This is a genomic window from Pseudomonas sp. LB3P93 (assembly GCF_054898025.1).
Genome location: NZ_CM142713.1, coordinates 2,809,616 through 2,866,377 on the forward strand (window position 1 = coordinate 2,809,616; position 56,762 = coordinate 2,866,377).

Sequence of the window (56,762 nt, forward strand, 5' to 3'; positions counted from 1 at the left end):
AGCAGGATTCTGTGTTGCGGGGACGGGTTCATGTGACGCTACCTTCTATTTGCTGTCCGAGAAACTCGGGGTGGAATTCCAGTTGGACGCGGGTCCCTTGCGGCGTCCTCGAAAATATCTGCAACTGGCCGCGCAAGCTGCGCGCCCGTTCATCCATGATGTTCAGGCCGTGGTGTTCGCGTTGGTCGACATTGCCGCTGAAGCCACGCCCGTCGTCTTCGATGATGAGCCTGACGGTTTCTCCGTCCTGACGCAGTTCGAGCCAGGCGTTTTGTGCGTGGGCGTGGCGCAGGCAATTGGAGAGCGCCTCGCGGGTGATCTGCAAAATGTGGATTTGCTCGCTGGCCGAGAGCTGGAAGGCCAATGCATCGACGTGCAGGTGCACCTGGAATTCCCCGCGACGGGAGAACTCCTCAGCGGTGTCCTTGAGTTCCTGCACCAGGCCCGCATCATTGATCTGCAAGCGAAAAGTCGTCAGCAGTTCGCGTAACTGGCGGTAGGCATTGTTCAGCCCCTCGCGCAGTTCGGCAGCGACGTTTTCCAGGGTTTCCACCGGTTCGCCACGGCGCATCAGGGTTTGCAGGCGGCTGACTTGCAGCTTCATGTAGGACAGGGCCTGGGCCAGTGAATCGTGCAGTTCCCGGGCAATGATCGTGCGTTCTTCGAGCAACAGCAGGCGATGGTCCTGCTCCCGTTGACGCTTGAGCGAGAGCGAGGTGCCAATCAGGTTGGCCAGGGCCTGGATCAGTTGGGTTTCCCAGGCACGCGTCGGGTGTCCATCGACAAAATGCGCCTTGAGTTCGCCCAGCTCACTGCCCTGGTTGCTGATGCTGAACGTTTGTGGACTGGCTTTATGGTGCTTCTGGCACGTGGCACAGTCACTGCTGGCGCAGACTTCCCGGATGTTCGCGCCATGCAGGGCGAGCAACTGCTGCGCCGGTGCCTGCGATTGTCCTTGCAGGCACAGCGACAGGCGCAAACCGGGCAGGCGTTGCTGGAAGCGTCGAATCAACTCATCCAGCCCCTCCGCATTGGCCAGGCGGGTGGCCAGGCTTCGGCTGCTCTGGTAAAGCAATTCCAGCGCCGCGTTGGCTTGCTGCAGGTTCAGGGTTTTTTGCTGGACCTGGCTTTCAAGCGTGCGATGCGACTCTTCAATCGTTTCGGCCATGGCGTTGAAACTGGTGGCCAGCTGGCCCAGTTCGTCCTGGGACTGATGGTTGACCCGCACCTTGAAATCGCCCCGACGAAAGCGCTGGGTGGCGGCCACCAACTCTTTCAAGGGCGTGATCACGCCACACTGCAGTTCGTAGAGCCCAAGCAGCAGGACGATCATGGTGGTGAACAAGGCCATGCCCTGGATCACCTGCTGCCAGCCTTGCTTTTGTTCGCTTTCGCGCTGCAACAGGTTGACGAACTGGTTCAGTTGTTCAACGAAGGGCAGGGCCTGGACCTGAAAATAGGCGGCATCGCCGCGCTCAAGTGCCGGGCGCAAATCCTCGTTCCAGTGCTGCTGGATCTGCCCATAGCTGATTTGCAGCGCGGTGGCCGGGCCATCTTCCAATACAGCCTTGAGTGAATGGCTGTTGAGACGGGTTTGCAGGCTGTCTGAAATGGCGGCGATTTCGCCGGTCGTTGCACCCGCGGCCAGTTTCCAGCTCAGGTGGTACGTCTCCATGCGCACCGAGCCTGCAGTGTTGATGGCGGCGGCATCGCCCTGGCTGAACCAGGCGATCAATCCGGCGCTCAACGAACTGGCAAGGGCGAGTATGGCGATGAGGATCACCGCCAGCCCGGCGCGAGCGGGCAGGGAGCTGCGCAACCAGCGCAACATCAGCGCTGATCCTGGGGGAAGACACGGAAACTGAGCATACGGCGCCCCGGAATGCGGTTTTGCATCCAGTCCCGGGTGCGCTACCTCTAAAGAGTTGTCGACGGCTCCCTGTCAGCAATGATGTCGCTGTAAAACCTTAAGAGTCTGATAAATAAAGGCTTTGCAGCTATCCATGAACTACCTCCTTAGAGGTAGACAGCCCAAGCATAGGCCTATGTCCCCATGGGCTTCGTTGACATGGATCAAGTTTTTGCGGGGTTGGTCTCTCTAGTCTGCCGCCATGGCTAACTGACTGGAGAGCAATGTGAGCGAACCCCGTGTACGACAAGGCCTGGTGTTGGGCATGAGCACGTTGGCCTTCACTGTGTGTTTCATGGTCTGGATGATGTTTGCCGTGCTCGGGGTGCCGATCAAGGAACTGCTCCAGCTCAACGAAACCCAATTCGGCCTGCTGGCCGCGACCCCGGTACTGACCGGCTCGCTGGTGCGTTTGCCGCTGGGCCTGCTGACCGACCGCTTTGGCGGGCGCAGCGTGTTCTTTCTGTTGATGCTGGCCTGCGTCGCACCGCTGTACCTGATCAGCCACGCCACCGCTTACTGGCAGTTTTTGGTGTTGGGCTTGTTCGTCGGCCTCGCCGGTGGCTCGTTTTCGGTGGGGATTGCCTACGTCGCCAAATGGTTCGACAAGGAGAACCAGGGCTTTGCGATGGGCATCTTCGGTGCCGGTAACGCCGGGGCTGCGGTGACCAAATTTCTCGCCCCGGCATTGATCGCCGCCGGTAGCTGGCAGTTGGTGCCGAAAGTATTCAGCGCAATCCTCTTTATTACCGCGTTGTTGTTCTGGTTCCTCAGCGCCGAAAACAAGAACCACCGCAGCGCCAGCGGCGCCACATTGCGTGAGCAATTGAGCTCGCTGAAGGACCCTGCGGTGTGGCGCTACTGCCAGTACTACTCGATCGTCTTCGGCGGCTATGTAGCCCTGGCACTGTGGATGACCAAGTACTACGTGCAGGAATACGGTTTCAGCCTGCAAAGCGCCGCGCTGTTGGCGGCGTGTTTTTCCCTGCCGGGCGGTGTGCTGCGTGCCGTCGGCGGCTGGATGTCGGATCGCTGGGGCGCGCAAAGCGTGACCTGGTGGGTGTTGTGGGTCAGCTGGATCTGTCTGTTCCTGCTCTCGTACCCCCAGACCCAACTGCAAGTGCAAACGATCAATGGCCCGATGGATTTCCACATCGGCCTCAATCCCGTGCTGTTCACCGTACTGCTGTTCGTCATGGGCATCGCCTTCGCGTTCGGCAAGGCCTCGGTTTTCAAATACATCGCCAACGACTACCCGAAAAACATGGGCGCGGTGTCCGGCATCGTCGGTCTCGCGGGCGGCCTGGGTGGTTTCGTGCTGCCGATCCTGTTCGGCGCCCTGGTGGACCTCACCGGCGTGCGCTCTTCCTGCTTCATGTTGATGTACGGCGTGGTCTGGGTCTCCCTCACCTGGATGTACTTCAGCGAAATACGCAAAAGCCCGCTGCTGGGCAAACAGCCGCCGGCGACCTCGTCCCCGTTTTCCAGCATTGCCCAAGGAGAAGAACATGTCCGTTCTGCAAAAGCCTGAAAAAGGCCCGGTCATTCATGACTGGCGCCCCGAGGACCCTGCGTTCTGGGGAAGTAGCGGCAAACAGACCGCCACCCGCAACTTGTGGATTTCCATTCCCGCACTGCTGTTGGCGTTTGCGGTGTGGATGGTCTGGAGCACGGTGATTGTGCGGTTGAACGCCATCGGTTTCAGCTTCACCACCGATCAGCTGTTCTGGCTCGCGGCGTTGCCGGGGCTGTCCGGCGCCACCTTGCGCGTCTTCTATTCGTTTATGGTGCCGATCTTCGGCGGCCGTCGCTGGACCGCCCTGAGCACCGCGTCGCTATTGCTGCCCTCGATCTGGATGGGCTTCGCCGTGCAGGACCCGAGCACCTCGTACAGCGTGTTCGTGTTGATTGCCTTGCTCTGCGGTTTTGGTGGCGGCAACTTTGCGTCGAGCATGTCCAACATCAGCTTTTTCTACCCCAAGTCTCAGCAGGGCACGGCCCTTGGCCTCAACGCCGGGCTGGGTAACCTGGGCGTCTCGGTGATGCAGTTCTGCGTACCGCTGGTGATCACTTTCGGCGTGTTCGGCTTCATGGGCGGTAAACCGCAGGCCCTGCCGGACGGCGGTCAGTTGTGGTTGCAGAACGCCGGGTTCATCTGGGTTCCGTTCATTGTGTTGGTGACGGTGCTGGCCTGGTTCGGCATGAATGACCTGTCCAGCGCCCGTGCTTCTTTCAGCGAACAGGCGGTGATCTTCAAGCGCAAACACAACTGGCTGATGTGCTGGTTGTACCTGGCGACCTTCGGTTCGTTTATCGGTTTCTCCGCCGCGTTTCCGTTGCTGATCAAAACCTCCTTCCCTGACGTCATCGCCTTAAAATTCGCCTTCCTCGGTCCGTTGGTTGGCGCGCTGGTACGTCCATTGGGCGGCTGGCTGGCGGACAAGCTCGGCGGCGCGAAAGTGACCTTGTGGAACTTCGTCGCGATGATCGTGATGGTCTTCGGCGTCATGCACTTCCTGCCGCAGAACGGCTCGGGCGGCAACTTTTACGGCTATCTCGGCATGTTCATGCTGCTGTTCATTACCACTGGCATCGGCAACGGTTCCACCTTCCGCATGATCCCGGTGATCTTCCGCACCCAGCATGAAAAAGCCTCGGCCGGGCAATCGCCGGCCATCCGCGAACAGGCCCTGAAGAACGCCGGCAAAGAGTCGGCCGCGGTCCTGGGCTTCAGTTCGGCCATGGGCGCTTTCGGCGCGTTCTTCATTCCCAAATCCTTCGGCACTTCGATGGCCCAGACCGGCGGCCCGGAGATGGCCTTCTACATGTTCGTCGGCTTTTACCTGAGCTGCATCGTGGTGACCTGGTGGTGGTACGCGCGCAAAGGCGCCGCGACACCCTGCTGAGCCGAGCTGCATCCAACCATTGCGTGGGCGGGGCACAGACCCCGCGACAAAGCCTGAGAGGACTACACCGTGAGTCATTTACTGGATCAATTGCGGTTTTTCAACCGCAAGCAAAACGAGTTTTCCGACGGTCATGGCGAGACTCGCAAAGAGTCTCGCGACTGGGAGAACGTCTACCGTTCGCGCTGGCAGTACGACAAGATCGTGCGTTCCACCCACGGGGTGAACTGCACCGGCTCTTGCTCGTGGAAGATCTACGTCAAGAACGGCCTGATCACCTGGGAAACCCAGCAGACCGACTACCCGCGTACCCGTAACGATCTGCCCAACCATGAGCCCCGTGGCTGCCCGCGTGGCGCCAGTTACAGCTGGTACATCTACAGCGCCAACCGGCTCAAATACCCGAAGATCCGCAAGCCGTTGCTCAAACTGTGGCGCGATGCGCGGCAAACCATGGCGCCAGTCGAAGCCTGGGCCAGCATCGTCGAGGACAAGGTCAAGGCCGACTCCTATAAAAGCAAGCGCGGCATGGGTGGCTTCATCCGTTCCAACTGGGAGGAAGTCAACGAGATCATTGCGGCGTCCAACGTCTACACGATCAAGCAATATGGCCCCGACCGCATCGTCGGCTTCTCGCCGATTCCCGCCATGTCGATGGTCAGCTATGCCGCGGGTTCGCGTTACCTGTCGCTGATCGGCGGCGCCTGCCTGAGTTTCTATGACTGGTACTGCGACTTGCCACCGGCCTCGCCGATGGTCTGGGGCGAGCAGACCGACGTGCCGGAATCAGCCGACTGGTACAACTCCAACTACATCATTGCCTGGGGTTCCAACGTTCCGCAGACCCGTACCCCGGATGCGCATTTCTTTACCGAAGTCCGTTACAAGGGCACCAAGACGGTCGCGATCACCCCGGATTACTCGGAAGTCGCCAAGCTCACCGACCTGTGGCTGAACCCTAAACAAGGCACCGATGCGGCGCTGGCCCAAGCGTTCAATCATGTGATCTTCAAAGAATTCCACCTGGACAAACCGAGCGCCTATTTCACCGATTACGCCAAGCGCTTCACCGATTTACCGGTGCTGGTGCTGCTCAAGCAAATGGTCGACAAGGCACCGGGCGCCGGCTACCAGCCGGACCGCTTCCTGCGCGCCAGTGACCTGACCGACAACCTCGGCCAGGAAAACAACCCGGAATGGAAAACCATCGCCCTCGATGTCAGCGGCGAACTGGTGTCCCCTCAGGGTTCCATCGGTTATCGCTGGGGCGAGAAGGGCAAGTGGAACATCCTGCCTCGTGAAGGCGGCGAAGGTCGCGAGATCGACCTGAAACTGAGCCTGATCGGCGATGACGTCGCCGAAGTGGCGTTCCCGTATTTTGCCGGCGAGTCCCACGAGCACTTCCAGCACGTCGCGGGTGATGCCGTGCAATACCGCCGCGTGCCGGTGCATAACGTGGTGCTGGCGGACGGTAGCGTGGCTAAAGTCGCCACCGTGTTCGACCTGTCGGCGGCCAACCTGGCCATTGACCGTGGCCTCGGTGGCGACAACGTCGCCAAGGATTACGACGACGCCTCGGTGCCTGGCACCCCAGCGTGGCAGGAGAAAATCACCGGCGTGAGCCGCGAGAAAGCGATCCAGATTGCCCGTGAGTTCGCCGACAACGCCGACAAGACCAAGGGCCGCTCGATGATCATCGTCGGCGCGGCGATGAACCACTGGTACCACATGGACATGAACTACCGCGGCCTGATCAACATGCTCATGCTCTGCGGGTGTGTCGGTCAGACCGGTGGCGGTTGGGCGCACTACGTTGGCCAGGAAAAACTCCGTCCGCAATGCGGCTGGCTGCCATTGGCGTTCGGCCTGGACTGGAATCGTCCGCCTCGCCAAATGAACGGCACCAGCTTCTTCTACGCCCACAGTTCGCAATGGCGCCACGAGAAAATGAGCATGCACGACGTGCTCTCGCCATTGGCCGATAAATCGCAGTTCCCGGAACATGCCCTGGACTACAACATCCGCGCCGAACGCGCCGGCTGGTTGCCCAGCGCGCCACAACTCAACACAAACCCTTTGCACATTTGCCGCGACGCTGCGGCGGCCGGCATGGACCCGAAAGACTACGTGGTCAAGTCGCTGCAGGACGGTTCGCTGCGCTTCTCCTGCGAACAGCCGGACAGCCCGGTGAACTTCCCGCGCAACATGTTCATCTGGCGTTCCAACCTGCTGGGCTCCTCGGGCAAGGGCCACGAGTACATGCTCAAGTACCTGCTCGGCACCAAAAACGGTGTGATGAACGAAGACATCGGCCAGGTCGGCGACTGCAAACCCGAAGAAGCCGAATGGGTCGACGAGGGCGCCATCGGCAAGCTCGATCTGGTGACCACGCTGGACTTCCGCATGTCCTCGACCTGCGTCTATTCCGACATCGTGTTGCCGACCGCGACCTGGTACGAAAAAGACGACATGAACACCTCGGACATGCACCCGTTCATTCACCCGTTGTCGGCCGCCATCGACCCGGCGTGGGAATCGCGTTCCGACTGGGAAATCTACAAAGGCATCGCCAAGGCGTTTTCCAGCATGGCCGAAGGGCACCTGGGCGTCGAAAAGGATCTGGTGACCATTCCGCTGATGCACGACAGCGTCGGCGAACTGGCCCAGCCGTTTGGCGGCACCGACTGGAAAAGCGACGGCGTGGCACCGGTGCCGGGCAAGAACGCACCGAACCTGCACGTGGTCGAGCGTGATTACCCGAACATCTACAAACAGTTCTCGTCCCTCGGGCCATTGCTGGAGAAACACGGCAACGGCGGCAAAGGCATCAACTGGAACACCGAAGACGAAGTGAAATTCCTCGGTGAACTCAATCACAAAGAAGGCGATGCCGGGATCAGCCAGGGTCGGCCGAAAATCGACACGGCCATCGACGCTGCTGAAGTGATTCTGTCCCTGGCACCGGAAACCAATGGCCAGGTTGCCGTGAAGGCCTGGGCCGCGCTGTCGGAATTCACCGGCATCGACCACAGCCACCTGGCGCTGTCCAAGGCTCACGAGGCGATTCGTTTCCGCGACATTCAGGCCCAGCCGCGCAAGATCATTTCCAGCCCGACCTGGTCAGGTCTCGAAGACGATCATGTCAGCTACAACGCCGGCTACACCAACGTTCATGAAGGGATCCCATGGCGCACCATCACCGGTCGCCAGCAGTTCTACCAGGATCACCCGTGGATGCAGGCGTTCGGCGAGCAGTTGATGAGTTATCGGCCACCGGTCAACACCCGCACCATCGAAGGGGTGAAAGGCAAGCGCAGCAACGGCCACAAGGAAATCGTCCTGAACTGGATCACCCCGCACCAGAAATGGGGCATCCACAGTACTTACAGCGACAACCTGCTGATGCTGACCCTCAGCCGTGGCGGGCCGATTGTCTGGCTCTCGGAGAACGACGCGAAAAGCGCCGGTATCGAGGACAACGACTGGATCGAGTGCTTCAACGTCAACGGTGCGCTGACCGCCCGGGCGGTGGTCAGCCAGCGGGTCAAGGACGGCATGGTGATGATGTACCACGCCCAGGAACGGATCGTGAACGTGCCAGGTTCGGAAACCACCAAGACCCGTGGCGGCCACCACAACTCGGTCACCCGTGTCGTGCTCAAGCCGACCCACATGATCGGTGGCTACGCCCAGCAAGCCTACGGTTTCAACTATTACGGCACGGTCGGTTGCAACCGTGATGAGTTTGTCGTGGTGCGCAAAATGTCCAAAGTCGACTGGCTCGATGGATCGTCCGGTGATGACCTGCCGCGTCCCCTGCCGACCGATATCGAGGAGAACTGAGATGAAGATTCGCTCACAAATCGGCATGGTTCTGAACCTGGACAAATGCATCGGTTGCCACACCTGTTCGATCACCTGCAAAAACGTCTGGACCAGCCGTGAAGGCATGGAATACGCCTGGTTCAACAACGTTGAATCGAAACCGGGCATCGGCTACCCGAAAGAGTGGGAAAACCAGGACAAGTGGAAGGGCGGCTGGATCCGCAATGCCAACGGCACGATCAACCCGCGCATCGGTGGCAAATTCCGCGTGTTGGCGAACATTTTCGCCAACCCGGACCTGCCGAGCCTCGACGACTACTACGAGCCGTTCGACTTCGACTACCAGCACCTGCACACCGCACCGCTGGGCGAGCATCAACCTACCGCGCGCCCGCGCTCGCTGATCTCCGGCAAACGCATGGAGAAAATCGAGTGGGGCCCGAACTGGGAGGAAATTCTCGGCACCGAATTCGCCAAGCGTCGCAAGGACAAGAACTTCGACAAGATCCAGGCGGACATTTACGGCGAGTACGAAAACACCTTCATGATGTATTTGCCGCGCCTGTGCGAGCACTGCCTCAACCCGACCTGCGCGGCATCGTGCCCGAGCGGGGCAATCTACAAGCGTGAAGAGGACGGTATCGTCCTGATCGACCAGGAAAAATGCCGCGGCTGGCGCATGTGCATCAGCGGCTGCCCCTACAAGAAGATCTATTTCAACTGGAAAAGCGGCAAATCCGAGAAGTGTATTTTCTGCTACCCGCGTATCGAAGCCGGGATGCCGACTGTTTGTGCTGAAACCTGTGTCGGACGTATCCGTTACCTCGGCGTGCTGCTGTATGACGCCGACCGCATCAGCGAAGTGGCGAGCACCGCCAATGAGCAGGATCTGTACGAGAAACAACTGGAGATCTTCCTCGACCCGAACGACCCAGCGGTCATCCGTCAGGCCTTGGCCGATGGTGTGCCGCAGTCGGTGATCGATTCGGCGCAACGTTCGCCGGTCTACAAAATGGCCGTGGACTGGAAACTCGCACTGCCGCTGCACCCGGAATACCGGACCTTGCCGATGGTTTGGTACGTACCGCCGCTGTCGCCGATCCAGAACGCCGCCACCGCTGGCACCGTGGGCATGAACGGGGTGATTCCGGACGTCGACAGCCTGCGTATTCCACTGAAGTACCTGGCGAACCTGCTGACCGCGGGCGATGAAAAACCGGTCAAGCGTGCGCTTAAACGCTTGCTGGCGATGCGCGCCTACAAACGTTCCGAGCAAGTCGATGGCGTTCAGGACCTGCAAGTGCTCAAGGATGTCGGCTTGAGCGTGGCCCAGGTCGAGGAGATGTATCGCTACCTGGCGATCGCCAACTACGAAGACCGCTTTGTGGTACCGAGCGCGCACCGTGAAGACGCCATGAGTGACGCCTTTGCCGAGCGCTCCGGTTGCGGCTTCAGTTTCGGCAGCGGTTGCAGCGGCAGCTCCGACACCAACATGTTCGGTGCCAAGAAAGCCAACCGCCGCGACATCCTGAAAACCGTCCAGTTGTGGGAGGAATGAGCATGCAAATTCTCAAAGTGATTTCGCTGCTGCTCGACTACCCGACCGAAACGTTGGTTGGCGGTCGCGACGAACTGGAGCAAGCGATTATCCAGTCCCGGGAAATCAGCCCGAAGCAGCGCGGTGCGTTGTTCGAGTTGCTGGAACTGATCTGCGCCAACGACTTGATGGACGGGCAGGAGCACTACGGTGCGCTGTTCGGTCGGGGGCGCTCGCTGTCGCTGCTGTTGTTCGAGCACGTGCACGGCGAATCCCGCGACCGTGGCCAGGCCATGGTCGACATGATGGCGCAGTACGAAGCCGCCGGTTTTGCCATCGGTGTCAAGGAGCTGCCCGATTACATACCGCTGTACCTGGAGTTTCTGTCCACCCGTGAAGACATCGAGGCCCGCGAGGGCCTGGCGGATGTGTCGCACTTGCTGGCCTTGCTCGCGGCGCGTCTGGAAGAGCGCGAAAGCGCCTATGCAAGTTGCTTCCGGGCGCTGCTGCAAATTGCCGGGGCCGAGCCTCATCAAGCGGTCGCCGACCTGCGTGCGCAGGTTGCGGCGGAACCCCGCGATGACTCCCTCGAAGCCCTCGACAAAATCTGGGAGGAGGAGGCCGTGGACTTTCTCCAGGCCGAACAGCAGGACCGTTGCAGTTCGCTGCCAAGCGCACCGGGCAAAGCCCGGGAAGAAAGCGCGGTGCCGCTGCACTGGGTGGATTTTCAGCATGAAGGGCTGGCCGCCGCGCCAGCCAAGGAGGTGGGCAATGTCTAAATGGAACCTGTTGTTGTTCGGGATCTACCCCTACGTCGCGTTAGCTATTTGCCTGATCGGCAGTTGGGCCCGCTTCGACTTGTCGCAATACACCTGGAAGGCCGGTTCGAGCCAGATGCTCAATCAGCGCGGCATGCGCGTGGCGAGCAACTTGTTCCACATCGGTGTGTTGTTCGTGCTGGCCGGGCACTTCGTCGGGCTGCTGACCCCGGCGTCGATTTATCACCATGTGATTAGCACTGAGAACAAGCAGTTGCTGGCGATGGTCTCCGGCGGGTTCTTCGGTCTGTTGTGCCTGATTGGCCTGCTGATGCTGGTCAAACGGCGCCTCACCGATCCTCGGGTTCGCGCCACCTCCAGCCCTTCGGACATCCTGATTTTGCTGGTGCTGCTGGCGCAATTGCTGCTCGGCCTGCTGACGATCGTCGCCTCCACCGGACACATGGACGGCTCGGTGATGGTGATGCTCGCCGATTGGGCGCAGAACACTGTGCTGTTGCGGCCGATGGAAGCGGCGGCGTCTATCGCGCCGGTCGGGCTGACCTACAAGTTGCATGTGTTTCTCGGTTTGACCCTGTTTGTGCTGTTCCCCTTCACCCGTCTCGTACACATGATCAGTGCACCGATCTGGTACCTGGGGCGTCGTTATCAAATCGTTCGTCAGAAGTACTGAGGAGACAATCATGTCAGGTGGATGCGGATGTGGTGGTGGTAACGGGGGCAGCGGTGGCTGCGGTTCTTCCAAAAAAGCCGAGGAGGTTCTCGACATCGCGCCGGTCGCAGAGGCGCAGTTTGCAGCGCTGCCGGTTGAGCCCGCGGCGGCCGATGACGCCCCGGCGCAGTTGATCGCCAGCAGCGAGCAGGAGTGGCCGATCATCAGCGTCAACGAGGTGTCGATCACCCCGGAAGCGATGGCCCAGGAGCTGCAATATCACCCGGCCGAAAGCCGTGAGGAGGCGGTCTATCTGGCCGCCAAGGCACTGGTGATCCGCGAGTTGTTGCAGCAGCGCATTGCCGAGCTCGGTGTATCGCTGGAGATCGGCGCCGGAGAGAACGAAGAGGAAGCAGCCACGCGCTTGCTGCTCGAACGTGAGGTTCACGTGCCGCAGTGCGACGAGGAAACCAGCCTGCGCTACTACGAAAACAATCGTGGGCGCTTCCACAGCGCGCCACTGCTGGCGGTTCGGCACATTCTGCTCGAATGTGCGCCGGACGATGTCGAGGCCCGGGAACTGGCGCATGAGCAGGCGGAAATCCTGCTGCAACGACTGGACGAATTCCCCGGCAGTTTCGCCGAGCTGGCCGTGAAGTATTCGGCCTGCCCGTCGAAGGCTCAGGGCGGTTCTTTGGGACAAATCAGCAAGGGCCAGACCGTGCCTGAACTGGAACGTCAGCTGTTCACCCTGGCACCGGGCCTGGCCAGCAAACCACTGGAAAGTCGCTACGGCTGGCATGTGGTCAGCGTCGATCAGCGGATCGAAGGCATGCCATTGCCCTATGAAGTGGTGTCGACGGCGATCCGCACGCAGTTGCAGCAAGGCGTCTGGCAAAAAGCCCTGGTGCAATACCTGCAAACCCTGATCGGCGCGGCGGATATTCGTGGCATCCACTTACAGGGCGCCGACTCACCGCTGGTGCAGTGAGCATCGTGGCCAACCGGGAGATGTGATGAACGTTGTGATGCAGGATGGTTTTGGGCGGCAGATCGATTATCTGCGGATGTCGGTGACGGACCGGTGTGATTTTCGTTGCGTGTACTGCATGGCGAAAAACATGACGTTCCTGCCGCGTCAGCAGGTGCTCACGCTGGAGGAATTGCAGCGCCTGGCGACGCTGTTTGTCGGCCTCGGTGTTCGCAAAATCCGCCTGACTGGCGGCGAGCCCTTGATCCGCCCCGGCATTGTCGGACTGTGCCGCAACATCGCCGCCTTGCCCGGTTTGCGCGAACTGGTGATGACCAGCAATGGCTCGCAGCTGGGCCGTCTGGCCCGGCCGTTGGTCGACGCCGGGGTCAAGCGGATGAACATCAGCCTCGATAGCCTGGACGGGGAGAAATTTCGGGCGATCACCCGTAACGGCGATCTCGATCAGGTGCTGGGCGGCATTGAAGCTGCACGGGACGCGGGCTTCGAGCGGGTCAAACTCAACTGTGTGGTGATGAAGGGGCGCAACTTCGATGAAGTCCCGGGATTGGTGCAATACGCCATTGATCAACGCATCGACATCAGTTTCATCGAAGAAATGCCCTTGGGCGACGTCGGTCGTTCACGGGGCGAATCGTTTTGCTCCAGCGATGAAGTGCGGGCGTTGATCGCCAGCCAGCATCGGTTGCTCGACAGTACTGAAAACAGCGGCGGACCGGCGCGTTATGTGCGTCTTGAACGTCATCCCGATACCCGGATTGGTTTCATTTCGCCCAATAGCCACAACTTTTGTGGCAGCTGTAATCGGGTGCGGATGACTGTTGAGGGGAAGCTGCTGCTGTGTCTGGGGCAGGATGATGCGCTGGATTTAAGAGGGTTGCTGCGGCGTTATCCGCTGGATGATCAGCCGGTGATCAATGCGATCCAGAGAGCACTGCGTGGCAAACCATTGCGCCATGATTTCACCCCGAACGGGGATGTTCAGATCGTGCGATTCATGAACATGAGTGGCGGTTGACCCTTGATGTTAATGCCGTTCAGTTCTGACAGCTACGCGGACCGTAGCAGCTGGCGAAGCCTGCGTTCGGCTGCGTAGCAGTCGTAAAATCAGGCACTGCGGTGTTTCAGGTTAATCGCGATGATCCGACTTACGACTGCTACGCAGCCGAACGCAGGCTTCGCCAGCTGCTACAGGGAATAGGTGAAGCCAGAGTTTCTTGACCCATTGGAATTAGCCGCCGCTGGCGGTTTTTTTTCGCCGGCAAATCTTGATGTCGATCAATTGCAGATCAGCACTTTGTCCGTAGTCTTCACCGCATGTTGTGTTTGTTTTTGCTTTAACACCTATATGTAGTGTCTGGAGGACGAATGCAGAGCACGCTGATCGCAGTAGGAAGTAACCGCTTGCACAAGCGCGATGGCAGCCAGGTCGCCTTCGATGCCGACAAAATCCGTCAGGCGTTGATCGCCGCCGGCAAGGCAACTCAGGAGTACGGCGAGGCTGAGGTCGAAGGGTTGCTTCAGGCCGTACTGGCCCGACTGGAAGGATTACCCAGGCTGCACGTCGAGCAAATCCAGGACCGTGTCGAACGGGTATTGATGGACGCCGGTTTCTTCCTGGCCATGCGTGCCTACATTGTTTATCGCGAACAGCACGGGCGTTTGCGTCGCGACCGCCGGACCCTGGTCGAAGTGGCGACGTCGATGAACGAATACCTGGACCGTGAAGACTGGCGGGTCCAGGCCAACGCCAATCAGGGCTACTCCCTGGGTGGTCTGGTGTTGAACGTGTCCGGCAAGGTCACCGCCAACTACTGGCTGGACGAGGTGTACAGCGAGGCCATCGGCCAGGCCCATCGCGAGGCGGATCTGCATGTGCACGATCTGGACATGCTTGCTGGTTACTGCGCCGGTTGGTCATTGCGGACCTTGTTGCACGAAGGCCTTAACGGTGTGTCGGGGCGTGTCGAAGCGGGGCCGCCGAAGCACTTGAGCAGTGCCCTGGGGCAGATGGTGAATTTCCTCGGCACCCTGCAAAACGAATGGGCCGGCGCGCAGGCGTTCAGCTCCTTCGACACCTACTTGGCGCCCTATGTGCGCAAGGATCAACTGAGCTTTCAGGAGGTGCGCCAAGCGATCCAGGAATTCATCTACAACCTCAATGTCCCGTCGCGCTGGGGCACCCAGACCCCGTTCACCAACCTGACCTTCGATTGGGTGTGCCCGCAGGATTTGCGTGAGCAGATCCCCGTCATTGGCGGTGAGGAAATGCCGTTTGCCTACGGCGACCTGCAAGTTGAAATGGATGTGCTCAACCGCGCCTACATCGAAGTGATGCAGGCCGGCGATGCGAAAGGGCGGGTGTTCACCTTTCCGATTCCGACCTACAACATCACCCATGACTTTCCTTGGGACAGTGAAAACGCTGACCGCCTGTTCGAGATGACCGCGCGTTACGGCCTGCCGTATTTCCAGAATTTCCTCAACTCGGACCTTCAACCCAATCAGGTGCGCTCGATGTGCTGCCGGTTGCAGCTGGATGTGCGTGAGTTGCTCAAGCGCGGCGGCGGTTTGTTCGGCTCGGCGGAACAGACCGGATCGCTCGGCGTGGTGACCATCAACTGCGCGCGGCTGGGCTATGTGTTCAAAGGTGACACCAGCGGTTTACTGCAGCGTCTGGACACATTGATGGAACTGGCGATGGAAAGCCTGGAGGTCAAGCGCAAGGTGATTCAGCACCACATGGATGCCGGTTTGTACCCGTACACCAAGCGTTACCTGGGCACCTTGCGCAACCATTTCTCCACCATCGGCCTCAATGGCCTGCATGAAATGCTGCGCAATTTCACCGGCGACACGGATGGCATGCACACCGAGCACGGTCGGCAATTTGCCCTGAAGATGCTCGACCATGTGCGCGCCACGCTGCTGCGTTTTCAAGAAGAAACCGGCCACATGTACAACCTCGAAGCGACGCCGGCTGAAGGCACCACCTATCGCTTCGCCAAGGAAGACCTCAAACGCTATCCCGACATTCTCCAGGCCGGCACGGTGCAAGCACCGTATTACACCAACTCCTCGCAACTGCCGGTGGGCTATACCGACGATCCCTTCGAAGCCCTCGAACTTCAAGACGAGCTGCAATGCAAATACACCGGCGGCACGGTCTTGCACCTGTACATGGCCGAGCGGATTTCCTCGACCGAAGCCTGCAAGCAACTGGTGCGCAAAGCCCTTGGACGCTTCCGTCTGCCATACCTGACCGTGACCCCGACGTTCTCCATCTGCCCGGTACACGGCTACCTCGATGGCGAGCATGAATTCTGTCCCAAATGCGACGAAGTCCTGCTGCTGCAAGAGCAGAAAGCCGGCACCGTTCATTGATTTCGATCCACTCAACTGCAAGGAGCTTCACCATGACTGCATCGCAAACACTGCCCCAGGCTCAACGTCAACGCTGCGAAGTCTGGACTCGGGTAATGGGTTATCACCGTCCGGTATCAGCGTTCAATCCGGGCAAACAGTCCGAGCACCGCGAGCGTGTGCATTTCACTGAAAGCGCGGCGCTGGCCGGGCGCCAATGAGTCGAATGCTTCGGGTTGGGGGCATGGTGCCCCTGACCACTATCGACTATCCGGGACAGCTCGCCTGCGTATTGTTTTGCCAGGGTTGCGCCTGGCGTTGCCGTTACTGCCATAACCCGCAGTTGATCCCGCCTCGAGGCACCGACGAGGTCGATTGGCTGCGGGTACTGGCGTTTCTGCAACGCCGGCAAGACCTGCTCGATGCCGTGGTCTTCAGTGGCGGCGAGCCGACCTTGCAAGACGGTTTACTCGACGCCATGGACGAAGTGCGTGCGATGGGTTTTCGCATCGGTCTGCACAGTGCCGGCATCAAGCCACCAGCCTTTGCCAAGGCACTGACCGGGGCCGATTGGGTCGGCTTCGACGTCAAGGCATTGCCAGAGGATTGCCAGGCAATCACCCGGGTCGAAGGCAGTGGAACGGCGAACTGGCGCAGCCTTGAGCATCTTCTGGCCAGTGGTGTGGACTACGAATGTCGTACCACCGTGCATTGGCATTTGTTCAAGCCGGCACGCCTGTTGATCCTGGCGCAACGCTTGAGTGAACTGGGCGTCAAGCGCTTCGCCGTACAACTGGTGCGCACCGAGCAGATGTTCGATCCGCTGCTGCCCAATGTTTCGGCACAAGCCTTGCTTCCGGATCTTTGGGAGGCCATGCGCGAGTTGTTCCCCGTCTTCGTGTTGCGGGGGTAACCGCGGCGGCGGATAAACGTTTAGCCGTGATCTCCACCATGATTTTCAAATGCGCTGCCTCACGGGCAGGTATTAAACAGGGAGCATTTGATATGGCCACATTCAGTACGGCACACCGTATCGTCATCGGTTTTGCCATTGCGCCGCTGGCGCTGATGGGCATGGCGTTTTACGCATTGAACGACCTGGCGACGCTCAAGGATCAGTCTGTTGTGATCGTCAAGCAGGACTGGCCAAAGATCGAACCGATCATGGTCATTGCCACCGGCGTACGCGATAACGCCAGAAACACCCGGGACTTGCTGATCGATAAAGACAATCAGCAAGTGCAACAGTCGATCGACGCCACCAAGAAGCGCATCACTCAGGCACTCGAGACGCTGGAGCCGTTGTTTTATCTGCCTGAAGGCAAAGTGGCGTATGCCGCGTTGAAAAAGAATCGCGAGGCCTATGTGGCGGCGTTCACGCAGGTGCAGGTATTGATTCGGCAAGGGGCTGCCAATGACGCCATGGCGCAGCTCAAGCAAAAGGTTATCCCGGCAGAACACGAAGTCTATGCAAGCCTGGATGAGCTGATGGCGCTGCAAGGCAAAATATTCGCGGACCGTGAACGTTCGGCGCAGGCACTGTACAGCGAGGCCCGGCGCAACATGCTCGGGTTATTTTTGTTCTGCCTGGCGCTGGTCATTGGCGCCGCGGTCATTGTCACCCGCAGCGTGACTCGGCCACTGGGTGGTGAGCCCGATGATGCCGCACGGCTCTTGAGCCAAATCGCTCTGGGCGACCTGACGACTCAGGTGCCTGTGCATTCAAGTGCCGACGGCAGTGTGATGATGAACATGCACCACATGCAGCAAAGTCTGAATGCCATGGTCAAGCACATCGCGACTTCGGTTGATCAGGTGGCCAGTTCGTCCGAAGAACTGAGTGTGGTCAGCAGCCAGACCAGCAGTAACCTGCAGTTGCAGGGGCTTGAAATCGAGCAGGCGGCTACGGCCGTGAACCAGATGACGGCGGCCGTCGATGAGGTGGCACGCAATGCGGTGAGCACCAGCGAGGCCTCCAGGCAATCCGAGCAAACCGCGCATCGCGGCCGGGAACAGGTTCAGGAAACCGTGGTTGCCATTGGCGAACTGGCCGAGGGTGTCACCGATACGTCACAGCGCATTGAGCAACTGGCCGGCAGAGTGCAGGGCATCAGCAAGGTGCTGGATGTGATTCGCAGCATTGCCGATCAAACCAATTTGCTGGCCCTCAACGCGGCGATTGAAGCGGCCCGGGCTGGTGATGCCGGACGCGGCTTTGCCGTGGTCGCCGATGAGGTGCGTGCCCTGGCGCATCGCACTCAGGAGTCGACACAGGAAATCGAGCAGATGATTGGCAACATTCGCCAGGACTCCGGCCATGCGGTGACCGCCATGCAAAGCAGCAGCAACCTGGTACGCGCTACCCTGGAAGTGGCGCAACGGTCGGGTGATGCACTGGATGAAATCACGCGCTCCATCTCGCAGATCAACGAGCGCAACATGATGATTGCCAGTGCCACGGAGGAACAGGCATTGGTGGCGCGGGAAGTGGATCGCAACCTGATGGGCATTCGTAACTTGTCGGAGCAGGTCTTGCTGGGTGCCCGGCAGACGCAAACCGCCGGTCAAGATTTGGCGCAGATGGCCGGAGCGCTGCACCAGACGGTGGCGCGTTTCAAAGTCTAGTGGTTGCGGTAGGGGTTGGATCTGGACGCTGATGCATTCAGGCCCAGCCCCAGAATTGCAACCACCAGCCCAACCCTGGCAGGCCGTTGGCAAGTAACAGGCAAACGCCGCACATCACGCGCCGAGTCAGGGCAATACCTTCGCGATCCAGCCGTTTCCAGCCCAACAGCAGACTCCACCCCAACGCGGCCATCAACAGGCAGGCCCGCGCCGGTTGTACCCACTCCAGCAGCAGCCCTTCGTAACGCAGCAATTTCACCGTTGTCGCCGACAACCCGAGGAACAATCCCGCACCACCCAGGGGCGTGAGCGTCAGTGCGAGGGGCAAATACAGTGCGCGATCTTGCGCCAGTCGGGCGGTCAGGCGCAGCAGGATCAGCAACGCGGTGCCGAGCAGCATCGAGCTCAGGCTCAAGTAAACGATGATGCTGAAACCATCGAGCCAACTGAAGCTGTCGTTGAGTTGCGGGTAATGGGTGAGCAACCACCACGGGGCGTTGTCCTGCAAGGCCCAGAGCATGTCGCGTTCTACCAGCCATTGCGCGAGGTGTTGTTTGAGGGCGACGAACCAGGGGCTGACAGTCCACTGAAACGCGCCCATGGCCAGACCGATGACGCCGTACAGCAGTAACCGCGCATCCCAGCGCGAGAGCGTCTGCGCCGTCGCGTGAAGAATCTCTTGATTGCTGGAGCGGGCGATCAACTGAACCGCGCCGCGTTGCCCGCTGCAGCGTCCGCAGGCATGGCAGTCACTGGCGCCTTTCAGGCGGCGAACGTCGAGCAAGGGCGCGCAATTGGGTGGCGGCAGGCGTGGTGCGGCATTGTCCACCCAGCGCTGCTCATCCACTCGAAAATGCACGGGGGCCAGGCGGGCGAGTAGGGCGAAGACCCCGCTGACGGGACACAAATAACGGCACCAGACCCGCTTGCCCCGTGCGAACAATAGCCCGACGCCGACCGCCGCCGCAGTCGAGCCGCCAAGAATCAACAGCGCCGCCTGGGCGTAGTCATAGACGCTGATCAACTGGCCGTAGAGGGTGGTCAGGCAGAAGGCCAGGGTTGGCCAGCCGCCCCAGCGCAACCAGCGCGGCACCCCCAGGCCTTTACCGTAATGACTGGCCCATTCGCTGAGTGAACCTTCCGGGCATAAAACGCCACACCAGAGCCGTCCGAACATCACGATCGACAGCAGCACGAATGGCCACCAGATCCCCCAGAACAAGAACTGCGCGAGCAAGGTCATGTTGTCGAATATCCGCGCCTGGCTGTCCGGTAGCGGCAGCGCCGCCGGTATCACCAACAGCAACGCGTAGAACAGTACAACGGCCCACTGCACGGCGCGGATGACGGGTGCATGACGACGCATCCCGTCGCCCAGTCGCTTGAGCCATCGGTTGTGCCGGCTCAGACCAGGCATGGCACTTTTTCCGCAGCCCGTTGGCGTAGCCAGCCACCGACCACTAGCCAGTAACCGATCCACATCAACAAAGTCAGGCCACTGGGGGTTGCTCGATAACCGGCAAAACCGGCCAGAAAACTACCCAGTCCATGACTGTCGCTCAGCACAGTGCTGCTGTCCCAAAGCGCTTCGCCAATGACGCTGTAAACCTGCTCCGGCAAATCGAGGGCGAGCAATTGGCCGCCGATTCGCTCGGTGCCGCTGACCAGTAACGCCGCGCCCAGCATGAGCAGGACGACTTCGCTGATGGCAAAGAACCGCTGCCATGAAATGAACCGGCGGCTGCTGTGCAGCAGAGCAAGGGTGAGTGCTGACAGCACCAGCCCCATGACACCGCCGACCGCAAACAAACCGAGTTGCGGACCTCGCAGGCGGGCGCCGGCGCCATAGAGAAAGACCACGGTTTCGCTGCCTTCGCGGCTGACCGCGAGCATGGCCAGCAGCAACAGCCCCAAGCCCCCGCGCCGGGCCAGGTGGCCATCGGCGTGTCGTCGCAAGTCATGCTTGAGCGAGCGCCCGTGGCGATGCATCCATCCGACCATTTGCACCATCAGCAGGCTGGCAATCAGCGCCAGTGCAGCCTGGAACCATTCACTGGCTGAGCCGCTCATGGCCTCGCCGGCCATTAGAATCAGCGCGGCGAGCAGGCCCGAAAGCATCAACCCCAGCACCACACCGGCCCACAGGAATTTGACCAGGCGATTGCCCCGGTCTTGCTGGCTGGCCCAGGCCTGGAGAATGCCGATCACCAGAAGCGCCTCGACGCTTTCGCGCCAGACGATGAACATTGATTGATTCATTGAAACTCCGTGCATGCGCGGGTTATTTCGCGAGGATGCCGCCCTCGGGCAATTGCGGATTGAACTCGTCGAAAAAGGGGTAGTGGCCGGGTTTGAGCGGATGAATGACAACAAAGGTGGTCACGCCCGGCGACAATACTTTTTCAACCCGCAACGGTGTGCTCTCGAATTCGGCCGGCCCCTGACCGCTGTTTTTCAGGACGATCTTGAAGCGCTGCCCGGCCGGGACCTCCAGCAAGGCCGGGGTGAAATGGCCATCGTTCAGGATCAGTTCGTAGGTCGGCAACTGCGCATGGGCCGTCAACGGCGCAATTGCTCCGGCCACCATCAGCCAGGCAAGAGGCAGGCGCTTCATTCAATAGCCGCCTTTTTTACCAATCCCGGCATAGATGAATTCGTAGTGCAATTCGCAGCGTTCGAACCAGGGCGCCACGCCGGTTTCCTTATCGGTATGGCGCCCGAGGGAGCCGTGACCGCCGGGTGGCAGGACGGTGAAGGTCAGTCGATATTTGCCCGGCCCCAGCAGCTTCACGTTGTCGCCATAGTGCGGACCGTCGTTGGCGACCATCGCATGGAAGTCGCCCTTGATCTCGTCGGGGTTGCCGGCTTTGCTCAAGTTGAACGAGACATTAAGGTAAGGCACGAAACTGCCTTCCTGGAATCCCTGTCGATTGTCTGCGGTGGCTCGAATGTCGGCTTCCAGGTGAACATCGGAATCGGCAGTGGCCCGCATCATGCCCGCTGGCGCCATCTCGATCGGTTGCAGATACACGGCCCCGACCTCAAGTCCCGGGCATAGCTGGGGTTCCCCGATCGGGTATTCCTTTGCTTGAGCCAGCGGTACGAGCAGGAGCAGGGCGAGAGAGAGGTGGGTACGCATGATGTCTTCCTGGGCACTGACGAGTAGGAACCCGAGTCTAGGAAGCTTTGCTGCGAACAATAATGATTGTTATCAAGTTTTGAGTAATTAGTCCGACAGATCGTCGCGCTGGCGAAATCGCTGGGCGCGTTCGACGCTGTGATTCATCTGCGCTGCCGCATGAACGGTCAAGGGATGCTGGGTAAAACCGGCTCTGGGGGAAATGTAGTCGGCCATTTCCCGGGCAACGGCAAGCTGACGTTCCGAGCCTTCCGCCAACAGCGCGATGACCAGGTTTTCCAGGGCAATCACGCGAACACGCAAATGAACCAGTTCGGTGTTGGTCAACACGGGTGGGGCGATAAACGCATCGCTATCGATGGATGTGGCGGCGTCTTGATCGTCCCATGTCGACAGCGGTGGATGGTCGGATGTCTCTGCGTTTGGGTGTGGATTCTTATTGATCATGAGCGACGTCTCCGAGTCTGTTCAGCCGTTAATAGCTTAGCCCCAGGATGACGATGGGGGGAGGGCAGTCGCTCGATGTCGATACCTTGATATCCATCAAGGCTGGCTTTGCACAGACGTTGTAGGTTGGAGAAACGCCTCTCAATGATCGGAGACCGGCATGGCCAAGAACTTCCCCGACAACCCCAAGCATCCCGAGCGGATCTGTTGGGGATGCGACCAGTATTGCCCGGCCAAGTCGTTGGCTTGCGGCAATGGCTCCGAGCGTACGATGCATCCGGCCGAGCTGTTTGGAGAAGATTGGAACGTGCCCGGCGACTGGGGTATCGAGGCCGTCATTGTTACGGACAAGGCAGTGGATGACGCTAATTAGCGCAAGTCCAGACTTCGGTTTTTTACTTGTTGAGTGTGTTTATGATCGCCCTGAATTTCGTCGCTACAACGAGAGACTACGCTTGGTCGAAAGCGGTCCCATCTGAAAGGGATTTGGAGCCAACCCCGGTCAGTCGTGACAGGTAACGATCCATAACGGACATCAAGAAAGACTCAAATTTAACGTGTCTGTTCACTTACTCTTATCCGCTGAACAAACTGATAAGACTCCCGGCGACCCCCATCGCCAAAATAAACAGAATGAGTAGCAACGTAAGGATTACGGGCTCATAGCGCATGAAGGTGGCTCCTCAATTGTGACTGACACTATGAGTGGCGAATTTCGCCTTCAGGTTATTGTTGATGTAGCAGTTGCTTGCATACGCCTGACCTAAGAGCACAACTAACCACTTCAACGGCTAAAATTCTCATTACTGAGCTAGGTAAACAAACGCTCAGCATTCTCCATGCCAACAATTCAGCAGCGTTTATGTCCAGGCTTGAGTGCACTGTCTAAACCGAGTGAGCGTTTGCGCACGGCGCAGCTTAATTCTGTGGTCAACGTACGAGTGGGGAAAATTGATATCGAAGATGGGTAATAGGGCCCATTTATGGGAGTATTTCTCTCGAATTGGGGCATGGCGTAGATACTTTCAGCCGTGCGCGATATCTGCCTTGCCTGAGAATCTAACGTGACGTCGCTCGCTTAATTCATCAGTGCATCGCCAAGGCTAGCAATTCAAGGTCGCCTTGGCTCTTTGCAGCGAATCCAGAATAGTTTGTTACAAAACTGTTGGTAACTTTTTGATGTGCGCCTGCTGCGCTGATCTATACCCAGCTCAAGCGGTTGGACCTTGCTCAAGCGTAATCACAAAATGGCATTGGCTTTAGTCCATTAGCTGTCGACCTCCCTCCCATATGGGCTGTTGCAGCTTGTCCATCGCGCCTTCAATCATCATTGACGTTTATAACAGCGCAGCTAACTCCACCAGGAGGCATCATGAGTGCATGGCAGAAGTTACAAAAGCGGATCAAACAAAAAGGCCTACGTCGCACCGTCAAAACACTGTGGGAGCGCTATGTGTTTTTCCATTGGGAGCTACTGTGGATGGAGCGTGACTTAGTCACCCCGGTGCAGTCACATAAGCTCAGACCCTATTCGGGAGTGCGCCTGGTCAACATCGATACACAAAACGCTGATGCGTTCACCAAACATTTTGGCGATCGTGTTGAAACCATGCGCGAACTGGCTGCCGAAGGGCATACCGGACATATGTACCTGGACGACTCGGGCGATGCCGTGGCGTTCATATGGGGCAGCAAACGCAACTACCATGATCGCCACTATTACGGCTGCTGGTTCCCGGTCAAGGACGGCGAGTTCTTTGAGTTCGGTGGGGAGATGACGCGACCATTTTTCGGTACCGCCCTTTCAGTCGATGCCCAAATCAGTCTGTGGCAGGCTATGCAGGCGCAAGGCTGTAACAAAGTGGTTGACGTCTGCGAGACGCACAATATCCCGGCACTCAAATTGCACATCCGTATGGGATATCACGAGCAAGGTCGGGTCATGCATGTCTATGGCTTATTCGGGCACTGGCGGTTCTTCCGCGAAACCCGCTACAGCGGCTCGCGACTCGATTTACTGCGCGAACCCGGGCGTCCTGTTGTGGCTGCGCCAGCGTGAGAGGCAAAAGCTAAGACAGAATACTTTCACATGAATACCTCATTGTCGATGCCGCCACCGGTTGTCTGTTCTTTGTAGGAATAAACACCCAGGTGGCGCATTAGACCTTTTCTCGACGACTCTGAAGTTCCCGGTAAACGAGTATTCCTTCCGCTCGATACTGTCATTGCGTCAAGCCCCCGCACGCTGAAAATACAACCGAAACCGATCTGAAGCTTAAGTGTTCGAAAAAATAGGTCGTAATCGCCGTAAAGTTTTTACGCTTTCTTTACGGTCGGTGTTTTTGACCGCAACGATACTGGGCGCGATTTTTTAGATCGTCCATGCGCCTCGCTTTTCCTATGGCCCTGGAAAAATGTATTGCCCAAGGATGGCGTGCAGTTACTTCCCGCTAATTGAGAGATTCGCCCCTTGAGTGAGACAGCGACCGTTGCAAACGAAGACTCCCCATCCAAAACCTCAGGAGTGGGCTTGCTCGTCGCTGCTGTCGGGGTGGTTTACGGGGACATCGGCACCAGCCCCCTGTACACGCTGAAAGAAGTATTTTCCGGCCACTACGGCGTCCAGGTGAATCACGACGGCGTGCTGGGTATTCTGTCGTTGATCTTTTGGTCGCTGATCTGGGTCGTCTCGATCAAATACGTGCTGTTCATCCTGCGTGCCAATAACCAGGGTGAGGGCGGCATCATGGCATTGACGGCTTTGGCCCGCCGCGCAGCCACCCCTTATCCGCACATGAGCAAAGTACTGGTGTTGCTCGGCCTGTTCGGCGCCGCACTTTTTTACGGGGACAGCATGATCACGCCAGCAATTTCGGTGCTCTCTGCGGTTGAGGGGTTACAGTTGGCGTTTGACGGGATCGAGCACTGGGTGGTGCCCCTGTCCGTGATCGTGCTGGTGGCGCTGTTCCTGATACAGAAACACGGCACTGCTCGCATTGGGATTCTGTTCGGCCCGGTCATGGTGCTGTGGTTTGTGGTGTTAGGCGCGCTCGGGATCTACGGGATTTTGCAGCGCCCCGAGGTGCTGCAAGCGCTCAACCCTGCTTGGGCAGTGCAGTTTTTCGTGGTTCATCCGGGCATGGGCGTGGCGATTTTGGGTGCTGTCGTGTTGGCGTTGACCGGCGCTGAAGCACTGTATGCCGACATGGGCCACTTTGGCCGCAAACCCATTTCTCGTGCGTGGTTCATTCTGGTGTTGCCAGGACTGGTACTCAATTATTTTGGTCAGGGTGCCTTGATCCTGGAGAACCCGGAGGCTGTGCGCAATCCGTTTTACCTGCTCGCCCCGAGCTGGGCATTGCTGCCGATGGTCGCGCTCTCTACTCTCGCCACGATCATTGCTTCTCAAGCCGTGATCTCTGGTGCTTTCTCCCTGACACGCCAGGCGATCCAGCTAGGGTACGTCCCGCGCATGTTTATCCAGCATACCTCGAGCCAGGAACAAGGGCAGATTTACATCGGTACGGTTAACTGGGCATTGATGGTCGGTGTCGTGCTGCTGGTGATCGGTTTCGAGTCGTCCAGTGCCTTGGCTGCTGCCTATGGGGTTGCTGTCACGGGCACCATGTTGATCACCACCATTCTTTCTTCGGCTGTAGTCCTGCTCCTCTGGAAAACACCGCGCTGGCTGGCCATCCCGATGCTGCTTGGGTTTCTGCTGGTCGACGGCCTGTATTTCGCCGCCAATGCGCCGAAGATTTTCCAAGGCGGTGCGTTCCCTGTGATCGCCGGCATTGGCCTGTTCATCTTGATGACCACCTGGAAGCGGGGCAGGAAAATCATTGTTGAACGACTGGATGAAACCGCGCTGCCTTTGCCGCTGTTCATCAGTAGTATCCGTTCACTGCCACCCCATCGTGTGCAAGGTACCGCAGTGTTTCTGACGGCCAGAGCCGACGCTGTACCACATGCGTTGCTGCACAACTTGCTGCATAACCAGGTCTTGCATGAGCAAATCGTGTTGCTCACCGTGGTGTCTGAAGACAGTCCTCGCGTTAGTGCTGACAAGCGGTTTGAGGTTGAAGCTTATGGCGAAGGGTTTTTCCGGGTCAGTCTGCACTTTGGTTTTATGGAGGAGCCCGACGTCCCCTTGGCGCTAAGTTTGTGTCACTTGACTGAGCTGGACTTCAGCCCGATGCGCACGACCTATTTCCTCAGCCGGGAGACGGTGATCCCCACCAAGCGCATTGGGATGGCACGCTGGCGGGAGAGTCTTTTCGCGTTTTTGCTGAAGAACGCCAACAGCAACTTGAAGTATTTCAAACTGCCACTGAATAGAGTGATTGAGCTGGGAACTCAGGTAGAGATGTGACGGACAAACAAGGCCGCCTTTGCGGCCTTTTTCTCTAAGACGCCCGAGGTCAGATCACTTTAACCGCCCGGCCAATGAACTGAATCGGTCCTGTGGGTTTGCCCGTCGGCGACCCATTGGGGTTCTCCAGAGTCAATTCAAAGAGCTGGTTGGATTCCAGCGGCGGTAATTTATCCAAAGGAACAGAAAGCGTTTGCCCAGGTTTGACCAATCCAAGGGACACCGGTCCTTGCCAGCCGTCCGCTTTGGTCCAGAACTCAAGTGCTTTGTCGGTTGGGACTTGCGCTACCCCTAAAGGAATCAGTTGGATTTCCTTTGGGTTGCTCGCCTGAATGACCCAGCCGGGTGCCTGGTTCTGCGGAGCCACCAGAACGACCAGGTAGGTGGTCGGATTCAGCGGAGCTGTTCGTGTCAGAACAACTGTTCCAAGCAACAGCGTTGCGAAAAGTCCTGCCCCCGCGAGCCCGCGCCATAGCGGAAGAAGGTTCCACCACGAGATAGGCTTCACAGCGGCCGTCACTCGTGGTGCTCGCCGGTCATTGCTGTTCAAGCTGCGCTCGATTCGCCGCCAGAGAAGTGGAGTAGGGGGGTGCGGTTCAGCCAGCTCGGTCAACGCAAGCAAACGCTGTTCCCACGCATCTACAGCAGCTCGCAAATCCGCTTCCTGAGCGATACGCTTTTGTATCTCGATGCGTTGCTCGGCCGGCAACGTGCCTAACACATACTCACTCGCCAGTTCGTCAATGTTGTCGTGGCTGTCATCCTCTGGGCTTATGGTCATCCCATGCACTCCCGCAATGCCACCAGACTGCGTTTGATCCAGGCTTTGACGGTTCCTAGCGGTGCGCCCAGTTTCTGCGATATTTCTGAATGCGAATAGCCGTCTACATACGCATGGAGTATGCAATTGCGACGCGCCGGCTCCAGTTGTTCAAGGCACACATATATACGTCCTGAACGGGCTCGAAAATCGAAGGCGTCCACACTTTCTAACGATGCCTCCATGGATGCTATAGATAGCAATGCCATTTCGCTTTGCTCGCTGACCTGTACTTCCCGGGCGTTATCACGCATGAAGTTGAGCGCTAAATGCCGCGTCACGCTGAAGATCCAGCCACGGGCAGAGCCTCGTGCCGGATCGAAGCTGGCGGCACGGGTCCATATTTTGATAAAGACATCGTGCACGATGTCTTCGGCCAAGGCGTTACTGCGAGCAATTCGCTTGGCAACTCCCAAAAGACGAGCACTTTCCTGCTCATACAAGTCTTGCAATGCCTGCTGCTCGCCTCGGGCACAAGCAGCCAGGCAGGCTTCGTAGTCAAAACAGGGCTCAGGTAGGGACAAGGTTTTCAGCCGCCAGCAGGTAGTAATTACCCCAGCCCTAAGGCTGGGGTTCCATCGGAGCAGAGTAGACGACTTTGTGCGCTAACAACCTGTCCTGGATCGTTGGCTTAATTGGCTGCCCAAAAAATATAGTCAGCCTGATATTTCACTACCTCACGTTTGCCTTTGTTTGCGGCGGAGCATTCGATTGTTGGCGCTACGCCACCTTTAACGGCCACCCGCTGGATATAACTGACATTGCTCATCGCGCCTTTGCCTTCCGCAGGGTTGGCTTTGACCAACTGATAAGGGAGGTCACCCGTACCTGAGGGCGCAACCGCCAGTTGCGTCCCGGTAATTTTAGAGCCGTCTTTGGCTTGCCAGGTGGCAGGTGGTCCAAAGTAGGTGCCGACCTGTTTGCCGCTGCGATCATTTAGTACCGCTTTGGGGCCGACGAAAGTCCATTCAGTCTGGCCGGCAGAGTTAGCCTTGTCGCGACACTCATACGTGATTTCGCCCACGCCCACGGTCTCCAGCGCGACCTTATGACCGTCCGGAACCTTGATGCTGTCGGGCAGACCTGTTTGCGCATACGCAGCTGGCACTGTGACCAACAAGCAAGTGGCAGCAAGCGTAGTACTGACAATGCCCAGGAATCGTTTAGCGTTCATGCAATCTCTCCAGAAAGGTGATCAGTTCAGCAGCTATGGCTACTGCCTGTACTACCCGCTGGAGGACGAACTGGATGCAGCTGATTGAAAAAATATCAGTACAGGAAGGGTTGTCGCGTCATTGCTTGATCGCTTGACTATGTGAGTGTCAGCTTATGGCCAACAGGCCCGTGGTTAAGGGCAGCTATCGACCCAGGCTGTGTGAAAACGCCAGTTATTGTCTAACCTTCTGATCGTCGAGATCGTAGTGGGGGCGATCATGAAGCGATTCATTGAGGGTGAGGCTCGGACGCACACCCAGCGGTGTTGCTGAAGATCTATATCTACGGCTACCTCAATCTCTTCTCTCAATCGATCATCGCCATCGACGGCAGCAAATTCAAAGCCGTCAATAATCGCGACCGCAACCGCCCGCTTATTCCACAGGTAATCCTCACGACTCTCAGTTTTCGACGTATTTAGCGCGTTTTCACACAGCCTGGCCCCTTTGCAGACATTCATATCGTCCCCTTGACCGAGGGGTTCCCCACTCTGACTTCACGCTTAGATGATGGGGTGGTAAAAAAAGATGCTGGTTGAGGTGGCCGTTGCAGCGGGAACTTCAGGGTGCTGGCCAGGTCAATTGGTGCCCCGTATTGGGAATGCCGATCAGCGCTGTGATCTTTTTTACGGCAGAGCCATCCGAGATCAGTCGAGTTCCCCCCCCTGATGCCAACCAAGAGTTTTCTGCCGGGCCTCATCCTGGTGTTCTGCGCCGTCGCGTCTCTTTGTTCGGTTGCTGCTGAGCGAAGAGCGGCAGCGCAAAGCAACAGCGCATCAACCACCCTAATCGAAACCGCCTCGCGGCAGTATGGAAATGGTCAGTTGGAACAAGCCGCTGCCACGCTGGAGCGAGCCCTGCATATCCAGCCGAACAATCCCGCGACGCTGCATTACCTCGGTGTGTTGCGTCTTCAGCAGGGGCAGTATCAGCAGGCTGAAACCTTGGCGGCGCGCTCGAATATGCGGGTTGGTCGCAACGTCGAGTTACGCAATCGCAACTTCCAATTGATCCAGGTGGCGCAGCAGGCCCAGTCTTCGGGTATCCCGCCCAGCGCCAAAGCGGACCAGGTCGCAGTTCAGAAGAGGCTGGAAGTGGAGACCCAAAGGCTCAGCGAAGCAGAAATGGGCGTTGCTGAACAATCCACTCAGGACACTGGGCGCGACGCTGGCAACTTCGCTCGTGCAACGGCAGACCAGGTATTGGATTCACCGACGGTTGGCAGGCCTCGGCCCGAAGGAAAATTGCAAATGGCTTCCGTCGAGCCAGGGCCTGCGTACGATGAGGTAGAGATTCCCCGCGGCCATTTGCCGCCTCCAGGTAAATGCCGAATCTGGTTTCCTGATCGCCCGCCGGGGCATCAGCCCGCACCCGGCAAATGCAAGAAACTGCGAAAACGGGTTCCGTCAGGGGCCTACTTGGTGCACGGTTGAGTTTCTGAACATCCACTTCTGTCCGATAGCGGTCCGAACTACAGTTGCCGCCATTCCGGACACTCCAGCGTTGTTCACCAGCACATCGACCCGATCGAACCGAGTAACGGCGAAGACGATGAAGTCTTGGACATCCTTTCGGTCTGTGACGCCTAGAGCACGGAATTGCGCCTTGCCGCAGGAGGCGTTGATATCGCCAGCAATCATTTCAAGTCGGTCGGTACGACGAGCACCGAGCACCACTTTCGTGCCGTGGCTAGCCAGCAGCCGCGCGGTAGCCTCACCGATAACGCTGCTTGCGCCGGTGATTGCGATGACTTTGTCTTTGACGTTCAACATGATCGGTTTCCTCTTCCGTTCGCCTACACGAGCAGGGGGTGCTGCTGACGGTAGTGTCCGAGGACAGCCCTCGGGTGACTGCTGAACGCCGGTTTGAGGTTGAAGCGTATTGCGAAGGGTTTTTCCGGATCCGTCTGCACTTTGGTTTCATGGAGGAGCCCGACATACCCATGGCGCTAAGCTTTGTCACCTGACGGAACTGGATTTCAGTCCGATGCGCACGACTTATTTCCTCAGCCGGGAGACAGTGATCCCACCAAGCGCATTTGTATGAGGCGCTGACGCGAAAGCCTGTTCGCGTTCCTGCTGAAAAATGCCAACAACAACTGGAAATACTTCAAGTTACCGTTGAATAGAGTGATTGAGCTGGGAACACAAGTAGAGATGTGAAGGCAAACTAAGCCGTAAAGCGGCCCGCACACAAAAAATCTGACAGCACGAAATTCTCTGTTGAGGCAGGCATTAATCGAGCAGGAGGTCATTCTCCTGCTCATAGGCAACACTATTTTGAGGCTATCTCCATATCAGGACTTAACGTTCCCAGCCAAGCCACTAGCCCCACAATCAAAACCGCTGTCGATAACTCGACCAACACGCTGCGTCTTAACGCATTAGCCGCCACTCGATATTTGCCCTCCCGCAACGACCGTTCCAAAAGCGGGCCAAGGTGAAATCGGTTCAGTGCGGCCAGCACCAGCATCCCGGCAAACAACACCACTTTGATTATCAGCAAAGTCCCGTAGGTGGTTAGAAGCACAGCATCGAGTTTTGGGCCCACGATGAACAGGTAGTTCACGACGCCTGTGCCCGTGATGACGACTACGATCAAAGCGCCCACCGATTCGAATCGGGTGACGGCCCGGGCCAGCAAACTGATGCTCTCTTCGGTTTGCAGCGTGTCGAGCATTGCCATCCTGGCAAAAGCGACTAATGCACCCAGCCAGGCGCCTGCCGCCAGCAGGTGCAGTATGTCCATCGCAAAATGCCAATAACGACGACTGCCTTCATCCATCGCCCCATGACCGCTCCAGGCCAGGCTGGCGAGGGCGATCCCGCCAGCAATAGCTGCGACCACCAAGCTAAAGCCAGGCGCACGTTGGTTGAGCATCACCGCTAAACCGCCAACAACTAACGCGATGATTCGCACGACCCAGGCCAGCCCTACGTCCGTCTCAAATACCATCATCTCAACATGCGGACGCAGCTCAGCGAAGTCCGACTCCCCGCTCATGGCGCTCGCCATCATCACCATGCTGGCGACAGACACCAGTACACCGAGCGCCGTCGTACCCGCCACGATAGACCGAAACGGCAACACGGCACCCGACACTCGCTCTCGTCCTTCAAGGCTGTACAACCCGAAAAGCGCCACGCCAAAGAGCAGCATCAAATCCATGTACAAGCCGAAGCGCAGGGCAATGCTGGCCCAATCGCTCATCAATTACTTCACTTTGAACGTAACGTTGCCGGTGATCGGGTGAGTGTCCGATGACACCGCGCGCCATTCGACTTTATAGCTACCAGTGGGCAAAGGAGAGAGTGGCGTGATAACCATGGTTTTCGGGTCGCTGCCGCCAGAGACTTTGGCCTTCATGGGCATCGGGGAGTGGGCCATGCCGGGCATTTCGGTCATGACCAGTTTCGCGCCAGAGAACTGGGTCATGAGGTTTTCGGAAAAGTGCAGTTCGATCTTGCCGGGGGCCGCGCCGACCGCGCCTTCCTCCGGGGTAGAGGAGAGCAATTTCGGGTGCGCTTGAGCGAATGTGCTCATAAGCAGTCCACCAGAAAGTGCGATGGCAACAGCGGCGGTTTTGATCAATTGCATACAAGGCCTCTCACCGCTTAAAGCGGTATATTTTTGATTATTAAGTTGACGCGTTCTAGAACCACAGCCGAACACCAAGGACGAGACGTGCTTCACTGCGATCCTCGCCGTCGTCCTCGGCATAATCGGCTGTTTTGCCGTAGGTGCGGTTCCAGGTCACGCCGATGTAAGGCGCAAACTCCCGGCGGATTTCATAACGCAGGCGCAGGCCCGCTTCAGTGTTAGACAGGCCAGAACCGATGCCTCGTTGCGGGTCGTTTTTGCTGTAAAAATTAAGTTCGGCGGTTGGCTGCAAAATGAGTCGGTTGGTCAGCAGGATGTCGTAGTCGCCTTCCAGTCGCGCGGCGGTTTGGCCACCTTCACCGATGAACGCCGTGGCTTCGGCTTCGAAGTTGTACAGCGCCATGCCTTGCACGCCGAACGCCGCCCAGGTTTGCGGGGCGCCGGGTTTGAAATCCTGCCGAACGCCGGTCACCACGTCCCACCACGGGGAGATGGCGTGACCCCACAGTGCCTGGACTTCCGCATCTTCAGTCTTGCCGTTGGTACGTTCGCCTTCGGAGCGCAGCCATAGGCGGTCGATATCGCCGCCGATCCAGCCTGAGATATCCCAGGCCAGGGCGCTGCCGTCATCGGCGTCCTGCCATTCTAGTTTGTCTGCGAGAAAGTACGTGTTGAGCGTGGAGTCGTGCACGTTATGCCCACCCGGGCTGACAAACACAGCGGCGCGGTCGGCATCGGTCAACGCCGGGATCGGCGTGCGGCTTTCGGTAGGCGCGGCAGGCTGCATCTGGCCATCGTCCATGTTTTGCATCTGGCTGTGGTCCATGCCCTGCATCTGGCTATGATCCATGTTCTGCATGTCGCCCGTGGCCGCCATTGCCGAAGAAAGTGTCAGGCTCGCGGTCACGAGCGCCAAAGAAATCGCAATGATCCTGATCATGGGTAGGCGCCTCATTCTTCCACCCGAACTTCACGGAACATGCCCATTTCCATGTGGTACAGGAGGTGGCAGTGATAGGCCCAGCGGCCGAGCGCGTCGGCGGTCACCCGATAACTGCGCCGTGAGCCTGGCGGCATGTCGATGGTGTGTTTGCGTACCATGAACTGGCCGTTCTCGTCTTCGAGATCGCTCCACATGCCGTGCAGATGGATCGGATGGGTCATCATCGTGTCGTTGACCAGCACCACCCGAACCCGCTCGCCGTATTTGAGGCGCACAGGTTCGGCGTCGGAAAACTTCACGCCGTTGAACGACCAGGCAAATTTTTCCATGTGGCCGGTGAGGTGGAGTTCGATAGTACGGCTGGGCTCACGGCCGTCCGGGTCTGCGAAGGTGCTGCGCAAGTCGGAATAGGTCAGGACGCGACGACCGTTGTCACGCAGGCCGAGGCCAGGGTCATCAAGCTTGGGTGAAGTGGTCATGGCTTGCATATCCACCAGCGGATTGTTGCTTTCCGTCGCGGGGTGGGACTGCATTTCGCCCATACCAGCCATACCAGCCATACCAGCCATACCGCTGTGATCCATGCCGGACATGCTGTCCATGCCTTGCATCGAGCTGTGGTCCATACCCGTCATCTGGCTGTGATCCATGCCCGGCATGTCTGTGCCCATACCGCCGTGATCCATACCGCCCATACCCATGTCATCCATGGTCACCAGCGGCCTCGGGTCCAGTGGTGGTATCGGCGCGGACACACCCGTCTTCACCGCCAGCGTGCCACGGGCATAGCCAGTGCGATCCATCGACTGGGCGAACAAGGTGTAGGCGTCCTGGGTCGGCTCGACGATCACATCGAATGTCTCCGCCACCGCGATGCGAAACTCGTCGACGCTCACCGGTTTGACGTGCAGACCGTCCGCAGCGACTACCGTCATTTTCAGACCGGGAATGCGTACGTCGAAGTAGGTCATGGCGGAGCCGTTGATAAAGCGCAGGCGCAGTTTCTCGCCAGGCCGGAATACCCCCGTCCAGTTCATGTCAGGCGACTGGCCGTTCATCAAGTAGGTGTAAGTCGCGCCGCTGACGTCGGCCAGGTCCGTGGGATTCATCTTCATTTCAGCCCACATCTTTCGATCTGCGACCGTGGAGCCCCAACCTTTTTCACTGACGTCGTGGATGAATTCGCCCACGGTGCGCTTGTTGTAGTTGTAGTAATCCGACTGTTTTTTCAACGTCTTCATCAGGCCGACCGCGTCTTCGTCGGTCCAGTCGGTCAGCATCACCACGTAATCTCGGTCGTACTGGAACGGCTCCGGCTCCTTGGCATCGATCACCAATGGACCGTAAACGCCGGACTGTTCCTGAAGCCCCGAATGACTGTGATACCAGTAGGTGCCGTTCTGCCGAACCTTGAATTGATAGACATATATCCCGCCCGGTTCAATGCCATGAAAGCTCAGGCCCGGCACGCCGTCCATGTTGGCCGGCAGCAGAATGCCGTGCCAGTGAATGGAGGTGTCAGTGTTGAGTTTGTTCCTCACCCGCAACGTGACCGTGTCGCCTTCGCGCCAGCGCAGCAGTGGGCCGGGAATGCCGCCATTGATGGTCATCGCGGTGCGCGAGTGGCCGGTGATGTTGACTGGGGTTTCGCCGATGAACAGGTCGAAATCGTTACCGGCCAGGACATTCTGCTCGCCGGGGCTGGTGATCGCCCAGACAGGTGTGCGCCATAGCCCGAGGCCGCCGAGAATCCCGGCGGCGGCGAGTCCCTTCACAAAGGTTCGTCTTGATGTTTCAGGTCGCATGACGCTTTGTTCCCAGTCAGTCAGATGACATAGCAAACAGGAGATGCTGCCAAGTTCGATGAAGATCGTAATGGGCGCAACCTTTCAGAAGGCTGAGCCAAAGATTACAGTTTTGTCAGCTTCACCTGCAGCTCTGGCTGTGACCCACTCAAATGCTGGCTTGCGCATTTCTGGTTTCTGAGTAAACATGCGCATCGATATAGGGTAGGGGGGTATGGTATGTCGCATGTTCATGGGCAAAAAGACGATCTGTTGAAGCGTGTTCGGCGTATCGCCGGTCAGGTTCAGGCTATAGAGCGAGCGCTGGAGTCGGACGCTGACTGTGCCAAAACGCTGCATCTTGTCGCGGCCACACGCGGGGCAATGAACGGTTTGATGGATGAAATTATAGAAGCACACGCGCACGCTCACGTCGCGAACCCTGAATTGAGCGATGAAGAGCGCGCCAAAGGCGTCGAAGAGTTGCTCGAAGCCATCCGCCGTTACTCGAAGTAGACCCTGTCATGCCAAATTTTGCAGAATTGCTTCAACAGGGCGGCACCCACGCGTGGCTCTATTTCCCGAGCGCGATACTGCTAGGTGCGTTGCACGGGCTTGAGCCTGGCCATTCAAAAACCATGATGGCAGCATTCATCGTCGCCATTCGTGGATCGGTGAAACAAGCGGTGCTGCTGGGCTTGGCCGCAACGCTCTCGCACACGGCAGTGGTGTGGTTGATTGCCATCGGTGGCATGTATCTGGGCAAAGGACTGGATGCTCAAACTACTGAACCGTACTTCCAGCTCGCGTCCTCCGCGCTGATCATTCTGATTGCGGTGTGGATGTTGTGGCGTACCTGGCACGGCGAACAAATGTTCAAGTTCGAGCAAGGTGATCACCACCACGGCGACCATGACCATGACCATGACCATGGGCATCACGATGAGACTCAGCGCATTGATACGGGCCACGGGCGGATCGAACTGTCGATCTTCGAAAAGGGAATGCCCCCACGCTGGCGCATGAAGGCGTTGAGTGGGCATGCCTGGTCAGCGGCAGAGGTTCGACTGACGACTACCCGCTCAAATGGAAGCATTCAAGCGTTCTCGTTCGTCGAGCGCGAAGGTTTCCTGGAATCGACCGCCGATATTCCTGAGCCTCATGACTTTAGTGCTCGTTTGAGTCTTGGGCATGCGGGCCATTCCCATGATTACGATTTGGATTATCAGGAGCACGGACACAGTCACGAGCACTCCGAGCTTGAAGGTCTGGAACTGTCGATTGACGGTTATCAGGATGCGCATGAGCGTGCCCATGCCAACGATATCCGCAAGCGCTTCACCAATCGTGAGGTCACCACTGGCCAGATCATTATGTTCGGTTTGACTGGGGGGCTGATTCCTTGCCCTGCGGCTATCACCGTTCTGCTGCTCTGCCTTCAGGTCAAGGAAGTCGCCTTGGGAGGCGTGCTGGTCCTGTGTTTCAGCCTTGGTTTGGCGCTTACATTGGTGTCCGTCGGTGCGGCAGCGGCCATTGGCGCTAAACAAGCGTCCAATCGCTGGCCTTGGCTTGGCGCAGTTGCGCGTCGCGCACCTTATCTGTCCAGCGTGCTGATCATCGGTGTCGGACTTTACGTGGGGATTCACGGCTGGATTGGCTTGAGTGCTGCCTAGTCTGGAATCAGACTCGTTGGTTGTTTCAACTTTGTGCCGGTAATGCTGGCTTAATTCAGGTCCGGTGATATCGCCTGAGTCAGGCCTTTTGGCAGATTGTTTATGCCGCGCGTCCAATTGTAAGAGCCATTTTCAGCGACTACACTCCAACCCATGAAACGCTATCTGCGGTTTTGCATCATCTTCTTGATCAGCCTGGCGCTTCCCCTCAGCGGGATGGCGAGCGTTCAGGCACCGACAGAACCTTGCCCAATGAAAACGATGGGCATGGCGATGATGGACGACATGGGCATGGACTGCTGCAACGATATGGAAAGCCCCTCCGAACACGGCAAACCTTGCAAGCCTGGTCAGGAATGCAAGACAGGCGGCATGCTGCAAGTCTCGATCTTCAAGCCTCCTGTCACCGTGTTCAGCCCTGTAGTGCTTTCCTTGTTCATCGATTCCCTACCCGTACAGACCCCGTCCGGGGTATGGCGACCGCCTCGCGTTTGATTCCTGTCCCACATTGAGCCTCATTCCGCGTTAGCGGGATGGACTAGCTGCGCGCATGTCTTTTGACGCGTGCAGTGGATGATCACAGGAATCGTAAACATGAACTCCAAGTGCTATTGCACAGGCTGGTCCCTGGTGGCCGGTCTGGCGGCAAGCGTACTGGCATTGCCGAGCTTCGCTGCCGCATTGACACTCGATGAAGCGTTGCGGCTGGCCGAAAACAATGCACCCTCGCTGACCGCACAAGATGCCAAAATTCAGGCTGCCAGCAGCGCAGCTATTCCAGCCGGTGAACTACCTGACCCCAAGCTGCTGCTGGGTGTGCAGAACTACCCCATCGGCGGTCCGGATCGCTGGAGCATTGACCAGGACTTCATGACCATGCAAATGGTCGGGGTCAGGCAAGAGATGCCCAACAGCGACAAGCGCAAAGCACGGATTGAGATCGCCGATGCGGCCGTTGATCGCGCTGCTGCGGAGCGTCGAGTCGAACGTCTGAAGGTACGCCAGTCCACGGCGTTGGCCTGGATCAGTAGCTACTCGATTGAGCGCAAAGATGCGCTGTTCCAGGACTTCTACAAAGAAAACCGCCTGCTGAGCGATATCGTCCGGGCCCAGATTGCCGGTGGCCGCGCTCAACCCGCTGATGCGGTGACACCCAAGCAGGAAGCGGCTCAACTGGCGGAGCAACAGGACGATCTGACTCTCCAGAGAGCACAGGCCCGAGCAGCCCTCAAACGCTGGATTGGCTCAGCCGCCAACAACAAGCCTGTGGGTAGCTTGCCAGAATGGCCCGTCGATGCCTCCAGCTACTCCCATAAACTGCAACACCACCCTGAGTTGGCAGCGTTTGCGCCGATGACCCGAGAGGCGCAAGCCAAGGTTCATGAAGCCGTGTCGGAGAAACAGTCGGACTGGAGCTGGGAACTGGATTACCAGCGCCGAGGCCGGGAGTTTGGCGATATGGTCAGCGTGCAATTTTCCTGGGACCTGCCGCTGTTTCCTGACTCCCGCCAAAACCCCAAAATTGCAGCCAAACAGGCTGAACTCAGTCAGCTTGAGGCCGAGCGCGAAGCGCTGTCACGTGAGCATACCCAGCAATTGGAGAACGAACTGGCTGACTATGAGCGCCTGAATCGCGCCGTGCGTCGAAACCAGGACAGCCTGTTGCCGCTGGCCAAGGAAAAGGTCGACCTCAGCATGGCCAGTTACCGGTCCGGCAAAGGCGATTTAAACGCCGTTGTTGCCGCCCGACGTGAACTCATCGAGGCCCGGCTCAAACAGATCGACGTGGAAGAGCAGCGAGCGCTGACCAGTGCGCGTCTGTATTTTGCTTATGGGGAGTTCAGCCAATGATCGGTAAAAAATGGACCGGGTCATTGCTGGTAGGCATCTCGCTGGCATTGGGTGTTGCCGGTGGCTACTGGTTCGCTCACCAGCGCATGAGCGGAGTACCAGGTACCGCCCCGGAACAGAGCCTCAATTCACCGGACGAACGCAAGGCTCTGTATTGGTACGACCCCATGTACCCGCAGCAAAAGTTCGATAAGCCGGGTAAGTCCCCCTTCATGGACATGCAACTGGTCCCTCAGTACGCCAGCGGAGCAGGGGATCGGGCGACCGTCAGTATCGATCCAAGTCTGACCCAGAATCTCGGCCTGCGTGTTGCGACAGTCAGCCGTGGGGTCTTTGACTCCAGCCTCGACGTGACAGGTGTCTTGGCGTTCAACGAACGTGATGTCGCAGTGATCCAGGCACGCACTACCGGCTTTGTGGAGCGGGTCTATGCCCATGCTCCCGGTGATGTGCTCAACGCTAACTCGCCATTGGCGTATATCCTGGTGCCCGAGTGGGCTGCCGCCCAGACAGAGTTTCTTGCCCTCAAACGCAATGGAGATGCTGACCTGTTGGCTGCGGCCCGTCAGCGTCTGCGGCTCACAGGGATGCCGGCAGCACTGATCACTCAGGTAGAGCGTGGCGGTAAGGTTCAGCCCTACCTGACGCTCACCAGCCCCATTGGTGGTGTGCTGCAAGAGTTGAACGTGCGTGCGGGCATGACCGTGGCGACTGGCGATACTCTGGCGCGCGTCAATGGCTTGAGCAGTGTCTGGCTGGCCGTGGCCGTTCCAGAATCGGATGCCGGATCAATCACCGTGGGACAAGCGGTCGAAGCGCGTCTGCCAGCCTTCCCGGGGACAACGCTCAGTGGCAAAGTCAGCGCGATTTTGCCCGAGACCAATCCGGACAGCCGCACCCTTCGTGTGCGGGTGGAACTACCCAATCCGGACGGGCGCCTCAGGCCGGGTTTGACGGCGCAGGTACACCTGAATCGCTCGAACGGACAAAGTGTGTTGTGGGTGCCGAGCGAAGTTGTCATTCGCACGGGCCGACGTGCCCTGGTGATGCTCGCCGAAGACGCAGGCCGCTACCGCCCTGTTGAAGTGCAACTCGGGCAGGAAAGCGATGGCAAGACGGCGATATTGAAAGGTCTGGAAGAAGGCCAGAAGGTGGTTGCTTCTGGCCAGTTCTTGCTCGACTCGGAGGCCAGTCTCAAGGGAATTGTTGCCCGCTCAGAGGAAGAGTCACCACCCCGAGTAGCAGCCTCCAGCCTTCATCAAGCGGATGGGCAGATCGTTGCTATCAACGATAAGGAAGTCACACTTGCCCATGGTCCCTTCAAGACGCTGGGCATGCCTGGTATGACGATGACGTTCCCACTCGCCAATCCGACTCTGATGCAGGGTCTGAAAGCGGGTGACAAGGTTCGGATCGCGGTGAGTCAGACCGATGATGGTTTGCGTGTTGAGCGTCTGGACAAATCGGGGAGCCAACCATGATCGCTGCCCTGATTCGTTGGTCAGTGGCCAACCGATTCCTGGTGCTACTGGCGACGCTGTTTGTCACGGCTTGGGGCATTTGGTCGGTGCGGAGCACGCCTATCGATGCACTGCCAGATCTCTCGGATGTTCAGGTGATCATCCGCACCCCTTTTCCGGGACAAGCGCCGCAGATTGTCGAGAACCAGGTGACCTATCCGTTGGCCACCACCATGCTCTCGGTGCCGGGAGCCAAGACGGTGCGTGGCTATTCCTTCTTCGGGGACAGCTTCGTTTACGTGCTGTTCGAAGACGGCACTGACTTGTACTGGGCTCGCTCACGGGTGTTGGAGTATCTGAGCCAAATACAAAGTCGGTTGCCGGCCAGCGCCAAGCCGGCGTTGGGACCGGATGCAACGGGGGTGGGTTGGATCTATCAGTACGCACTGGTGGATCGCAGTGGCGGACACGATTTGGCACAGCTTCGCGCACTTCAGGATTGGTTTCTCAAGTTCGAACTCAAGACCCTGCCGAACGTTGCCGAGGTTGCTACGGTGGGTGGGATGGTCAAGCAGTACCAGGTGCAGCTCGATCCGCTCAAACTGGCCAGCCTCGGTATCACGCAGGCCGAGGTGACCGAAGCGATCGGCAAGGCCAATCAGGAAACGGGTGGCGCCGTGCTGGAGATGGCAGAGACCGAGTTCATCGTGCGGGCTTCCGGCTATCTGAAGACGCTCAATGACTTTCGGGCGATCCCGCTCAAGCTGGGTTCGGGCGGTGTGCCGGTGACCCTCGGCGATGTCGCCACGATCCAGTTGGGACCGGAAATGCGGCGTGGCATTACTGAACTCGACGGCGAAGGCGAGACTGTCGGCGGTGTGGTGATTTTGCGCAGCGGCAAGAATGCTCGCGAGACCATTGAGGCGGTGAAAACGAAACTGGACGAACTGAAAAGCAGTCTGCCAGCCGGGGTGGAAATCGTCACCACCTACGACCGCAGCAAGCTGATCGACCGCGCCGTGGAAAACCTCAGCCACAAGCTCATCGAAGAGTTCATTGTCGTAGCATTGGTCTGCGGGATCTTTCTCTGGCACTTGCGCTCATCGCTGGTAGCGATCATCTCCCTGCCGGTTGGTGTGTTGATTGCCTTCATCGTCATGCGTTACCAAGGGATCAACGCCAACATCATGTCCTTGGGTGGAATTGCCATCGCTATCGGCGCCATGGTCGATGCCGCCGTGGTGATGATCGAGAACGCCCACAAGAAGGTTGAGGCCTGGCACGTGGCCAATCCTGGGGAGGAACTGAAGGGTGAGCGTCATTGGCATGTGATGACCGAAGCAGCGGCAGAGGTCGGTCCTGCGCTGTTCTTCTGTTTGTTGATCATCACCCTGTCTTTCATTCCGGTGTTCACCCTGGAAGCGCAAGAGGGGCGTTTGTTCGGCCCGTTGGCTTTCACCAAAACCTATGTCATGGCCGCAGCGGCGGGATTGTCAGTGACCCTGGTGCCAGTGCTGATGGGCTATTGGATTCGGGGGCGAATCCCCAGTGAACAACAGAACCCGTTGAACCGGTGGTTGATTCGGATCTATCAGCCTGCCCTGGATGCCGCGCTGCGTCGTCCCAAAGTCACCCTGCTCGTGGCGCTATTGGTTTTTGTCAGTGCGCTATGGCCAATGTCGCGCTTGGGGGGAGAGTTTCTTCCGCCGCTGGACGAGGGCGATCTGCTCTATATGCCTTCGGCGCTGCCGGGATTATCGGCGCAGAAAGCGGCGCAGTTGCTGCAACAGACTGACCGTCTAATTAAAACGGTGCCTGAAGTCGAACACGTTTTCGGCAAAGCGGGGCGTGCCGAAACCGCAACCGACCCGGCACCGCTGGAAATGTTCGAGACCACGATTCAGTTCAAACCGCATGAACAATGGCGCCTAGGCATGACTCAGGAAAAATTGGTGGAAGAACTGGATCGAGTGGTACGAGTCCCAGGGCTGACCAACATCTGGATACCACCGATTCGAAACCGTATCGACATGCTGGCCACGGGGATCAAGAGTCCCATCGGCGTGAAAGTTGCCGGCACCAACCTTACGGAAATTGATGCTGTCACCCAGGCTGTCGAGCGAGTGGCCAAGGGCATCCCCGGTGTCAGTTCGTCGTTGGCCGAGCGACTGACCGGTGGGCGCTACATCGATGTGGATATCGACCGCAAAGCCGCCGCCCGCTACGGCCTGAATATCGCCGATGTGCAGTCCATCGTGGCCGGCGCTATCGGCGGTGAAAACGTCGGCGAGACCATTGAAGGTCTCGCACGTTTCCCGATCAACGTGCGTTACCCTCGGGAGTGGCGTGACTCGCTCGGTGCCCTGGAGCAATTGCCGATCTATACCCCTCAGGGGAGCCAGATCACCCTCGGCACAGTGGCGAAGGTCAAGGTCACGGACGGTCCACCAATGCTCAAGAGCGAGAACGCACGACCTTCGGGCTGGGTGTACATCGATGTGCGGGGGAGGGACATTGCCTCGGTGGTCGCCGATCTGCGCCGGGTAGTCAGTGAACAGGTCAAATTGCAGCCCGGTATGAGCCTGAGTTACTCAGGGCAGTTCGAATTTCTGGAACGGGCCAACGCACGACTCAAACTGGTGGTGCCTGCCACGCTGTTGATCATCTTCGTGTTGCTCTACCTGACATTTGCCCGCTTCGATGAGGCCTTGCTGATCATGGCCACGCTGCCGTTCGCACTCACGGGCGGGGCATGGTTCCTCTATCTGTTGGGGTTCAATCTGTCGGTCGCCACCGGGGTCGGTTTTATCGCCTTGGCCGGTGTTTCTGCCGAGTTTGGCGTGATCATGCTGCTCTACCTGAAGAATGCCTGGGCCGAGCGTGAAGACCTCGGCGACAGCACTGAACGCGGGCTGGTGGCGGCGATTCGTGAAGGCGCTGTGCAACGCGTTCGACCCAAGGCCATGACCGTTGCCGTCATCATAGCTGGCCTCTTACCCATCCTTTTGGGCAGCGGAACCGGCAGTGAGGTCATGAGCCGCATTGCTGCACCCATGGTCGGCGGCATGATCACGGCACCCTTGCTATCCCTGTTTGTCATTCCGGCAGCCTATCGCCTGATGCGTCGCCGGCACCTCCCAGTTGAAACCAACACCCCTCAAGGAAAAGTCGTATGAAACTGACCCTGATTGCAGTTGCTAGCACGATACTGCGAAGCATACGGTGACCATCTCTCATGGCGCTGTTCCAGCTGTGCAATGGCCACCGATGACTATGGCCTTTTCCGTGACGGAAGATCAGCTAGCTGGACTGGCGATCGGAGACCGCGCGGCGTTTTCCTTTCGGCCAGAGGGCGGTAGTGCCACGATGGTGTCCATTAAAAAGTGAAACAGCAGCAGTGAAAGTGGCCGGCACGATTTGTGGTGCCGGTCATTTACAGTAAATCTGCTTGTCGGGAAAATCGATACGTCCGTGATGTTGCTCTACTGGTTGAATCCACAGCCGAAAGTAGACGGTCGATACGCCAACATCTCAAGGCCTAAATGAATACGCGTTAAAGCACGACACGCCGGGTGGCAGAGCTTTTTCGTTGTGTGGTGGTTGCAGTGAGGGACTGATAGGTCGCAGCACATCAAGCTTAAGCGCTACCGAGCTGGCCTATACCTACACGTTGCCGGAAACATATTTGAATTGGGCCAGGGACTTCATGGATGTTCAGGCGTGATGAAAATCTCTTGATTGGCTCTGCCTACAGGTTTCTTCCTGCTTGAATCCGCAAGCATGATTTGCGTGCCGAGAAGAGCACTCGCACTCATGCGGTTTGGTCACCCTCGGTTGCGTATAGGGTATACGGCTATCACCATTATCATACTGAAGGGCACGAGGTGCTTGGCATCGCTAATGGTCACGCGAGCTTGATGCTGGGTGGCCCTGATGGCTTTGTGATTGAAGTCAGGGCGGGTGATGCGTTGCTACTACCCGCCGGCACAGGCCACTGCAACTTGGACTCCAGCGACGACTTTCTCGTTGTCGGCGCATACCCGCCGGGACAGCATGCAGACATATGTCGCGAGGCACCAAGCAAGTCGCAACTGGCGAGAATCGACGTGCTGCCGTTTCCAGATCAAGACCCGGTGGAAGGCGTGCATGGCGCCTTACGTAAATATTGGAAGTAGTACGTTCCGTGTCGAGGCAGATTGAGCTGGGCAGGTAACGCAGCCATTGGCCGCGATTAGCGCATACCTGCTTCAAATCGATTCGAAGGTCAATCGGGCGGCAATACTCAAGGCTTAACCGCTTTTAGGTTTGCGACCGCGTGAGCTTGGCTTCACCGGCACGCTTTTTCCATACTCATTCCACCATAACGCGAGTGCCTCCATCGTTGGCCCGAGCGCACGGGCCTTTGCCGTCATCTCATATTCGACGCGTGGGGGGACTTCTGCGAAGACTGTTCGCGATACCAGTCCATCGTTTTCGAGCTCACGAAGTTGTGCCGTCAGCATGTGCTGGGTGATGCCGTTGATCGCCTTGCGAAGTTCTCCGAAGCGATAGATTCGCTGGTTCAACAACCACATGATTTCCAGCTTCCACTTGCCTGAGAGGAGCGCAAATGCACGGCGCATTTCCTCGTGCATGTTGATCTGATCGTCATCAATAGTCTGGTTTTCCATACTAAGCACCACTTTTTCATCCTACTTGTAGCTTTTCATATTAGGCGACATCTTTGACCTAAGTCGACGCATTAAGGCTCGCTTAGGAAAACGCCCATGATTGAAATCTACATTTATTGGATCAGCACGACACTGCTGTCGTTGCTGTATTTGGCCTCGGCGACTCTGTACTTGGTCAAAAGAGAGTGGGTGCGTCAAGCACTCGCTGACCTCGGCTACCCCGCAACTCTAATGCCGCTGCTCATTGCAGTGAAGATCCTGGCAGTGGTCGCCATTCTTCTGCGCCTCAACGTGCCGCTTAGCGATCTTGCCTACGCTGGCATGCTTTATCACCTGCTGCTCTCTGCGTTTGCTCACATCAATGTGCGCAAGCCTAGTGGGGCGTTGCCGGCTGCTATTTGCCTCGTGTTGCTGATCACTTCTTTCGTCACCCAAAACGCCGCTCGTGACGTGCAGTCAACCTACGTGCAAGCACCAGCGGCACATTTAGTAACCCCTGAATAACTGGAGATACATATGTCCCGACTCAATGGAAAAGTAGCCATCGTCACTGGAGCCGGTCGTGGTATTGGCCGCGCTACCGCAAAGCTTTTTGCAGAAGAAGGCGCGAAGGTGGCTGTTGTTTCACGGACGGCTGAGAATGTTGCTGGTGTGGTCGCTGAGATCCAGGCAGCGGGCGGTACTGCCCTCGGAGTAGTCTGTGATATTTCCGATTTGGATCAGATCAGCGCCGCCGTGGAAAAGGTCGTGGTTGAATATGGCCGTATCGATATTCTTGTGAACAATGCCTTCGACCCCACAGTCGTCTCTTCATCGGTTCTCGACCTATCGACCGAGAAGCTGCAACGCAATTTAGAGATGGGGCCGATTGCCTATCTTCGGACGATGCAAGCCTGCTATCCACACCTCAAAGCCAGCGGTGAAGGGCGGGTCATCAATTTTGCATCGTTGGCCGGTGTGATCGGCTTGCAAGGTTATGCGCCTTACAACATGGCGAAGGAGGCTGTGCGGGCTCTGACTCGCTCGGCGGCAAGGGAGTGGGGCGCAGACAAAGTCACGGTAAACAATGTCATGCCGGTTGCAGACACTTGGGGTGCTGCTGCCAATGCGCCCGCACCCACCAACGCACTTGGCCGTTATGGATCGCCCGAAGAGGATATTGCGCCGGTCGTGCTGTTCCTCGCCAGCAAGGATGCGCAGTTCCTGACCGGGTACAGCCTGACGCCAGACGGTGGTCAAATCATCGACAGCGCACGCTGACTGTCACGTCCAACTTCCGAAAGCATGCTCAACCGAAACCACAAGGCATGCATTGGCGTGTCTTGTGGTTATTTTCAAGCGATATTCGCCAAAGCAGCAAACTCCCGCGTTGCTGCGCGGGCAGCCAGGAAGGCAAGAACGGCCGCCACGCCCAGCAAGGTCGCGCTCAACTCGAAGGTCGCTCGATAGCCGCTTAAGTCAAAGACCAGCCCGCCAACGGTTGCCCCAGACGCAATGGCTAGTTGGATGATCGCCACCATTAAGCCGCCTCCTGCTTCAGCCGCGTCTGGCAACGTTCTCGCCAGCCATGTCCACCATCCCACGGGCGCTGCAGTGGCTACCAATCCCCACAGGCCAAGCAAGACAGTCGTGGTTACCGCCGAGCTACCGAATGAAACAAGCGCCAGTGCAATTACTGCCATCAAAATCGGGATGACGATGAGGGTTCGATGCAGGCCATTTTTCAAGAACGCTTCAATCAGGAAGGTTCCTGCGAGGCCCGCCAGGCCCAGGACGAGCAACATCAACGACAGCATTGAAACACTGACGTGCGTGACCGTTTCAAGAAACGGGCGCAAATAGGTAAACAGCATGAACTGGCCCATGAAAAACACGCTCACCGCCACCATGCCTAACGCCACCGACGTGCTTTTCATTAGCTTGAAGACGTTGCCAGTGCCTGAATCGTTTTGCGATTTCATCGCTGGAAGGCTTAACGACAGCCATACACAAGCGACTATAGCGACTGGGATGACGCACAAAAATGCGCCGCGCCAGCCAATCAAGGCGCCGAGAAAACTGCCCAATGGAGCAGCAATAACCGTCGCCAAAGCGTTGCCGCCGTTGACGATTGCCATTGCGCGAGTGATCTGATCGTCAGGCACCAGGCGCATGGCGGTTGCCGCCGACAATGACCAGAAGCCACCTATCGCAACGCCGATCAGCGCGCGGCCGATCATGAACACCCAGTAGTTAGGGGCGAACGCGACTACTGTTCCGGACAGGATCATAAGCAGTGTCAGTGAAAGGAGCAGCGGTTTGCGGTCGACCCGCGCAGCCACCGACGCGATCAGAAGACTGGTGAACAAGGCAAACAGCCCCGACACGGAGATTCCCTGACCGGCTTGCCCCTCAGTGATATGTAGATCTGCGGCAATCGGTGTCAGCAGGCTTACGGGCATGAACTCCGATGCCACCAGCACAAAGGCGGCGAGCGACATGGCGAATACGGCGCCCCATGATTTATGGGGCAATGGGAGGGAGTGATCAGTCATTGTTTGAATCCCGTATTGCACGAAGCGTCGTAGCCCCAAGAACGAGGCTACGAGAGAAGCGATGCCCGGCCAGGGCACCGAACAAGCTACTTCAGGTTGCTTTTGAAGAAGGTGGTCAACTTGGCGAATGGAATGAGGTTGACCCGGTCGTAGAGATCGACATGGTTGGCGCCCGGGATGATGACCAGTTCTTTAGGTTCTGCAGCACGCTTGTAGGCATCTTCACTGTATTCACGGGAATGAGCCTCGGAGCCGGCTATAAACAGAAGCGGACGTGGCGAAATGGTCTCGATGTCTTCGAACGGGTAGAAATTGTAGAACTTCGCATTGCTGGTCAGCGTCGGCATGGTGGAAGTCTGCGGCGATGCGCCGGCAGGGGTTACCTCGCCGCGAGGAGTGCGATAGAAGTCCACAAACTCGTCGCCTATGGCATTGCCTGTCAGCTTCAATGGGGCGCCGGCGGTAAACTTGGTAGCGCCGCCAGTGAATTCCACATAGCGTTGTTCTGCCGCTTCGGCAAGTGCCGTGCGTTTCTGTTCCGGGGTCGTCGAGTTACCCAAACCTTTGCGGTATAGGTCGCCGTGGTTGTACATGCTGATCGTGGCGATTGCCTTCAGTCGAGGGTCGATCTTGGCCGCGCTGATAACAAAGGCGCCACTGCCGCAAATGCCGATGATGCCGATGCGCTCACGGTTAACGAAAGGCCGTGTGCCCAAGAAATCCACCGCTGCGCTAAAACCCTCGGCGTAGATGTCCGGCGACACGGCTTGACGGGGCTGGCCCTCGCTTTCACCCCAGAACGAAAGATCAATCGCCAATGTCACGAAACCTTGTTCGGCGAGCTTCTGGGCATACAGGTTAGAGCTTTGCTCCTTCACCGCGCCCATTGGGTGCCCTACGATGATCGCGGGGTTCTTGGTCTTGGGATCCACCCCTTTAGGAATGTAGAGGTTCCCTACAACGTTCATCTTGTATTGGTTTTTGAAGGTGACCTTTTCTGCGGTTACCTTCTCGCTTTTGTAGAAGTTGTCAGCACTGTTAGACATATCAGCTCCCATTGATGAGAAAGAGGCGATAAGCAGCCCCAGGGCAAGAAAGAGTCTGTTCATTCGATAATCCTTACTTTTGGATGGTGTCCATTTGCGTTCTTGAATCTGAGGCGCTCAATCAACCAATGTGGAGTTGTCGATCACGAAGCGGTACTTGACGTCACCCTTGAGCATTCGCTCGTAGGATTCATTTATCTGGTCTGCTCGAACCAGTTCGATGTCGGCGACGATGCCGTGCTCGGCGCAGAAATCGAGCATCTCCTGTGTTTCCGGGATGCCTCCGATCATCGAGCCGGCAATCGTTCGGCGCTTCATGATCAGGTTGAATACGTTCGGCGATGGGTGTGGCGAGGCGGGCGCACCGACCAGCGTCAGAGCCCCATCACGCTTGAGCAGCACCAGAAACGCATCAAGGTCGTGGGGGGCTGCGACGGTGTTGAGAATGAAGTCGAAACTTTTGGTATGTGCAGCCATTTCTTCAGGGTTGCGCGATACGACGACCTCATCGGCGCCTAACGCCTTTGCCGCCTCGCGCTTGGATTCAGAGGTGGTGAACGCCACGACGTGGGCGCCCATCGCATGAGCCAGCTTGATGCCCATGTGGCCCAGGCCACCGATGCCGACCACGCCGATCTTCTTGCCCGGCCCGGCGTTCCAGCGACGCAGGGGAGAGTAGGTGGTGATGCCCGCGCACAGCAGTGGGGCGACGGCAGCTAGTTGCGCCTCGGGATGGCGGATGCTCAACACGTAGCGTTCATGCACCACGATGTTTTGCGAGTAGCCGCCGAGCGTCCAGCCAGGTGCATCCGGGGTTGGGAAGTTGTACGTTCCAATCATGCTGTCGCAGTAGTTTTCCAGACCGGTTTCACAGTCGTCACAATGCTTGCAGCTGTCGACGATGCAACCCACGCCAACCAGATCACCGACTTTAAAATCCTTTACATGCGGGCCCACCGCCGATACACGACCGACAATTTCGTGCCCCGGAACACAGGGAAACTGTGTGCCTGCCCACTCGGCGCGCACTTGATGCAAATCTGAGTGACAGATGCCACAGAAGGCGATATCGATCTGAACATCATGGGCTGCCGGCTCGCGGCGGTTGATCTGTATTGGCTCAAGGGGTTTGTCGCCCGCGTGAGCTCCGTAGGCTTTGACATGCATGGGAGCATCCTCGATGGGTTTGTCGGATGAACATTCTCCCGCTCTGCCCAGACCCTCTGTAGTGCATTCCGCTGGATTACTTGCCTGATTCTATGAGTCTCTGTTTTTTTGCAGGACGGTCATGAGTTGACGAGTTAGAGTTCAGTGAAGAGGTACAAGACGAAAATGACGAATAAACCCAGCACCGGTCCTCAACAGACATCGCCACAAGAAAAGCTTGCGCAGATCATCGGCGCGCAGGTCTCGAAACCAGGTGACTACGCAACGGCCATAACTGGCCTCGGCTTCTTCAGGCGCGAGCATCCAGCACCGCCCATCGTCTGCATGGTTGAGCCAAGCATCATCCTTGTCGCCCGAGGTGAGAAACAGCTCTGGGTAGGTGGCGAGGGCTACCCCTATAACACATCGCGATTTCTGATCACCTCATTGGACTTGCCTGCCAATTCAGAAGTGCTAGCGGCAAGCCCGGAACAGCCATGCCTGGGGCTGACGTTGAAACTCGATCTGCGCATGTTGGCCGAGCTGATAGCACAAAGTGACCTGCCACCAACCCGTGATCGATCAGTTGCGAAGGGGGTGGGAATTGGTTCAGTAACCTCTGCGATGCTGGCTTCATTCGAACGCTTGTTGGCGCTGCTCGATGAGCCGGAGTCCATCCCTGTCCTTGCGCCTTTGATCCAACGCGAGATTCACTACCGTCTCTTGCAGAGTGATCAGGCGAGCCGGCTTCGACAAATAACTTCTGTCGATGGCCAAGGTTATCGGATCGCGAAAGCCATCGATTGGCTGAAGTTGAATTACACCTCGGCGCTTCGCGTCGATGAACTTGCGGCCAGAGTGCAGATGAGCACGCCGACCTTTCACCACCACTTCCGCCAACTCACCACAATGAGCCCATTGCAGTACCAAAAATGGCTGAGACTGAATGAGGCAAGGCGATTGATGCTCAATGAACACCAGGACGTATCCAGTGCGGCGTTCAAGGTCGGATATGAAAGCCCGTCCCAGTTCAGCCGCGAATACAGTCGACTGTTTGGTGTACCCCCGAAGAGGGATATTGCGGTGTTGCGAGGGCAGGGGTAGCAACGTCTATGCGTACAAAGGGCTGCAATCGATTTCTGCCCCTCATGACGGGCCGGAACCGACCTGAAGAAAGCGCTTGGCGATCTCTACGACGCTATGAGGACGCAGCACTAAATAAGCCGACTTATGAAGGCGGTAGGGATCCAGTTGCGGCGTACGCTGGAAAAGACATCATCGACTCGGTCGATGGGTGCTCGTAGGTTGAGGACAGCATGGCACTGAGTCGATCGCCCAGCAGATGCCACGCACGTTTCTTTTCCTCGGCATAATCGTGATGCAGGTAGTGGCCCAAGAGCACGCCAACACATGTTTTTGGCAGCGGTCGATGACGTCCAGGCTGGCCCCCAAGGCCTGCATCATGGTCGCACTGGTACGGTGCAGGTCATATGGCGTCCAGTCACCGTTCTGGCCGTCGGCAAGCACCAGGGTATCGTCGTGACGCCGTCGTGAGAGGGCCTTGCGACTTTTGAACCGGGCCTGGCAATCACCGACCTATTTACTCACCACTTTCACCTCCACATGCCCATCATCCTGCTTGTTGGGAAAGCACCATTGTGAGTCTCCCGTCAGGGTCTTGAGTTCCTGAAAGAAATGCAGCGAGAAGGAGGAGAGGAAGACATGGTGGTCCTGCTTCTTGTCCTGGGAGCCTTTGACGTTTTCGCTGGGGAGGAACCAGGTCTGCTGGTCCAGATCGACATTTTTCCATTCAGCCTGCAGCAACTCGCCAATCCGGCACAGCGTGCCCAGGCCGCTCCAGAGCGCGAGTTGGTTTCTTTCTTTAACGGCGGAATGCCTTCGTATTTTTGGCCAGCGGGGAGGGCGCTGTAATCGGCGGTCATTTGCTGGAAGCGGTTATGCAGTTCCAACAGTTCAGCTGGCGAAAGGATGCACCCAGGCCTGCATCATGGTCGCCCCCGGCATTTTATTTGGTGCGAAAAAATAACAAAAAAACAGTCGATTATGGATTGTTTTGTGTTTTGTGTTCCACGTACAGCTATGGAAAGACAAGAGCCAAGGTGTGGGCTGGCAGGTTTTTCCAAAAAGCCAGAAACGACAAAGCCCTGAATAATCAGGGCTTTGTCGATACAAATATGGCGGAGGCGATGGGATTCGAACTCATGGACCTGTTACAGTCGACGGTTTTCAAGACCGTTGCCTTAAACCACTCGGCCACACCTCCGTTTGCGTTGCGGGCGCCATAATACCTGAATGAAACACACTGTCAAACTCTCTGCATGGCTTGTTACAGAGCGTCTGTTATGATCTTTGCGACTGAACGTTTCAAACCAACAGGAGTGTCGCCATGCGCGAACAGGATTACGCAGTTAATAACAGCGTGCAGGTTGAGCAGCTAGAGGTTAGCCGCGTCCTGCGCAACACATACGGCTTGCTCGCACTCACCCTCGCATTCAGTGGCGTGATGGCGTTCGTGGCTCAGCAGATGCGTGTCGGCTACCCGAACATTTTTGTGGTGCTGATCGGTTTCTACGGGCTTTTCTTCCTCACCAACAAACTCCGTGACTCGGCCTGGGGCCTGGTGTCGGCATTTGCCCTGACCGGTTTCATGGGGTTCCTGCTCGGCCCGATCCTCAACCGCTACCTGGGCATGCAGGGCGGCGCTGAAGTCGTCAGTTCGGCTTTCGCGATGACCGCGCTGGTGTTCGGTGGTCTGTCGGCTTACGTGCTGATCACCCGCAAGGACATGAGCTTCCTCGGTGGTTTCATCACCGCAGGCTTCTTCGTGCTGCTGGGCGCGACGCTGGCGAGCTTCTTCTTCCAGGTCAGCGGTCTGCAACTGGCGATCAGCGCAGGTTTCGTGCTGTTCTCCTCGGTCTGCATACTGTTCCAGACCAGCGCCATCATTCATGGCGGCGAGCGTAACTACATCATGGCGACCATCAGCCTGTATGTATCGATCTACAACCTGTTTATCAGCTTGTTGCAGATCCTCGGCATCATGAGCCGCGATGATTAATCGGCAGCCTTGAGTAAAAAACCCGCTTAGGCGGGTTTTTTATTGCCTGAAATTCAGCGTCATTCCGTGATGATAATGCTGCCATCGGCCTGCTGGCGGTAGATGGTATAGGGCAGGAGCAACGTATCGAGGGCGCCGGAAATGACCACGTCGATGAGGACAATGGCCGGAGCATTGTCATGCACCTGCGCATCCCGTCCTTTTTCCAGGGGAGCATTGAGCATGCAGAAATCGTAGGTCACGCCGCTGTAGATGCGGGGAACGGCGCCGCAGTAACTTTTGTGATCCTTGAGATCCTTCGCCGCTACTTCGTCACCGCGAATCACTGTTTGTACCGTGCCGCAACCCGCGAGCATCAGCACCGCGAGTAAAACCACCTGAATTTTCATACCGCCAATCCTTCGCCGGAAAACTGTCAATTTACGCGCTTCCAATCAAAACCGCACTCATGCCATCGGTGGCAGTCTGCGTTTGACCGGAGTCTTCTTGACGATGGCGGTGTTGGTTTCAGCGTGGCTGTTGAGGCGATCAAGCAGGGTGTCCAGTTGCTCCATCGAGCGCACATGCAGGCGCGCGATGAAACAGTCGTCGCCGGTAACTTTGTCGCACTCGGTAAACTCGGGGATCGCCTGGATCTGCCGCTCCACTTCCTGCAACTGGCCGGGCAGCGGACGGATCCGTACGATGGCCTGAAGTTGATAGCCGAAGCACTTGGGATCAATCTCGACGGTGTAGCCCTTGAGCACGCCGCGTTCTTCGAGTCGACGCAGGCGTTCGGCAACGCTGGGTGAGGACAGGCCGCTGATCTGCGCCAAGGCCTTGAGAGAACGGCGCGAATCCTCCATCAATGCGCTGATCAGCACCTGGTCGATGTCGTCGGTCATGGCAAATCCCCTGTTAGGCAGTTGACTGAATACGCCTTGATAAACAAGGCAGAAACCGAGTTTAGCCTGCTTTTTGCGCTGGAGAAGCCCTTGGGCGGATTGGCATAATTTGGGCTCAATCACGGGAGTCTGATGATGGACAACACACTACGTCGCGGTTCATTCGAAATGAGCGCCGCCATGCTGATCTCCGGGACCATCGGTTGGTTCGTGCTGGTGTCCGGGCAACCCGTGCTGGACGTGGTGTTCTGGCGGTGCGTGTTCGGCGCCGGCACGCTGTTGTTGATCTGCGCGGCCTTCGGCTTTCTGCGCCCGGGCATTCTGACCCGCACCACGTTCCTGCTGGCGGTGCTCAGCGGCGTAGCGATTGTCGGCAACTGGGTGCTGCTGTTCGCCTCTTATTCCCGTGCCTCGATTGCCATCGGCACCGCGGTTTATAACGTTCAACCGTTCATGCTGGTCGGGTTGGCGGCGCTGTTTCTTGGCGAGAAAATCACCCTGCAAAAGCTGTTCTGGCTGGGCATTTCGTTTCTCGGGATGTTGGCGATTGTCAGCGCGCATGGCGAGCAGGGTGCGGGTGGCAACGATTACTTGATGGGCATCGGCCTGGCCTTGGGGGCTGCGTTTCTGTACGCGATTGCGGCGTTGATTATCAAGCACCTGACCGGCACGCCACCGCACTTGATTGCGCTGATTCAGGTCAGCACCGGTGTGCTGCTGCTCGCGCCGTTCGCGCATTTTTCGGCATTACCACAAGCGCCAAGTGCCTGGGGCAGCCTGGTGACGTTGGGCATCGTTCACACCGGCGTGATGTATGTGCTGCTGTACGGCGCGATTCAGAAACTGCCGACGGCATTGACCGGAGCGTTGTCGTTCATCTACCCGATTGCGGCGATTTTCGTTGACTGGTTTGCCTTCGACCATCGCCTGGAGCCGCTGCAATGGATCGGTGTCGCCGCGATTCTACTGGCCGCCGCAGGCATGCAGCAGGGCTGGGGCCTGAAGTTTCGTCGGACGGTCACACAATAAACGGGCGTCAGATGTTCCAGCGCGGTGCAGTCTTGGCCAGTCGCTGGCGCATCTCGCCGATGTTCGAAGCGAACTGGCGGATCAGTGACCGATAGCCGTCCAGCGGGTTGTAGACCGGCGCTTCAAGACCTGAATTGGCCGGCAAATCGAGGGGGCGACTGAGTCGCTGCGATGCGCCGGTTTTCAGCGCCCGGGCCATACCGATCAGTTGCACGCGAATCTGCCGGTGTTCGGCTTTGAAACTCGATTGCAGATGCGCCATGGCGTCGCGGTCGTTGGCGTCCGGCCGGGTGTTGCCGAGGATTTCCAGGGTGCTGACGCACATCCGCAAATGACGCTGAATCGCATCGAGCTCGGTCATGGAAATCTTCACTTCCTTGGACACCGACGGCATCAGCGACCGCAGTTGCACCATGGCTGTGTTCAGACGATTCATGAGCTTCAGGTGTTCGTCATCGGAGACGGGCTGACCATCGATGATGCGTCCGTAAATCGTCGCGCAATCGCGTAGCGAGTTGGCCAGGTTGTAGCGCCAGGAATAAACCGCATACGACGGCAGGGCGAAGGAAAATGCCAGCGCCAGGGCCACGCCAATCAGAATATCGACACCGCGCCACAGTCCGTCAGAGATCGGGTTGTCGCCATGCCCGGCGACAATAAACACCGTGATCCCCGCCAGTAGCGCCGTGTAACCGCCCTTGCCGATGGCGTGATACGAAAAGAACCCGCACACCACCGACATCACAAAATAGGTCAGCCACGGCATCCCGAGCCAGGCCTGTTGCGCCACCAACAGCAGGCCGATACTCGCGCCGATCAACGTCCCGACGGCGCGCTCGGCGGCTTTTTTGCCGATGTTGCCGTGGTGCTGCAAGCCGCCGATCACCACCAGCATCGTCACCGACGCCCACTCACCGTGGGGCAGGTTGATGCCGGTGGTCAGCATGATCGATGCCAGCAACCCGAGCGACACACGGATCGCGTGGATCAGTTTCGCGTGGCGATAGCGCCGATACGGGTCCAGTAACGGACGCAGCAGCCGGCGCAGCAGCGGTGGCAGTCGATGGGCTCTGAACGTGTTCAGGCGCGGTGTCCTCAGAAGATGTAATCGGTGGTCAGGAAACTCGAACTGCGTCCGCTGATGATCTCGCTGATGAGTTCTTTGTTGGTTTCCTGGAACTTGGTCGCCACCAGCGTGCGGATCGAAAACACCCGCAGCGCGTCATGCACCGACAGCGTGCCTTCGGCGGAGTTCTTGCGGCCGTTGAAGGGGTAGGTGTCCGGGCCGCGCTGGCACTGGGCGTTGAGGTTGATCCGCCCGACCTGATTGGCAAAGGTGTCCACCAGTCGACCGACCGCCACCGGGTTGGTGCCGAAGATACTCAACTGCTGGCCGAAGTCCGATTCCAGGACGTAGTCGATCACCGTGTCGAGATGCCGGTAAGGCACGATCGGCACCACCGGGCCGAACTGTTCTTCCTGGTAGACGCGCATCTGCGGCGTCACCGGGAACAACACCGCCGGGTAGAAGAACGACGCCCGCGCTTCACCGCCATTCGGATTCACCACCTTGGCGCCTTTACTGACGGCATCCGCGACCAGCGAGTGCAAGTAATCGACCTTGCTCGCTTCCGGCAACGGTGTCAGGGCCACGCCGCTTTCCCAAGGCATGCCGGGTTTCAGGCCGGCGAGTTTGGCGTTGAATTTCTCGATGAATGACTCGACCACGTCTTCATGGACGAAGAGGATTTTCAGTGCAGTGCAACGCTGGCCGTTGAACGACAGCGACCCGGTCACCGCTTCGTTGACCGCGTTGTCCAGATCGACCTCCGGCAACACGATGCCCGGGTTCTTCGCATCCAGGCCCAGCGCCGCGCGCAAGCGATGTGGTTTCGGGTGGAGTTTTTTCAGATCGCTGGCGGCTTTGTTGGTGCCGATAAACGCGAAGATATCGATCTTGCCGCTGGCCATCAGCGCACTGACGGTCTCGCGGCCGCTGCCGTAGATCACGTTGATCACACCGGCCGGGAAGCTGTCGCGGAAGGCTTCCAGCAGCGGGCGAATCAACAGCACTCCGAGCTTGGCCGGTTTGAACACCACGGTGTTACCCATGATCAGTGCCGGGATCAGCGTAGTGAAGGTTTCGTTCAGCGGATAGTTGTAAGGCCCCATGCACAAGGCGACACCCAGTGGAACGCGGCGTATCTGCCCGAGGGTGTCCTGTTCCAGCTCGAAGCGGCTGGAGCGGCGGTCGAGTTCCTTGAGGGCGTTGATGGTGTCGACGATGTAATCGCAGGTGCGGTCGAACTCTTTTTCCGAGTCCTTGAGGTTCTTGCCGATCTCCCACATCAACAGCTTGACCACGGCCTCACGCTGTTCGCGCATGTGGCCCAGAAACGTTTCGACGTGCTGGATGCGTTCGGCCACGCGCATGGTCGGCCACAAACCCTGGCCCCGGTCATAGGCGCGGACGGCGGCGTCGAG

The 56,762-nt window shown here is 58.0% G+C and carries 49 protein-coding genes, 1 tRNA gene and 7 pseudogenes (2 of these 57 running past the window's edge); 32 read left to right on the forward strand and 25 right to left on the reverse strand.

All coding sequences use genetic code 11. The features are described from left to right. Together narL and ACYZT8_RS12750 are read right to left on the reverse strand one after the other, a co-directional pair. Positions 1–32 carry the start of a two-component system response regulator NarL gene (gene narL, locus ACYZT8_RS12745; protein ID WP_461981599.1) on the reverse strand. The gene continues 616 nt to the left of window position 1, outside the view, so only the first 32 of its 648 coding nucleotides appear in the window; the start codon lies at positions 30–32; the stop codon falls past the left edge of the window. Continuing rightward, positions 29–1,831: a HAMP domain-containing protein gene (locus ACYZT8_RS12750; RefSeq protein ID WP_461981601.1), complete on the reverse strand. Its 1,803-nt coding sequence runs from the start codon at positions 1,829–1,831 to the stop codon at positions 29–31. Before ACYZT8_RS12750 ends, narL begins: the two co-directional genes overlap by 4 nt. A 304-nt stretch (positions 1,832–2,135) precedes the next feature. Here ACYZT8_RS12750 and ACYZT8_RS12755 point away from each other — a divergent pair, with 304 nt between their 5' ends. The 13 genes and pseudogenes from ACYZT8_RS12755 (at position 2,136) to ACYZT8_RS12815 (ending at position 18,587) form a co-directional block, all read left to right on the forward strand. Further along, the gene (locus ACYZT8_RS12755) at positions 2,136–3,440 is read left to right on the forward strand and encodes an MFS transporter (RefSeq protein ID WP_461981603.1); all 1,305 of its coding nucleotides are present in this window, start codon (positions 2,136–2,138) and stop codon (positions 3,438–3,440) included. Beyond that, entirely contained in the window at positions 3,418–4,815 is a 1,398-nt protein-coding gene (locus ACYZT8_RS12760) for a NarK family nitrate/nitrite MFS transporter (RefSeq protein WP_461981606.1), read from the forward strand. The genes ACYZT8_RS12755 and ACYZT8_RS12760 overlap by 23 nt, the downstream gene beginning before the upstream one ends. A 69-nt stretch (positions 4,816–4,884) precedes the next feature. Beyond that, the gene (locus ACYZT8_RS12765) at positions 4,885–8,658 is read left to right on the forward strand and encodes a nitrate reductase subunit alpha (protein WP_461981608.1); all 3,774 of its coding nucleotides are present in this window, start codon (positions 4,885–4,887) and stop codon (positions 8,656–8,658) included. A 1-nt stretch (position 8,659) separates the two neighbouring features. Next, complete coding sequence (gene narH, locus ACYZT8_RS12770) at positions 8,660–10,198, forward strand: nitrate reductase subunit beta (RefSeq protein ID WP_038982852.1); 1,539 nt, start codon at positions 8,660–8,662, stop codon at positions 10,196–10,198. A gap of 2 nt (positions 10,199–10,200) precedes the next feature. Beyond that, positions 10,201–10,956, forward strand: coding sequence for a nitrate reductase molybdenum cofactor assembly chaperone (narJ, locus tag ACYZT8_RS12775; protein WP_461981610.1), 756 nt, complete (start codon positions 10,201–10,203; stop codon positions 10,954–10,956). Next, the gene (gene narI / locus ACYZT8_RS12780) at positions 10,949–11,629 is read left to right on the forward strand and encodes a respiratory nitrate reductase subunit gamma (protein ID WP_461981612.1); all 681 of its coding nucleotides are present in this window, start codon (positions 10,949–10,951) and stop codon (positions 11,627–11,629) included. Before narJ ends, narI begins: the two co-directional genes overlap by 8 nt. Before the next feature lie 10 nt (positions 11,630–11,639). Then, positions 11,640–12,599 (forward strand): peptidylprolyl isomerase, encoded by a 960-nt coding sequence (locus ACYZT8_RS12785; protein ID WP_461981614.1) that lies wholly within the window; start codon positions 11,640–11,642, stop codon positions 12,597–12,599. Positions 12,600–12,624: 25 nt separating this feature from the next. Further along, positions 12,625–13,617, forward strand: coding sequence for a GTP 3',8-cyclase MoaA (gene moaA / locus ACYZT8_RS12790; protein ID WP_461981616.1), 993 nt, complete (start codon positions 12,625–12,627; stop codon positions 13,615–13,617). A gap of 350 nt (positions 13,618–13,967) precedes the next feature. Beyond that, a complete protein-coding gene (locus ACYZT8_RS12795) occupies positions 13,968–15,983 on the forward strand; it encodes a ribonucleoside triphosphate reductase (RefSeq protein ID WP_461981618.1) in 2,016 nt (671 codons plus the stop codon). Positions 15,984–16,015: 32 nt separating this feature from the next. Then, complete coding sequence (gene nrdD / locus ACYZT8_RS12800; RefSeq protein WP_017338867.1) at positions 16,016–16,183, forward strand: anaerobic ribonucleoside-triphosphate reductase; 168 nt, start codon at positions 16,016–16,018, stop codon at positions 16,181–16,183. Then, positions 16,180–16,875 carry an anaerobic ribonucleoside-triphosphate reductase activating protein gene (locus ACYZT8_RS12805; RefSeq protein WP_461981620.1) on the forward strand — a complete coding sequence of 232 codons (696 nt, stop codon included), beginning with the start codon at positions 16,180–16,182 and terminating at the stop codon, positions 16,873–16,875. The genes nrdD and ACYZT8_RS12805 overlap by 4 nt, the downstream gene beginning before the upstream one ends. 161 nt (positions 16,876–17,036) lie before the next feature. After that, positions 17,037–17,444: pseudogene (locus ACYZT8_RS12810) on the forward strand (MCP four helix bundle domain-containing protein); the annotation flags it as partial. A 6-nt stretch (positions 17,445–17,450) separates the two neighbouring features. Further along, positions 17,451–18,587 carry a methyl-accepting chemotaxis protein gene (locus ACYZT8_RS12815; RefSeq protein WP_461982442.1) on the forward strand — a complete coding sequence of 379 codons (1,137 nt, stop codon included), beginning with the start codon at positions 17,451–17,453 and terminating at the stop codon, positions 18,585–18,587. A gap of 37 nt (positions 18,588–18,624) precedes the next feature. Here the strand turns inward: ACYZT8_RS12815 and ACYZT8_RS12820 are convergent, their stop codons facing one another. The 5 genes from ACYZT8_RS12820 to ACYZT8_RS12840 all read right to left on the reverse strand — a co-directional run bounded on the left by ACYZT8_RS12820 (position 18,625) and on the right by ACYZT8_RS12840 (position 22,173). Next, positions 18,625–20,004: a 4Fe-4S binding protein gene (locus ACYZT8_RS12820; protein WP_461981622.1), complete on the reverse strand. Its 1,380-nt coding sequence runs from the start codon at positions 20,002–20,004 to the stop codon at positions 18,625–18,627. Further along, positions 19,992–20,846, reverse strand: coding sequence for an FTR1 family iron permease (locus ACYZT8_RS12825; RefSeq protein WP_461981624.1), 855 nt, complete (start codon positions 20,844–20,846; stop codon positions 19,992–19,994). Before ACYZT8_RS12825 ends, ACYZT8_RS12820 begins: the two co-directional genes overlap by 13 nt. A gap of 22 nt (positions 20,847–20,868) precedes the next feature. Beyond that, on the reverse strand, positions 20,869–21,201 hold the full coding sequence (locus ACYZT8_RS12830) for a cupredoxin domain-containing protein (RefSeq protein ID WP_461981626.1): 333 nt from the start codon (positions 21,199–21,201) through the stop codon (positions 20,869–20,871). Next, a complete protein-coding gene (locus ACYZT8_RS12835; protein ID WP_461981628.1) occupies positions 21,202–21,726 on the reverse strand; it encodes an iron transporter in 525 nt (174 codons plus the stop codon). An 87-nt stretch (positions 21,727–21,813) separates the two neighbouring features. Then, positions 21,814–22,173, reverse strand: coding sequence for a hypothetical protein (locus ACYZT8_RS12840; RefSeq protein ID WP_461981630.1), 360 nt, complete (start codon positions 22,171–22,173; stop codon positions 21,814–21,816). A 160-nt stretch (positions 22,174–22,333) separates the two neighbouring features. Here ACYZT8_RS12840 and ACYZT8_RS12845 point away from each other — a divergent pair, with 160 nt between their 5' ends. The 3 genes from ACYZT8_RS12845 to ACYZT8_RS12855 all read left to right on the forward strand — a co-directional run bounded on the left by ACYZT8_RS12845 (position 22,334) and on the right by ACYZT8_RS12855 (position 26,545). Next, complete coding sequence (locus tag ACYZT8_RS12845; RefSeq protein WP_461981632.1) at positions 22,334–22,546, forward strand: DUF3079 domain-containing protein; 213 nt, start codon at positions 22,334–22,336, stop codon at positions 22,544–22,546. 999 nt (positions 22,547–23,545) lie between these two features. Beyond that, entirely contained in the window at positions 23,546–24,232 is a 687-nt protein-coding gene (locus ACYZT8_RS12850) for an N-acetyltransferase (protein WP_461981634.1), read from the forward strand. Between the two features lie 411 nt (positions 24,233–24,643). After that, positions 24,644–26,545 carry a potassium transporter Kup gene (locus tag ACYZT8_RS12855; protein WP_461981636.1) on the forward strand — a complete coding sequence of 634 codons (1,902 nt, stop codon included), beginning with the start codon at positions 24,644–24,646 and terminating at the stop codon, positions 26,543–26,545. Positions 26,546–26,594: 49 nt separating this feature from the next. Here ACYZT8_RS12855 and ACYZT8_RS12860 read toward each other — a convergent pair whose 3' ends face one another. The 3 genes from ACYZT8_RS12860 to ACYZT8_RS12870 form a co-directional block, all read right to left on the reverse strand. After that, the gene (locus ACYZT8_RS12860; RefSeq protein ID WP_461981638.1) at positions 26,595–27,326 is read right to left on the reverse strand and encodes an anti-sigma factor; all 732 of its coding nucleotides are present in this window, start codon (positions 27,324–27,326) and stop codon (positions 26,595–26,597) included. Further along, positions 27,323–27,889, reverse strand: coding sequence for a sigma-70 family RNA polymerase sigma factor (locus ACYZT8_RS12865; RefSeq protein ID WP_461981640.1), 567 nt, complete (start codon positions 27,887–27,889; stop codon positions 27,323–27,325). Before ACYZT8_RS12865 ends, ACYZT8_RS12860 begins: the two co-directional genes overlap by 4 nt. A 107-nt stretch (positions 27,890–27,996) precedes the next feature. Continuing rightward, positions 27,997–28,539 carry a DUF3455 domain-containing protein gene (locus tag ACYZT8_RS12870; protein WP_461981642.1) on the reverse strand — a complete coding sequence of 181 codons (543 nt, stop codon included), beginning with the start codon at positions 28,537–28,539 and terminating at the stop codon, positions 27,997–27,999. 294 nt (positions 28,540–28,833) lie between these two features. On the opposite strand from ACYZT8_RS12870, the pseudogene ACYZT8_RS12875 reads away from it, so the two are divergent. Next, positions 28,834–28,947: pseudogene (locus ACYZT8_RS12875) on the forward strand (hypothetical protein); the annotation flags it as partial. A gap of 300 nt (positions 28,948–29,247) precedes the next feature. Further along, positions 29,248–30,012 carry a tetratricopeptide repeat protein gene (locus tag ACYZT8_RS12880; protein WP_461981644.1) on the forward strand — a complete coding sequence of 255 codons (765 nt, stop codon included), beginning with the start codon at positions 29,248–29,250 and terminating at the stop codon, positions 30,010–30,012. Positions 30,013–30,072: 60 nt separating this feature from the next. On the opposite strand, the pseudogene ACYZT8_RS12885 reads toward ACYZT8_RS12880, so the two are convergent. Then, a pseudogene (locus ACYZT8_RS12885) lies at positions 30,073–30,351 on the reverse strand (SDR family oxidoreductase); the annotation flags it as partial. A 23-nt stretch (positions 30,352–30,374) separates the two neighbouring features. Between ACYZT8_RS12885 and ACYZT8_RS12890 the strand changes: the two are divergent. Then, positions 30,375–30,741: pseudogene (locus tag ACYZT8_RS12890) on the forward strand (KUP/HAK/KT family potassium transporter); the annotation flags it as partial. Between the two features lie 112 nt (positions 30,742–30,853). On the opposite strand, the gene copD reads toward ACYZT8_RS12890, so the two are convergent. From copD to ACYZT8_RS12910, 4 genes are read right to left on the reverse strand one after another with little or no spacing between them, the layout of a single operon-like run. Next, positions 30,854–31,789 carry a copper homeostasis membrane protein CopD gene (gene copD / locus ACYZT8_RS12895; RefSeq protein ID WP_461981646.1) on the reverse strand — a complete coding sequence of 312 codons (936 nt, stop codon included), beginning with the start codon at positions 31,787–31,789 and terminating at the stop codon, positions 30,854–30,856. A 3-nt stretch (positions 31,790–31,792) separates the two neighbouring features. Continuing rightward, complete coding sequence (gene copC, locus ACYZT8_RS12900; protein WP_461981648.1) at positions 31,793–32,176, reverse strand: copper homeostasis periplasmic binding protein CopC; 384 nt, start codon at positions 32,174–32,176, stop codon at positions 31,793–31,795. A 55-nt stretch (positions 32,177–32,231) separates the two neighbouring features. Then, positions 32,232–33,119, reverse strand: coding sequence for a copper resistance protein B (locus tag ACYZT8_RS12905; RefSeq protein ID WP_461981650.1), 888 nt, complete (start codon positions 33,117–33,119; stop codon positions 32,232–32,234). Positions 33,120–33,130: 11 nt separating this feature from the next. Continuing rightward, positions 33,131–34,927 (reverse strand): copper resistance system multicopper oxidase, encoded by a 1,797-nt coding sequence (locus tag ACYZT8_RS12910; protein WP_461981652.1) that lies wholly within the window; start codon positions 34,925–34,927, stop codon positions 33,131–33,133. Between the two features lie 219 nt (positions 34,928–35,146). On the opposite strand from ACYZT8_RS12910, the gene ACYZT8_RS12915 reads away from it, so the two are divergent. From ACYZT8_RS12915 to ACYZT8_RS12950, 8 genes and pseudogenes are all read left to right on the forward strand, one after another. Further along, complete coding sequence (locus ACYZT8_RS12915) at positions 35,147–35,422, forward strand: metal/formaldehyde-sensitive transcriptional repressor (RefSeq protein WP_461981654.1); 276 nt, start codon at positions 35,147–35,149, stop codon at positions 35,420–35,422. Between the two features lie 8 nt (positions 35,423–35,430). Beyond that, positions 35,431–36,579 carry a nickel/cobalt efflux protein RcnA gene (locus ACYZT8_RS12920; RefSeq protein ID WP_461981656.1) on the forward strand — a complete coding sequence of 383 codons (1,149 nt, stop codon included), beginning with the start codon at positions 35,431–35,433 and terminating at the stop codon, positions 36,577–36,579. 153 nt (positions 36,580–36,732) lie between these two features. Then, positions 36,733–37,074 (forward strand): hypothetical protein, encoded by a 342-nt coding sequence (locus ACYZT8_RS12925; RefSeq protein WP_461981658.1) that lies wholly within the window; start codon positions 36,733–36,735, stop codon positions 37,072–37,074. A 99-nt stretch (positions 37,075–37,173) separates the two neighbouring features. Beyond that, positions 37,174–38,430: a TolC family protein gene (locus tag ACYZT8_RS12930; protein WP_461981660.1), complete on the forward strand. Its 1,257-nt coding sequence runs from the start codon at positions 37,174–37,176 to the stop codon at positions 38,428–38,430. Then, the gene (locus ACYZT8_RS12935; protein WP_461981662.1) at positions 38,427–39,911 is read left to right on the forward strand and encodes an efflux RND transporter periplasmic adaptor subunit; all 1,485 of its coding nucleotides are present in this window, start codon (positions 38,427–38,429) and stop codon (positions 39,909–39,911) included. The genes ACYZT8_RS12930 and ACYZT8_RS12935 overlap by 4 nt, the downstream gene beginning before the upstream one ends. Further along, positions 39,908–43,066 carry an efflux RND transporter permease subunit gene (locus ACYZT8_RS12940; RefSeq protein WP_461981664.1) on the forward strand — a complete coding sequence of 1,053 codons (3,159 nt, stop codon included), beginning with the start codon at positions 39,908–39,910 and terminating at the stop codon, positions 43,064–43,066. Before ACYZT8_RS12935 ends, ACYZT8_RS12940 begins: the two co-directional genes overlap by 4 nt. A gap of 28 nt (positions 43,067–43,094) precedes the next feature. Continuing rightward, positions 43,095–43,277 (forward strand): annotated as a pseudogene (locus tag ACYZT8_RS12945) (copper-binding protein); the annotation flags it as partial. Positions 43,278–43,726: 449 nt separating this feature from the next. Beyond that, positions 43,727–44,065 (forward strand): annotated as a pseudogene (locus ACYZT8_RS12950) (cupin); the annotation flags it as partial. A 114-nt stretch (positions 44,066–44,179) separates the two neighbouring features. Here ACYZT8_RS12950 and ACYZT8_RS12955 read toward each other — a convergent pair. After that, positions 44,180–44,560: a winged helix-turn-helix transcriptional regulator gene (locus tag ACYZT8_RS12955; protein ID WP_461981666.1), complete on the reverse strand. Its 381-nt coding sequence runs from the start codon at positions 44,558–44,560 to the stop codon at positions 44,180–44,182. Positions 44,561–44,656: 96 nt separating this feature from the next. Here ACYZT8_RS12955 and ACYZT8_RS12960 point away from each other — a divergent pair, with 96 nt between their 5' ends. Together ACYZT8_RS12960 and ACYZT8_RS12965 are read left to right on the forward strand one after the other, a co-directional pair. Next, complete coding sequence (locus ACYZT8_RS12960; RefSeq protein WP_461981668.1) at positions 44,657–45,064, forward strand: DoxX family protein; 408 nt, start codon at positions 44,657–44,659, stop codon at positions 45,062–45,064. A 12-nt stretch (positions 45,065–45,076) separates the two neighbouring features. After that, positions 45,077–45,820: an SDR family NAD(P)-dependent oxidoreductase gene (locus tag ACYZT8_RS12965; protein ID WP_461981670.1), complete on the forward strand. Its 744-nt coding sequence runs from the start codon at positions 45,077–45,079 to the stop codon at positions 45,818–45,820. Positions 45,821–45,894: 74 nt separating this feature from the next. On the opposite strand, the gene ACYZT8_RS12970 is transcribed toward ACYZT8_RS12965, so the two are convergent. The 3 genes from ACYZT8_RS12970 to ACYZT8_RS12980 form a co-directional block, all read right to left on the reverse strand. Continuing rightward, positions 45,895–47,094 (reverse strand): MFS transporter, encoded by a 1,200-nt coding sequence (locus ACYZT8_RS12970; RefSeq protein ID WP_461981672.1) that lies wholly within the window; start codon positions 47,092–47,094, stop codon positions 45,895–45,897. Positions 47,095–47,180: 86 nt separating this feature from the next. Then, a complete protein-coding gene (locus ACYZT8_RS12975; RefSeq protein ID WP_461981674.1) occupies positions 47,181–48,203 on the reverse strand; it encodes an alpha/beta hydrolase in 1,023 nt (340 codons plus the stop codon). A 54-nt stretch (positions 48,204–48,257) separates the two neighbouring features. Continuing rightward, on the reverse strand, positions 48,258–49,307 hold the full coding sequence (locus ACYZT8_RS12980; protein WP_461981676.1) for an NAD(P)-dependent alcohol dehydrogenase: 1,050 nt from the start codon (positions 49,305–49,307) through the stop codon (positions 48,258–48,260). Positions 49,308–49,472: 165 nt separating this feature from the next. Here ACYZT8_RS12980 and ACYZT8_RS12985 point away from each other — a divergent pair, with 165 nt between their 5' ends. After that, positions 49,473–50,390: an AraC family transcriptional regulator gene (locus ACYZT8_RS12985; RefSeq protein WP_461981678.1), complete on the forward strand. Its 918-nt coding sequence runs from the start codon at positions 49,473–49,475 to the stop codon at positions 50,388–50,390. 124 nt (positions 50,391–50,514) lie between these two features. Here the strand turns inward: ACYZT8_RS12985 and ACYZT8_RS12990 are convergent. Together ACYZT8_RS12990 and ACYZT8_RS12995 are read right to left on the reverse strand one after the other, a co-directional pair. Then, positions 50,515–51,277 (reverse strand): annotated as a pseudogene (locus ACYZT8_RS12990) (tyrosine-type recombinase/integrase); the annotation flags it as partial. A gap of 205 nt (positions 51,278–51,482) precedes the next feature. Then, positions 51,483–51,570: transfer RNA gene (locus tag ACYZT8_RS12995), tRNA-Ser, on the reverse strand. 123 nt (positions 51,571–51,693) lie between these two features. On the opposite strand from ACYZT8_RS12995, the gene ACYZT8_RS13000 reads away from it, so the two are divergent. Continuing rightward, positions 51,694–52,365 (forward strand): Bax inhibitor-1/YccA family protein, encoded by a 672-nt coding sequence (locus tag ACYZT8_RS13000; RefSeq protein WP_461958550.1) that lies wholly within the window; start codon positions 51,694–51,696, stop codon positions 52,363–52,365. A gap of 59 nt (positions 52,366–52,424) precedes the next feature. On the opposite strand, the gene ACYZT8_RS13005 is transcribed toward ACYZT8_RS13000, so the two are convergent. Both ACYZT8_RS13005 and ACYZT8_RS13010 read right to left on the reverse strand, forming a co-directional pair. Then, a complete protein-coding gene (locus tag ACYZT8_RS13005) occupies positions 52,425–52,754 on the reverse strand; it encodes a YceK/YidQ family lipoprotein (RefSeq protein WP_461981680.1) in 330 nt (109 codons plus the stop codon). A 57-nt stretch (positions 52,755–52,811) separates the two neighbouring features. Further along, entirely contained in the window at positions 52,812–53,249 is a 438-nt protein-coding gene (locus tag ACYZT8_RS13010; RefSeq protein ID WP_008006559.1) for an Lrp/AsnC family transcriptional regulator, read from the reverse strand. A gap of 135 nt (positions 53,250–53,384) precedes the next feature. On the opposite strand from ACYZT8_RS13010, the gene ACYZT8_RS13015 reads away from it, so the two are divergent. After that, positions 53,385–54,278: a DMT family transporter gene (locus ACYZT8_RS13015; RefSeq protein ID WP_461981682.1), complete on the forward strand. Its 894-nt coding sequence runs from the start codon at positions 53,385–53,387 to the stop codon at positions 54,276–54,278. A 7-nt stretch (positions 54,279–54,285) separates the two neighbouring features. On the opposite strand, the gene ACYZT8_RS13020 is transcribed toward ACYZT8_RS13015, so the two are convergent. Both ACYZT8_RS13020 and ACYZT8_RS13025 read right to left on the reverse strand, forming a co-directional pair. After that, on the reverse strand, positions 54,286–55,326 hold the full coding sequence (locus ACYZT8_RS13020) for an FUSC family protein (protein WP_461982444.1): 1,041 nt from the start codon (positions 55,324–55,326) through the stop codon (positions 54,286–54,288). Between the two features lie 47 nt (positions 55,327–55,373). Next, positions 55,374–56,762, reverse strand: the 3' portion of a protein-coding gene (locus tag ACYZT8_RS13025; protein WP_461981684.1) for an NADP-dependent glyceraldehyde-3-phosphate dehydrogenase. Its footprint extends 237 nt past the window's final position; 1,389 of the gene's 1,626 nt are visible here — the last part of the coding sequence; its start codon lies beyond the right edge, outside the window — the gene reads right to left on this strand; its stop codon occupies positions 55,374–55,376.

Bases quoted from the DNA above. Each gene is read 5' to 3' on its own strand.
- ACYZT8_RS12750 (WP_461981601.1), bottom strand. From the start codon at position 1,831: ATGTTGCGCTGGTTGCGCAGCTCCCTGCCCGCTCGCGCCGGGCTGGCG.
- ACYZT8_RS12760 (WP_461981606.1), top strand. From the start codon at position 3,418: ATGTCCGTTCTGCAAAAGCCTGAAAAAGGCCCGGTCATTCATGACTGG.
- narH (WP_038982852.1), top strand. From the start codon at position 8,660: ATGAAGATTCGCTCACAAATCGGCATGGTTCTGAACCTGGACAAATGC.
- narJ (WP_461981610.1), top strand. From the start codon at position 10,201: ATGCAAATTCTCAAAGTGATTTCGCTGCTGCTCGACTACCCGACCGAA.
- narI (WP_461981612.1), top strand. From the start codon at position 10,949: ATGTCTAAATGGAACCTGTTGTTGTTCGGGATCTACCCCTACGTCGCG.
- ACYZT8_RS12785 (WP_461981614.1), top strand. From the start codon at position 11,640: ATGTCAGGTGGATGCGGATGTGGTGGTGGTAACGGGGGCAGCGGTGGC.
- moaA (WP_461981616.1), top strand. From the start codon at position 12,625: ATGAACGTTGTGATGCAGGATGGTTTTGGGCGGCAGATCGATTATCTG.
- ACYZT8_RS12795 (WP_461981618.1), top strand. From the start codon at position 13,968: ATGCAGAGCACGCTGATCGCAGTAGGAAGTAACCGCTTGCACAAGCGC.
- nrdD (WP_017338867.1), top strand. From the start codon at position 16,016: ATGACTGCATCGCAAACACTGCCCCAGGCTCAACGTCAACGCTGCGAA.
- ACYZT8_RS12805 (WP_461981620.1), top strand. From the start codon at position 16,180: ATGAGTCGAATGCTTCGGGTTGGGGGCATGGTGCCCCTGACCACTATC.
- ACYZT8_RS12815 (WP_461982442.1), top strand. From the start codon at position 17,451: ATGGCGCTGCAAGGCAAAATATTCGCGGACCGTGAACGTTCGGCGCAG.
- ACYZT8_RS12820 (WP_461981622.1), bottom strand. From the start codon at position 20,004: ATGCCTGGTCTGAGCCGGCACAACCGATGGCTCAAGCGACTGGGCGAC.
- ACYZT8_RS12825 (WP_461981624.1), bottom strand. From the start codon at position 20,846: ATGAATCAATCAATGTTCATCGTCTGGCGCGAAAGCGTCGAGGCGCTT.
- ACYZT8_RS12830 (WP_461981626.1), bottom strand. From the start codon at position 21,201: ATGAAGCGCCTGCCTCTTGCCTGGCTGATGGTGGCCGGAGCAATTGCG.
- ACYZT8_RS12835 (WP_461981628.1), bottom strand. From the start codon at position 21,726: ATGCGTACCCACCTCTCTCTCGCCCTGCTCCTGCTCGTACCGCTGGCT.
- ACYZT8_RS12840 (WP_461981630.1), bottom strand. From the start codon at position 22,173: ATGATCAATAAGAATCCACACCCAAACGCAGAGACATCCGACCATCCA.
- ACYZT8_RS12845 (WP_461981632.1), top strand. From the start codon at position 22,334: ATGGCCAAGAACTTCCCCGACAACCCCAAGCATCCCGAGCGGATCTGT.
- ACYZT8_RS12850 (WP_461981634.1), top strand. From the start codon at position 23,546: ATGAGTGCATGGCAGAAGTTACAAAAGCGGATCAAACAAAAAGGCCTA.
- ACYZT8_RS12860 (WP_461981638.1), bottom strand. From the start codon at position 27,326: ATGACCATAAGCCCAGAGGATGACAGCCACGACAACATTGACGAACTG.
- ACYZT8_RS12870 (WP_461981642.1), bottom strand. From the start codon at position 28,539: ATGAACGCTAAACGATTCCTGGGCATTGTCAGTACTACGCTTGCTGCC.
- ACYZT8_RS12880 (WP_461981644.1), top strand. From the start codon at position 29,248: ATGCCAACCAAGAGTTTTCTGCCGGGCCTCATCCTGGTGTTCTGCGCC.
- copD (WP_461981646.1), bottom strand. From the start codon at position 31,789: ATGAGCGATTGGGCCAGCATTGCCCTGCGCTTCGGCTTGTACATGGAT.
- copC (WP_461981648.1), bottom strand. From the start codon at position 32,176: ATGCAATTGATCAAAACCGCCGCTGTTGCCATCGCACTTTCTGGTGGA.
- ACYZT8_RS12905 (WP_461981650.1), bottom strand. From the start codon at position 33,119: ATGATCAGGATCATTGCGATTTCTTTGGCGCTCGTGACCGCGAGCCTG.
- ACYZT8_RS12910 (WP_461981652.1), bottom strand. From the start codon at position 34,927: ATGCGACCTGAAACATCAAGACGAACCTTTGTGAAGGGACTCGCCGCC.
- ACYZT8_RS12915 (WP_461981654.1), top strand. From the start codon at position 35,147: ATGTCGCATGTTCATGGGCAAAAAGACGATCTGTTGAAGCGTGTTCGG.
- ACYZT8_RS12920 (WP_461981656.1), top strand. From the start codon at position 35,431: ATGCCAAATTTTGCAGAATTGCTTCAACAGGGCGGCACCCACGCGTGG.
- ACYZT8_RS12925 (WP_461981658.1), top strand. From the start codon at position 36,733: ATGAAACGCTATCTGCGGTTTTGCATCATCTTCTTGATCAGCCTGGCG.
- ACYZT8_RS12930 (WP_461981660.1), top strand. From the start codon at position 37,174: ATGAACTCCAAGTGCTATTGCACAGGCTGGTCCCTGGTGGCCGGTCTG.
- ACYZT8_RS12935 (WP_461981662.1), top strand. From the start codon at position 38,427: ATGATCGGTAAAAAATGGACCGGGTCATTGCTGGTAGGCATCTCGCTG.
- ACYZT8_RS12940 (WP_461981664.1), top strand. From the start codon at position 39,908: ATGATCGCTGCCCTGATTCGTTGGTCAGTGGCCAACCGATTCCTGGTG.
- ACYZT8_RS12955 (WP_461981666.1), bottom strand. From the start codon at position 44,560: ATGGAAAACCAGACTATTGATGACGATCAGATCAACATGCACGAGGAA.
- ACYZT8_RS12960 (WP_461981668.1), top strand. From the start codon at position 44,657: ATGATTGAAATCTACATTTATTGGATCAGCACGACACTGCTGTCGTTG.
- ACYZT8_RS12965 (WP_461981670.1), top strand. From the start codon at position 45,077: ATGTCCCGACTCAATGGAAAAGTAGCCATCGTCACTGGAGCCGGTCGT.
- ACYZT8_RS12970 (WP_461981672.1), bottom strand. From the start codon at position 47,094: ATGACTGATCACTCCCTCCCATTGCCCCATAAATCATGGGGCGCCGTA.
- ACYZT8_RS12975 (WP_461981674.1), bottom strand. From the start codon at position 48,203: ATGAACAGACTCTTTCTTGCCCTGGGGCTGCTTATCGCCTCTTTCTCA.
- ACYZT8_RS12980 (WP_461981676.1), bottom strand. From the start codon at position 49,307: ATGCATGTCAAAGCCTACGGAGCTCACGCGGGCGACAAACCCCTTGAG.
- ACYZT8_RS12985 (WP_461981678.1), top strand. From the start codon at position 49,473: ATGACGAATAAACCCAGCACCGGTCCTCAACAGACATCGCCACAAGAA.
- ACYZT8_RS13000 (WP_461958550.1), top strand. From the start codon at position 51,694: ATGCGCGAACAGGATTACGCAGTTAATAACAGCGTGCAGGTTGAGCAG.
- ACYZT8_RS13005 (WP_461981680.1), bottom strand. From the start codon at position 52,754: ATGAAAATTCAGGTGGTTTTACTCGCGGTGCTGATGCTCGCGGGTTGC.
- ACYZT8_RS13010 (WP_008006559.1), bottom strand. From the start codon at position 53,249: ATGACCGACGACATCGACCAGGTGCTGATCAGCGCATTGATGGAGGAT.
- ACYZT8_RS13015 (WP_461981682.1), top strand. From the start codon at position 53,385: ATGGACAACACACTACGTCGCGGTTCATTCGAAATGAGCGCCGCCATG.